Below are 57,671 nucleotides of genomic sequence, written 5' to 3' on the forward strand. Positions count from 1 at the left end.
AATCCCCCAGCAAATGAAATGACATTTCCTTGATTAATCACCTTTAAGATATCTCGAACAGCCGATGATTTCATAAATCGTACACGTTCTGCAAAACCGTATTTCATAAACCATTCCTTCTTTCCTTATTTTACGCATTACATATAAGTTCATCTAACCTAATATAGCTCGATCATTATCCATTTGTTTGCCACGGATACGTTGAAATTCTTGAAGAAGCTTTTCAATGGTCAATTCTTGTTTCTCCTGACCAGATACTTCTAAAATAATCTGACCTTTATCCATCATAATCAGTCGATTACCAAGATCTAATGCCTGCTGCATATTATGAGTCACCATCAGTGTAGTTAAGTCAAATTGATTGACAACTTCCCCTGTTAGCTTGGTGATTAGCTCGGCACGTGATGGATCCAGAGCTGCTGTATGTTCATCCAATAATAAAATATTCGGTTCCGTAAAAGTTGCCATCAATAACGACAATGCCTGCCGTTCTCCGCCCGATAGCAATCCAACCTTTGCCGTTAAACGATTTTCCAGTCCGAGGTGCAAGGTTTCCAGGTGTTCTTTAAATAGTTGTTTACGTTGTTTGTTCACCCCTTTTTTCAAGGTGCGTTGTTTGTTTCGGGCATAAGCCATCGCCAGGTTTTCCTGAATTGTCATAGACGGTGCCGTACCTGCCATCGGATCCTGGAATACACGTCCAATCATTTTCGATCGTTTATACTCGGGAAGCAGTGTTACGTTCTTGCCATTAATTTTCACGGTTCCCATATCTGGTTTCAGAGATCCTGAAATCATATTCATTAACGTGGACTTTCCGGCACCATTACTGCCAATTACTGTCACAAAGTCGCCTTTTTCTAAGTGTAAATTGGTACGTTGCAATGCTTTTTTTTCATCTAATGTTCCTTCGTTAAAGGTAATCGCAATATCTTGCATATTAAGCATCGGTTGTCCCACCTTCCATCATGGCACGCTTACGTTTCTTCCGCCTCGCTTCTCGCTGCGTAGCAAGCAATTTGGGTGTTACTAAGGCTAAGATAACAATCACAGCCGTAATCAGTTTGGCATCTCCTGTTTCCAAAAATTTCGCCCTCAATGCAAGCGCCAAAACGATTCGATAGACAATCGCGCCGCCAATCACGGCTAGTGTAGTACGAGCGATCGTCTTAGTACCAATTAATGCCTCGCCAATAATAACCGAGGCCAAACCAATCACGATCATACCAATTCCCATACTGACATCTGTAAAACCACCGTTTTGAGCTACTAATGCCCCAGATAGGGCCACTAGTGCATTGGAGATTCCCAAACCAACCACCTTCAGGATATCAGTATTTGCTGACAAGCTGCGAATCATTTTTTCATTATCACCGGTAGCTCTTAAGGCCAGTCCTACCTCTGTTTTTAAGAAATAGTCAATAACCAGCTTCACGAGTAAAGTCACAACAATCATCAAAAAAAGCACGGCCCATGTGCCAGGAACATTCTCTGCCCCCATAGAAGTTAACAACCCATTCATAAATTCATCGATACCTAAGGAAGCCCAAAAATCTTCTATTTGTTTAAATACAGTTGGTTCATTTAATAATGCAACATTCGGTTTTCCCATAATACGAATATTGATCGAATAAAGGGCCGTCATCATCAAAATCCCGGACAATAACGGGTGGATCTTTCCTTTCGTGTTGAGAACTCCCGTGACCATACCGGCAAGAAAACCAGCGAATATCGCATAAATCGTAGCTAATACAGGAGGCACGCCATTAACAATCGAAATAGCCGCAACGGCCCCACCCGTTACAAAACTACCGTCTACTGTTAAATCCGGGAAATCTAATACACGAAATGAAAGATAAACACCTAATGCCATTAAGGCATAAATAACACCTGATTCGACAGCGCCGAACATGGAAATCAACATCTTACCTCTTCCTTTCTCTACAAAGCCACTTCAACTGTGACAGAAGACCTCGACAGCTGTCGTACTACATGTCGAGGCCTGCAATCTTATTTATTCTTCTACGGTTTCAAGTATTTCTGCTTCTTGATCCCATTCATCGTTCCATTCGATCCCTTGTGCTTCCGCTGCGTCTTTGTTAAGGAACAATTGCATGTTTGGCGGCACTTCGACAGGCATATCGACAGGTGTTTGTTCCCCTGTTAAAATGTCAACAGCCATTTCGCCCGTACGATAACCAATCGTATGGTAATCAATACCATAGGTAGCAAATCCGCCACGTTCTACAGAATCTGGTTCCCCAACAAATAGTGGCATGCTTTGTTCTTCTGCCACACCTACTACCGCTTCTAACGCTGATACAACAGTATTATCGGTAATAATGAAGAATACATCTGCTTCACCAACTAAAGAGGAAGCGGCTTGCTGCACCTCAGAAGTGTTCCCAACTGTGGCTTCGGCAGTAGATAAGCTCGTTCCTTCAACAGCTGCATTCACGGCCTCAATTTGTGCAACGGAATTGGCTTCACCTGCACTATAAACAAGTCCAATCGTAGAATCGGCAAAATTTTGATCGATAAATTCGACCGTTTGTGCAATCGAGTCAGGATGCATGTCAATCACACCTGTAATATTTTCACCTGGCTGATCCATTGATTCGACCAATCCGCTTTCCACCGCGTCGGTTACCGAGGTGAATAGGATCGGGATATCACTGGTCGCCTGCAAGGAACTTTGTGCACTTGGAGTAGAATTAGCAAAAATCAAGTCCACGCCCTCTGCGACAAAATTATTGGCAATCGTGGCCGCATTATTCTGATCGTTTTGAGCGGATTGAAAGTCATACTCTACCTCTAAACCTGCGTCACTAATTGCATCTTGGAATCCTTGATATGCCGCATCCAATGATGGGTGTTCAACGATTTGTGTTGCTCCGATCTTGTATACCTCACCATCAGAAGCGGCTTGGTCTTCCCCTTCAGATGATGAATCGCCATCACCGTTTGAGCCTTCATCATCACTTGTTCCACATGCAACAAGGACAAGCACACTAAAAAAAGTGATTGTAAGTAATAATAATAATTTCTTTTTCATATTTGCTAACTTCCCCCATTTTCTTAAATTTTTAAATTTTCAAACTTTAGGATACATTATAGCACAAATTAATCTGGTTCGATATAACTTATTTTTAATTGTAGGCGTTATAGTGATTACTTGCTATTCTGCGCTGGCTATTGCACACTAGCTTGTAGATCTATGCAGAAAAGAGTGAAACAGATGAGCAAAATCGTTGTAGTAGGAGCAGGTATTGTTGGTGCGTCAACGGCCTATCATTTATCCAAAACCGATCATCAGGTCACCTTAATTGACGCCGATTTTCAAGGGAGAGCGACCAGTGCAGCAGCCGGGATTATCTGTCCATGGGTATCCCAGCGACGTAACCAGACTTGGTATCAACTCGCTTCCAAAAGCGCCTGCTATTATCCAGAATTGATCAAAGCATTACGTGACCAAGGGATTGAAAAAACAGGCTATAAACAAGTCGGCACCATGGTCGTCAAAGATGATGAGAAACGATTACAAAATATATGGGAACTCGTGAAAAAGAGAAGAGAAAGCACACCCGAAATCGGTGAAATACGCTGGTTAAACACAAACGAAACGAAAGAACGATTCCCGCTAGTAGCGGATGGCTATTTTTCTCTATATGTTAGTGGCGGGGCTCGCGTCCATGGTGAACAATTGCGGCAGGCGTTACTAACAGCTTGCGAGCAAAATCAAGTTCACTTTATAACTGGTGAAGCTAAGTTTGAAAAGGGTACAATCCGTGTTAATAATCAACTTGTTACAGCCGATAAAATCGTAGTGGCTGCAGGTGCTTGGTTTCATTCTCTGGCAGCCACATTAGGGATAACAGGTAAAATCAAACCACAAAAGGCGCAAATCACTACTTTGCAAGTTGAACAAGACACCAGTGATTGGCCTGTCATTATGCCGCCAGGCGCCCACTACATGGTACCTTTTGAAAATGGGCAGATTTTTGCTGGGGTGACCCATGAGGATGATGCTGGGTTTGATACGTCTATTACACCTGGTGGTATTCACAAGATTTTTTCGGATACCTTTACCATTGCACCCTCCTTGGCAAACAGCAAACTTGTCAAAATGGATGTCGGGTTTCGCCCAGTTTCCCCCGACTTTCTCCCTGTTTTTGGCGCAGTTCCCGGCCATCCTCATATTTTTGCAGCGAATGGATTAGGTTCATCCGGGTTAACAACAGGACCTTTTATCGCCAAGCAATTGGCCCACCTCGTATTGAACGAGGATACAGATCTTGATCCAAAAGATTATCCAATCGCAAGCATTATGGAAACGGAATATAGAAAGTAAGGGACGGTTTCTGATGGGCGGGATTTGGCTGATTTTGCGCCTATGGATCCATTCTTACAGACAACATTTTGCGAGTTGGCGATTTTTTGTCTGTTAGATTCATTCTTGCGGACTGTAGAACAGGATTTGCTTTCCTCAGTCCGCAAGATTCATTCGTTCTTATGGACTGTAGAACAGGATTTGCTCTCTTCAGTCCGCGAAATTTTCACGGACTGGAGAGAGCATTTCCCGCTCCCCAGTTCGCAAGGTTCTCTTAATGGCCTCAAAATCATGGCTAGTCAACCTCACTCACAACTTCAACAAAAAAAGCCTGCCGGTGTCTACATAAACCACCAGCAAGCTTTTTCTATTAAAGATCCTTACGATTAATAAAGTCAGTAACAGCGCCTTGTGAAGAGCAAGATACATTATGGGCATATTTCCCAAGAATACCTTTTTTATAGAGTTCTGGCGCTTGCCAGTTCTGACGGCGCTTCTCTATTTCCTCGTCGGATACATCCATTGATAATTCTTTATTCTCTGAATCGATCGTCACCATGTCGCCTTCTTGTAAAAATGCGATTGGACCGCCAACTTGGGCCTCTGGTGCAATGTGACCAACGACCAACCCATGTGTACCTCCAGAGAAACGACCATCTGTCAACAAGGCCACGGATTGGCCTAACCCTTTTCCGACAAGAATGGCTGAAATAGATAGCATTTCTGGCATACCAGGTGCACCTTTTGGACCGACTTGGCGAATCACAAGGACATCACCTTCCTTAATCCGATTATCCATCACCGCTTCTGTCGCCTCTTCTTCTGTATCAAAGACACGAGCTGGGCCAACGTGGCGTTTTACTTTCACACCCGAAACCTTCGCAACAGAACCACTTGGTGACAAGTTTCCTTTTAACACAATTAAAGGGCCATCTTCGCGATATGGATTGCTTAATGGGTGGATAATATCTTGTTCATCTGTTAAAACATGGGCATCTGCATAGTTTTCCGCAATGGTTTTCCCAGTAACGGTTAAACAATCTTCATGCAAGAAGCCGTTATCTAACAATAAACGCATAACGGCTGGTACGCCACCAATTTTATATAAATCTTCCATTACATATTTACCACTTGGTTTAAGATCGGCTAGATGTGGTACCTTTTCCTGAATGCGATTGAAGTCATCCATGGTCAAATCTACTTCCGCTGCATTGGCAATCGCTAAAAGGTGAAGGATCGCATTGGTTGATCCGCCTAATGCCATTACCGCAGTAATCGCATTCTCGAATGCCTTCTTGGTCAAAATATCTTTCGGATAAATCCCTTTTTCTAACAAGTTATAGATAGCCTCTCCCGCTGCCTTGCTGTCTGCCCATTTATCTGGAGATTCTGCAGGGTTGGAAGAACTGCCTGGTAAGCTCATACCAAGTGCTTCAACAGCCGTTGCCATTGTATTAGCGGTATACATACCACCACAAGAACCCGCACCCGGGCAAGCATTACATTCAATGCCTCTTAATTCTTCATCGCTAATATCGCCATTATTATGTTTTCCTACTCCTTCAAAAACGGAAACAATATCCAGTTTCTCTCCATTTCGATAACCTGGTGCAATCGTACCACCGTATACGAAAATAGCTGGAACATCTGAGCGGGCAATCGATATCAGACAACCAGGGATGTTCTTATCACAGCCTCCAATAGCTACATATCCATCCAGATTCTCTGCGCCAACTACTGTTTCAATCGAATCAGCAATCACATCACGACTTGGCAGAGAATAGCGCATTCCTGGGGTTCCCATTGAAATCCCATCCGATACTGTAATCGTATTGAAGATCATCGGTACACCGCCGGCTTCATTCGCGCCTTGCTTTGCTTGTAAGGCTAAATCGTCTAAGTGTACGTTACACGGAGTTACCTCACTCCATGTACTTGCAATACCTATCATTGGCTTTTTAAAGTCTTCATCCGTCACTCCAACCGCACGTAGCATCGCACGATTCGGGGCGCGTTTTGGATCATCAAATGCGTTACTTTTAATTCGTAAATCTTTCCCCATTTTTTGTTATGCCTCCTAGCTTTCCAGTTTCTTAAGCTTGCCCAAAGGTTATTCCAATAGATCCAGCCCTGCGACTTACAAATCCTGAATGAATAAAAATAACCTTCTCTGAAAATAATGTCAGAAATACGACAAATATTTTCTCAATACTAATATGTTATCATAGTTTGTAACAATACGGAATCTTTCAATTTGCAAAAAAAGGGGAATTGTATGAAAATTCGCATCATTTTGTTTTTTCTTTTTATTCTGGTAATTGGATATTTAATTTACCAATATAACACATATAGCAATCGGCCTGCCCCCACAGGACTACACCCCATTATTAAAGAGAAAACTGATCTTTTACTCAAACGCACAGAAGAAATTGGCATATCTATCGTGATTACTGATGGCTTCCGCTCGATAGATGAACAAGAAGCGATTTATCAACAAGGACGAGAAACGGAAGGTGAAATCGTCACCTATGCCCAAGGTGGAGAATCCTATCATAATTATGGCCTTGCCGTTGATTTTGCGATCGAGCTTCCGAATGGAGAGGTGATTTGGGATCTTACGTATGACGGAAATCAAAATGAAGAAGCTGATTGGATGGAGGTCGTGGAAATTGCTAAAGAATTGGGCTTTGATTGGGGTGGGGATTTCACCAATTTCAAAGACTATCCCCACCTGCAAATGGATTTCGGATTAAGCATTCGAGAATTGAAATGGGGCAAACGACCAGAAGACGTGATCGATTCTCCCCAATAGATTTCGCTGACAGCCTTGACCAGCACAACGTCAAAAATAGTCTTATTTTTCTTAGCGATAAAGCACGGTGCTATATAATTGTTCAGTTACGGAAGGAGCCAGCCATTTGTGCGCCTTATTCACCGCCGTTATCGCTTCTGTATAACCAGGAGCGACTAAGTTGGTTTTTCCTAGATACTGCACTGCATCCCCTGCTGCAAAGATACCTTCCCTATTCGTTGCCATATCGCCATCGACCGGTATACGTCCCTTATCCGTAGTAATTTCCCACTCTTCAAATGGGGTTGCCTGGAGCTTGAGCCCATGATACACCAGCAAATAATCGCCAGAAATTTGTTGCTTTGTGCCTGTCTGATCATGAATCGTTATCGCAGCAAGCGGATTCTCCTCTGAGGACAATTGCGTGATCTCTGCTTGGTAGAATACCTGTATCGTACTGGCTTCTAATTGACGTATATCTTCTTCTTTTGCTTGTTGAAAACGATCGACTGGATTGATGATTGTGACCGAAGCAGCTGACTTTTCCAAATATAGTGCCCAATTTAGTCCGGTTTTGTTATTGGTTGAAATAATGACGTTTCTGCCTTGATAGGATGTCTGCCCCATTAAGTCGGTAGCTGCCTCGATACGGGGGAGCCGCTCCCACTCTTCTGGCATGTTCACATGAAAAGTCCCCGACCCAGTTGCCAGCAAGACCGTTTTAGTTGCATGCACTTGTTCTTGACTGGTGATCAGGTGATAGCAGCCATCTTCCCAACGAATTTGTTTTACCCACTGGTTGGTCAATAAAGGCGGATGATGGCGTTGGGCTTGCTCTATCGATTGATTGACCAAGGCTTCCCCTGTAATAGCTGGAAATCCACCGATATCATAAATCTTCTTTTCCGGGAAAAATTGTTTCACTTTTCCTCCCAAATGAGCTTGGGCCTCTATCAATTTCACCTTCATTCCTCGCATAGTGGCATAATAAGCTGCAAACAATCCAGTTGTACCACCGCCGATCACCGTTATATCGTATATTTCATTATGATCCATTATTAGTAACACCTCTCATTCAGATAAAAAATCCACACAAACAAGCCATTCCTGTTCGCCTGCTATCTTATGTTATGATTATACAGTATAGCAAAATTATCATGTTTAAGGAAAGGATGCGTAATCAATGAAGCAACAATTAATCCATCGTTTAGAAACATATGCCAAAATAAATACGCAATCGAATGAGGAGAACAGTAGCTGCCCTTCGACCGAGGAGCAATGGGATTTGGCTCATCTATTAGTAGATCAACTCAAGGAAATTGGCCTGAAGGATGTGACAGTCGATGATCATGCTTACGTGATGGCAACACTTCCTAGCAATGTCGAATATGAAGTACCAACCATCGGCTTTCTTGCACATATCGATACCGCTACTGATTTTACGGGGAAAGGCGTAAAACCACAGATTGTGGAAAACTATGACGGAAAGGATATCATTTTAAATAAAGAAAAAGGAATTCTACTGTCCCCGAATGAATATCCTTCGTTATCGCATTATATCGGCCAGACCTTGATGACAACCGACGGCACCACCCTGCTCGGCGCCGATAACAAGGCTGGAATTGCTGAGATTATGACAGCAATGGAGTACCTCATCCAGCATCCGGAGATCCCACATGGTACCATCCGTGTCGCCTTTACACCAGATGAGGAGATTGGACGCGGACCGCATAAATTTGATGTGACCCGCTTTAACGCCTCTTTCGCCTATACGATCGATGGTGGACCACTGGGCGAATTACAATATGAAAGCTTTAATGCGGCGGCAGCCAAAATTGTCATTAAAGGCAACAATGTTCATCCCGGTACGGCAAAAAACAAAATGATCCACGCAAGCAAGTTCGCTATGACGCTGCACCAAAAATTGCCGATCGATGAAGCACCAGAGTTTACCGAGAATTATGAAGGGTTCTATCACCTTCTTTCTTTTGAAGGAGACGTGGAAGAGGCAAAACTATACTATATCATTCGTGATCACGATCGGGAAAAATTCAATCAAAAGAAAGAAACGCTAAAAGCCCTTGTCGAGGAGTACCAACATCGACTTGGCAAAGATAACGTACAGTTAGAGATGAAAGACCAGTATTACAATATGGCGGAAAAAATTGAACCCGTTAAATACATCGTTGATATTGCCGCAGAAGCCATGAAGCAAATTGGAATTACGCCATTAATCCAGCCCATTCGCGGTGGAACGGATGGTTCGCAATTATCCTTTAAAGGACTGCCAACCCCTAATATCTTTACCGGTGGAGAAAACTTCCATGGTAAACATGAATTTATCTCGATCGAAAGTATGGAAAAAGCCACGCAAACGATTGTTAAGATAGCTGAAAAATTCGCGAAACAAAACCGATAAAATCACTAAGCAAACCCTCAGTAACCCTGCATCCCGAGGAGATGGAGACAGTTGTTATGTCTTACCTCCTCTTTTTTTATGCCATTCGAGAGGAGGAGGAGTATACAGCACGCAAGAGATATTAGCAGAAATTTGGTATGTCTTGTTGCTTGAACTTTTTTCTTTCGATTGACATGACCAGTCAGCATCTATTATACTATCATCCGTGACTATAACGTATGATTTTTTGACCAAGGAGTCAGAGGGGTGTATTCATGAGCACAAATGAGACCTTAATGTCCACCGCGCTAAGCCTATTTGCTCAGCAGGGTTTTAAAGATACGACCATCCAACAGATTGCGGAGCACAGCAATATTTCGAAAGGAGGATTTTATAACCACTTTTCCTCCAAACAAGATTTGTTATTAGAAATGATCGAGGAACATCACGATCAATTGATTAACCATGCAGCGAAAATTAGTGCAAGCTCGGAGTCGCTCGCTTCCTATATTGCTCAAGAAACGGAAGCTTGGGTACACTATCAGACCTTTTTCAAGATTTTATGGTCAGAGATTAATATTCAGCAAGACCAACAAATTACCGAAAAAATGAATAAGCTGCGGCTGAACTTACAAGAACATCATCGCAACGTATTATATCGTTGCTATGGAGAAGACATCCTGCCGTATATGACAGACTTGCTCATTATGCTGGAAGGAGTTGTTAAGGAGTATATCGCTTATATTATCTTCCATGATAAGGACTACCACTCGCAAGACTTTGGACAATGGATACAGCACCATTTCGATAGTATGATGCTGCGTCTCTATGAAAAACAACCTTTTCTAGGCGATGATGAGCCACCGACCGTTGACGCATTGCTTTCACAATTACGTGAAACGTGCCAACACTCAGGCAATGGGGTCAAGTTGCTTCAGGCAATAGATGAGCTGGAACGGTTGATCCACTCAAGCCGTTCGCCACTCTTATTAGATGCACTACTATATTATTTAAAAAGTGAACCCTTATTACAAACCGATTTATTGAGGTTGGAACGATTATTATGTCAGGAGGAAGATTAGATGAACCAAGCTTTACAAATAGACAAGGTCACCCGTGTCACCATGGTTACGGTCATGTTGATTGGGGCCTTTGTAGGTCTATTAAATGAAACATTATTGGCAACCGCCTTGCCAAGTATCATGGGTGATTTTGGAATCGAAGAAACACAAGTCCAATGGCTGACCACCGCCTTTCTTTTGACGAATGGGGTAATGATTCCGATCTCCGCCTTTTTAATTGAAAAATTTACGACACGCCAATTATTTATCACAGCACTTAGCTTGTTTGGATTAGGTACAATCATTGCTGGCTTGTCCCATACGTTCGAATTACTATTAACGGCTCGCGTGGTCCAAGCTGCTGGTTCTGGGATCATGCTTCCGCTAATGATGACCGTGATGTTAAGAATTTTTCCGGTTGAAAGAAGAGGTGCAGCCATGGGACTGGCAGGCATCGTTATTTCCTTTGCCCCTGCTATTGGCCCAACACTATCCGGCTGGTTATTAGAACATTTTTCTTGGAGGGGCTTGTTTTATGTGGTCTTCCCTATTGTTGTGCTAGCGATTATTTTCGCTGCCATCTTTATGAAAAATGTGACCGAACGAACCAATCCGAAGATCGATATTATCTCGATTCTGTTATCATCCTTCGGGTTTGGCGGACTGCTATATGGTTTCAGCAGTATCGGCGGCGGACATGGAGCAGAAGGCGGTTTGAACATGGTCGGTTTAGCTATTATTATTGGCGCTGCGATCATTCTTACCATTTTCATCTTACGTCAATTAAAAATGAAGCATGCGATGCTCGAATTCCGAGTGTTTACCTATCCAATTTTTTCTTTATCCTTGATTATTACCATGATTGTATTGATGGCTTTAATTGGTGCGGAAACTATGCTTCCACTATATATGCAGAATACACGTGGATACAGCCCACTTGAATCTGGACTGATGCTCTTCCCAGGTGCTATTGTGATGGGGATTATGTCGCCAATAACTGGTATGCTGTTTGATAAATTCGGAGCTAAATGGCTTGCTGCTATTGGGATGGGAATTGTTACGGTTACGACTTTTCTATTTACGAGTCTAGCCATCGACACTTCTTATACGTTTTTAGTAGTGATTTACGCAGTTCGTATGTTTGGTCTTTCATTAGTGATGATGCCTGTCATGACAGCTGGTCTCAATCAATTACCGCTGGAATGGCATCCACATGGCACCGCAATGGCCAATACTATGCAGCAAGTATCTGCTTCGATTGGTACCGCGATTCTGATTACAACGATGTCTACCATGGCGTTAAATTATCAGCCTGATGTTCAAGCATTACAAGGATTGTCCGAAGAAGCAGCGGCACAACAAATCGAAGCAAATGCTGCTATTAGTGGTTATAATGCCGCCTTTTGGCTGGCAACAGCGCTTTCCTTGATAGGATTAATTCTCACCCTGTTTTTAAAAACAAAAAAACAAGAGACCGTTCCACAGCCTGATCATTCTTCATCCCGCTAAATTGGCAGACTGTCGTCTATGGAGGCGACAGTCTTTTTTTGAGTAAAGATTTTTACCAGCATAGCCTATTCCCGGAGCGGCTTATCTAGCAAAGAAAATAAACCAAATTCACTTTTAAAGAAAAAAATTATACCATTCAACTTATCGGAACCGCGATTCGTTCAACATTCTAGGTATTGCAAGGCATGTATCTTTATACTGGAAACATAGGAGGTATCCCAGCTATTGGTCCATGCAAAAATCGTTGCGCCTATCCTAAAAAATAACTTATAGAGGATGTTCAAAAAGACCAACAAAAATGACGCGGCGAATTTCTACGTTGGCAATATAGGATCTTCTACTAAGGTCGCCCACGTCCTGTGGGCAACGTAGAAGCCAACACATCCTGCGTGAGTCCGTTCCTCACGTATTAAAAGCATACGTTCCGGTACCGGGAGACTACGCCGCCTTGAACTTCTTGGTCCTATTTATCGGCATTTTTGAACACGCACTTATAGAATGATTCTTGTATCGATATAACAAAAAAGTGTGACAAGCAAGACTTTGCTCGTATTATTTCTTGCTAATACCTCGTTTGATCCATTCACGTGAATGACTATTCCTTAGCACATATTTACATGTAAATAAACGTTACCATTGGAGGTTTTTATATTTTTGTTTTTTGATTGAATGATGGTCGTCATTTTTCTTCATCGGAAGAAAATAAACTTTTCTCCATCTATTTTCCCTTCACTTCACGTAAGGTCCATGCCCGTATTACTAACTTCCAAACTTAGCACTTCCTATCATTCGCTATACCTATTGAGCTTTATTACAATTCTGCCCAAATAATCATGCAAAATATATTCCATATCGCACAAAGCATGTTAAAATAGTCAGTATATTGCAAAAAAACAAGGAGGACACAATAATATGCAGCAACCAACTTCTAAACCACTCGGGTTTGGTGAAATATTAGACCAAACCTTTCGTATCATTAAATCAAACTTTAAAGAACTATTTATGATCAGCTTCTGGGTGATCATCCCCATTATCGTTCTTCAAACATTGTTATTAACATTAACTGGAAGATCGTTTATTTTTGGAGGGGATATTGGCGAAGGAGCGTTTAATCAACTGATAAATGGCGCAGAATCTATTGCTACTACCTCTCCTATTGATGATCTCACAAGCAGCTTGATCAGTCTGCTTATCCTATTTGCCCTACCTATCTTAGGTGGAGGGATCATTTGGACGGTGAAATATGCACGAGAAGGTCAGAAACCAGTTGCAAAAGAGATGATCAAAAAGGCACTGCCTAGATATTGGCCGATGTTCTGGAGCACACTGTTGATTGTCCTAATCGTTTTTGCTGCCATCTTCTTCCCAATACTTATCGTCGCCTTTATTATCGGCATGTTCCTCGTTATTGAACCTATTATGGGGGCTATTATGGCGATACTGCTTGGATTAGGCTTCTTTATTGGCTTGGGTTTATTATTCACAAGATTTACCCTTTTCTTACCAGCTGTTTTATTTGAAAAAGTAGCGCCAGGACTGGGGAAAAGCTGGCATTTAACTAAAAAACAAACATGGAAATTTTTCGGTTTGTTTATTATATTAAGTATTATAACGTCCGTCATTAGCATGATCATTTCCATTCCACTGACATTTCTTGGAGACAGCGTGCTTTATCATGTACTAAGTAACGTTTTTTCCTTAGTCACCACAATCATCTTTATTGTCGGCTATGCCGTGATTTACTTTGAATCTACCATTCGTCAGGAAGGCACCGATTTAAAATCAATGATCGATGAATACCATACGTCAGAGTCTCATTAAAAAGCTCTGCATAACTTAAAAATGTTGTTTCCTAACCATTTATTCAGTATTCTGGAAACACTTGAAGGTTTAAGCGACTTCGTTCAGTAGGTAATTCTCTTGCCACTGAACGATACAGACGCTTAACACTGTTAAAAAGGAGAATACCTATGCACTATTCCCAAACGAAACAAGAACAACTAGAGGAGATCCTATCTCGGGAAGAATACCAAATCTATTATGAGGATCATCGAAATTTCCTAGAACGGGCTTGGGATAGTTTTCGAGAATGGTTTCAGAAGAATATCCTTGCCAGACTTTTTGAAAACTGGGAGGCTTCCTCAACCACAGGCAATATCGTAACCGGTGTGATTCTGTTTCTACTGGCTTTAGTCATTCTTATTGGACTAATTATGTTGATCATGACCATCGTACGCAAGAAGAAACTAAAACACTATAAACCTCTTGGTCAACAAGGCGCCTTGGATTGGAGTTATCTTGATCACCTCCAGGCAGCGGAATCATGTGAAGCAAATCAGGAATATCACGCCGCTACCAGACATCTATTTCTTGCCTTATTGTTACACCTTAACCAAGGAAAATGGCTGAAAGCACAACAATGGAAAACCAACCGAGAATATTATCAGGAACTGCAGCAAACCGATCCTGCCATGGCTAGTCCATTTTATCGATTTGCCATCTTTTTTGAAAAAGTGATGTATGGGGAACATCAGATAACAGAAGCAGACTATCAAGACTTCAAGAAATCGGTAACCAAGGTGATCGAAACGCAGACTGAAATGAAAGAGACAGGTGAACAATAATGTTTGGTAAAAAAACTTGGATCATTGGCGCCGTTTTTTTCTTATTACTAATTGGAGTGAGTATGCTCACCGCTAACCAAACACCAACACAATATCCTCCTTATCTAGTCGATTCACCCTCCCCAACTGGTTTAAAGGCGCTTTATACCTATCTGGAGGATAATGAATATGATGTGCAGCAGGCAGAAGGTTTATCGGATTCTACGGATCATTCACTACGAATGATGGTTAACCCAGATCTCCCCTCGGATCAATCCGTGGAGGATGCTTATCAATCTTACATAGAAGCGGGAAACACGGTGGTACTTGCCAAAGAAAACCCACAAGATTTTTTTGGGGTGAATACGATAATGACCGGCCAATCACTATCCAACGAACCTGTAGAGATATTTCATCATGAGCAACCTTTGACCGTATCCCTACAAAGCGATATGGCGATTGAACCAGAAGAGAACGATCATGTACTGCTCACTACCAGCGATGATCAGGTGATTGCGTTGGAGCGGCCAATAGGCGAGGGCTCCTTGATTGTGTTGACAGAGCCAAATTGGTTAACCAACGAGGGGATTACGGCACAAGATCAGACCGATGCCGTCTTTGCCACCATCCCGTTTGACCAACAGCCGTCGATTGTGTTTGATGAATTCAGCGCAGCAGATATTGGCAGTGTCTCACCATTCGACCTATATCCTGGATGGGCTTATGTCTTACTCGTTCAAGGTATCATCTTAGCTATTTTCATTCTATGGAAACAAGGAAAACGATTCGGCCCGGTATACCCTGTGCGCGAGGAAACGGTTCGCTTAAGCGATGAAAGAATTCAAGCCATTGCTATTTGGCAGACAAAAGGAAAAAACTATACGGCAGCTATACAAAATCAATTAACCTACCTAAAAGAAGCCGTCCGTCTGCGTTACGGCTTACCTCACCATGATAGCTGGGAGGTACGATTAAACTTACTGAAGAAAAAGCAGACATCCTTATCAACACAACAAGTACAACAGCTAAGTCAACGTTTTACAGCAGTTGAGGATAACCTGCCCATTCATAAACAGGAATTTCTAGCACTATCCCAAACGATTGACACGATTCGGAAAGAGGTGGAGGAAACATGAAAACAAATATAACAACTTTATTAGAAAACTATGAAAAACAAATAATTGGTCAAGGAAATAATCTACGCCTTTTGTTAACAGCTGCTTTGGCTGGAGGACATGTATTAATTGAAGGCGTGCCCGGCACAGGTAAAACACAGATGGTCAAAACACTGGCCAAACTTCTGGATAGTGATTTCAAACGGGTTCAGTTCACCCCGGATTTGCTGCCAAGCGATATTACGGGCAGCTCTATCTATAACATGAAGGATCAGGCCTTCCAAACGTTAAAAGGGCCGATTTTTACCAACGTGCTCTTGGCCGATGAAATCAATCGGACACCTGCGAAAACCCAAGCTGCCTTATTAGAGGCCATGGAAGAAAAACAGGTTACGATCCAAGGAGAGACCTATGCCTTACCTGACTTCTTCTTTGTGGCAGCAACGCAGAATCCGATTGAATTTGAGGGGACCTATCCCCTCCCAGAAGCCCAACAAGATCGTTTCTATTTTAAATTACAGATTAATTTCCCTCAGTTGGAAGAAGAGGTTGCTATTCTACAAATGGTGATTCAACAGCAAAATAACCTGGAAGAAGTAGAAGCCATCTTCTCCAACACAGAAATTCAACGATTGCAAGCCGACATACAAACGGTCAATATAAGTCATGAAATAGCAGATTATATTATGAAAATTGTCCGAAAAACAAGAGAACTAGAATCTATCCAGCATGGGGCCAGCACACGAGCAGCCATCGCCATCGCTAAAACAGCTCAAGCATGGGCCTTTTTAGAGGACCGTGATTATATTACACCAGATGATGTAAAAATGGTGGCCATTCCGAGCCTCCGTCATCGCGTACAATTATCACCATATGCAGAATTGGAAGGATCTGATATTGATGAGACGATTAAAGAACTTGTGGGATCGGTTACTGTTCCGCGATAAGGGAATACTACCAACCTACACACTCGTTATCTATTACACTATTTTCCTTGCCGCCTTGGTGCTAATATCATTTTGGCAATTTTCCTGGTTGTTTCTTGGCATCACCACATTAGTGATGTTAGGGTTAGTAGCCATCGATGCCTTCTTGCTTCCTAATCGACAACAATTCGATGTGTCCCGCCAAGCGGAAGAGGAAATAGAGCGATATCAAGAACAAACGATAAATATTAACATCGAAAACCGAACCAATGCCCGTTTTGCCGTGCGCTTTATCGATGATAGCCCACGTTCTTTTCAAGCAAATTATCCAGATCTGCAACCTTTAGCGGAACGCAGCCAGCTCTTACTTCCTTATCAGATACAGCCAACTGTTAGAGGAGATTATCTGCTTGATAAAGTATATATACGTGTTCGCAGTAAATGGGGGTTGTGGGAAAGACAATTAACCTATAGCCTACCAAACGCTGTTCAAGTCATTCCTAACCTTGCAGAAACCAAGCGTTATTTAGAAAATGCGCAACGCTATTTATTGCATGAGGGGATTAAAATTCGAAAAACGCGCAGTGGAGAAGGAGAATTCAGTAAAGTAAGAAGTTACGTTATCGGAGATGATCCACGAACGATCAACTGGCGACAGTCAGCCAAGCAGCAAGAATTAATGACCAACGAATATGAACCGGAACACGGTAAGTACGTCACGATTCTGATTGATTGCGGACGTACAATGGGGGTTGAACTAAAGGAAAGCAATCGGTTAGAGAAAACGATTGAAGCTTCTATCACCTTAGCCGCTGCTGCATTGGATAATGGGGACCATGTATCAGTTATTGCGTTTTCCAAAGATATCAAAGCCGTTGTTCCTGCTGGTCGGGGATTAGAGCACCTCCATACCATTTTGCATGCCATTTATGATCTAACCGTAGATGCGCAGGAATCGAATTATACACTGGCTTTTCAACACGCACAAAGTCTCCAAAGAAAAAGGAGTATGATGATACTCTTCAGTGACATGCAATCCTTTGCCAATGAGAACTACCCATTATTTTATATGCAGCGGGTCAGACGGAAACACTTATTTATTATGCTTGGTATCAAGGATGAACTCTTACAACAGCAAATAGCAAGCAAACCAGTCAGTACCTTACAAGCAATGAAAAAAAGCGAGGCGCAAAGACAATCCATTTCGCAAAAGGAATTTGCTAACAAATGGAGCAAGCATGGTCTTCCCATGCTTGAAACCCCTAGAGATCGCTTAGCTGCAACGGCTATCTCTCATTATATTGATACATTAAACAGAGGGTTGTTGTAACAGTCTCTCCCGCTTTTGTCTCAAATAGTTACCGATCAACATATAAGCAGCCAGAGCTACTGCGGTAATCGCAGCCACGGCATACTTCCACTCCAACGATATGTCAGATGGAGTAATATAACCTTCAATGATACCAGCGATGATAAATAAAGGAAGTGTCCCTATCAGCAGTTGAACCGATCGGGTCGTTTGTTTTTTCAGCTGGTATCCTCTTGAATGAATGCCTGGCACGAATATTTTGTAACCCATCAAGAGCCCGGCTCCACCTGCAATAAAAATAGCAAGTAGCTCAATCACACCATGTGGAACGATATAGGCCCAGAACACATATGTACTGCCTGAATTCCAGAATACCGCAGCCAAGGCACCGATTATAATGCCGTTATAAACCAGCACGTAAACCGTCAGAAGACCAAGGGTAATCCCGCCAGCGAATGCCATTACTGCCACCTGAATATTATTGGTCAGGATCTCCGTCGACATTAGCGGGGCATTCACATCCGGTGATGATTCACCAAGCGAGGTCGGATCAACGGATTGTGTCATTTCTTCTGGTAAAATACCATATAAATAAGATGGATTGTTTATCACAGCAAAAAAGCTAGCCAAACCACCAAGCGTAAATAGCAGCATCGCAATCAGAACGGCTTTCCATTGCTCTAAAAGCAAACCAACGAATTTATGTGAGAAGAAATGATAGATTTGCTTCCAAGAAGAATGCTGTGAGCGATATAATATATTATGTGCTTTCCCTACTAGTTCGTTTAAATATCTGGTAATATCTTCGTTGGCAAAATACGTTTGACTATAGGAAAGCTGTCTTGCTACTTTTTGATAAATTTGTTGAAATTCATTAATGCTATCACTGCTCTTTTTCTTAGGTACTTCCGTAATGAGTTGCTCTAGTTTTTCCCAATCCTGTCGATTTTGTTTAATAAATTGATTTAGCTGCATAACATCACCTTTTATTTTTTATCCTAGTGCCACCGAATAATGCCCACTGCCACATGGATAAAGTATGCTTTAACCTATATGTTATTATAATGGTTAAAACGCCCAAATAACAAGTCAAACTCTTATACCGAAACAAATTATAGAAAGAGTGGTCATCCTATGGAACAAGAACAACTACAGGTCAAGACACCAGAATATGTCTCCCTGCAATTCAAGTTAGCTGGCTTAGGTTCAAGAACCGCCGCGTATCTGATTGATTATGCCATTTTAATGGTATCACAAATCATCTTAACCTTTATTTTATTTTTTTCATTGTCATTTGATGCGGGTGCTTTTTATTTCGATCAAAATACATTATTTATTACCCTTTACCTCATTGCCATTTTTGTGCTTAATCTCGGTTATTTTGCACTTCTTGAATTTTTTTGGCGCGGAAAGACGATCGGAAAAAAATTACTTGGCATTCGCGTGATTCAGGAGAATGGTCATAATGTTACATTTTTATCTAGTTTGATACGCAATTTCATCCGCTTGCTGGATGTCTATGTCATTGGAATGGTACTAATCTTTGCCCATCCAAAACATAAACGACTCGGAGATTTAGCGGCTGGTACACTGGTTATACACGAACAAGGAAAGAATTCTTCTAAAAAAAATACAGTGGAACAATATATTGAAAAGCGCGGGCTCCATAAAGAGGATTTGACATTGGAATCTTTTGATATACAACAATTTAATCAGCGAGACTGGCAGTTATTGAATACCTATGTCCATCGAATAATAACCATTCAGCAAAAAGAAAAACCAATCCTAACCGAACAAGTAAGTGAAATCCTGTTACCAAAAATCGATACCAGGATCAACCAATATTCACTCAGCAATGAATCGATACTGCTGTTGCTTTATTTGCATTTGAAGGATGAATGGGAGTATTAAGAATAATTAACAAATAAGCGCGGCACTTCTCGTCTGGAGAAAGTGCCGCGTTTTTAGTATGACAGACAAAAGGTTTGCTCAAGGCACGATTCTTATGGACTGTGGAACGGGATTTGCTCTTTTTCAGTCCGCGAGATTCTTACGGACAAAATTCCACGATTCTCCGCTTTTTTGTCCGTGAGATCCATTCTTACGGACAAAATTTCATGATTCTCCGCTTTTTTGTCCGTGAGATTCATTCTTACGGACAGTATTTCACGATTCTCCGGTTTTTTGTCCGTGAGATCCATTCTTACGGACAAAATTTCATGATTCTCCGCTTTTTTGTCCGTGAGATCGAATCGGTCTTGTTTACCTCAGTCCCTAACTAAGATCAAAACGCTCAACTAATCTATTTTCCCCAAACAAAAAACCCCCTTGACTATGCAGGAGGTATAGCGACACATTTGGAAATGTGTAATAAATTATCTCAAGTGTTTCCCAGCAATAGCTGGCTGAACTTGTGCGTTGGGTGTTTCTACGTTCAGCTCTGCTTTTCGTTTTTTTCTGCGGGATGAAACTTTCTCCATCGCAGATAAAACTAGAAAAGTAAGCAGAATAGTTAACGACACCATGTATAAAGAAGTTACCATAGTAAACTATCCCCTTTCCTAAAAAAATATCATGCTTATCTTTTGAATACACTTATATCGTACCATATTTTTTTAATTTGTAAATGATATTTATGAAATTCTTTTAAATTCTTTTAAATTCTCTAACTTCTCCTTAAATGCTTCGATTTTGTAACCGTTCTGTAACATTTCAAGGCTAGCCATGATTTGTGTCTATTCATTCAACCTATGAATATTTATTCAACTGTCTTCGCTCAGAAAATCCCCCTTCTTTTCTGCAATGAAGGGGGATAAAACAGTTTATGATGAATGATTCGCTAAGTGAATATAGATATCTCTTAGATTGCGAAAGCCCATTTCTTCAGCCTTCACTATGTTCTCGGACCATAATTGAGCGGTTGCTACAGCATCATATAAGGCATGATGACGTTGTTTAATTGGGATCGAATAATACTCACACCAATCATCCAAATGGACATGATCTATTTCTGGTGACACCACTTTTGTTAAAAAATTGGTGTCAATAATGCGATGTTGGAAATTCTTTCTCGTTACATTCCAGCTTGCCTGCTCCATAAACTGTTTCTCATGGCTGGAATGGTGCGCAACTAGTGTGTCACTTTGCACGAAACGGTAGAATTCACGCAACACGTCTAAGAGCTGCTGAGCTTGTGTTAGTTCCCATGCCGTAATCCCTGTCAAGTCTGCGATTTCTTCAGAGGGGGGCAAGGCATTATAAATGGTTTTATAAAAGAGCTGGTTCTCTAATACATCTGCGCCTTTCATTTTCACCGCACCAATGGATAGCATTCGATCGCCATGATAAGGATAAAAACCAGTTGTTTCGATATCAAATACGACGACAGGAAGTTGTCGAAAGGGGACGTGCAGGGCATCCTTTTGTTTTAATTCCTTCTGCAAATTACGAATAAAGGCAATTTTACGAGCATCGGTCTGACTGGAAACCGGATTGATTTCGGTGATTTTTCCTGACATTTGTTTGATAAATGCTAACATTTGATTCATAATCATTGCGAACACTCTTTTTCTATCTGTTTTTTTGTTTGTTCAAATAGGCTGGTCCCTTTTCTGATATATTGTTTCCAGTCTTGTTTTTCTTGCTTTGTCAGTTGATCCACCGATACATAGTGGACGTCTTCGTAAGTTGCAGCATCTCTCGTCAGTTTCCATTTAAAGCTAAATAACGATTCTAATACAGGCTGGTATTCTTTCATAAAGGGATAGGTGGATTCCATAGCGGATAGTCGTTCCATTGTAGGCACTTCCAGACGATGATTCCAAATCGCCAACAAACGAAGGGCATTAATGTAAGGGAACATGGTTGTTGTTTTGATATTGATTTGACCTGTGCGCTCTCCAGATTGTTTAGGCAATAATTGACTAAACAGCCCAAGTCCTTTTGGAGTAAAGTCGACATTATCCTTGAGCCGTAGCATAACCTGAGGATGCTGTGTCACATAAGAAAAAAAGGTCTGCTTTACTTCCTCTAACAACAATTTTTCCCCGGTTAAGACACGTGAATCAAAAAAAGTAGAGGCATGACGCAATGATTGCCAGCTTTCTTCTGTTAACCAATCTAACACCTGCTGCTGCCATGATTGTACAGATTTCGTCCACATTGACTCTGATGCCATTACTTTTCCGTCACATTCTTGATAACCAACAGCAGACATGCCTTTCACAATTTTTTCACCTAAGCTTTGAAAATAAGACTGCTCCTTCTGCTCTCCATCAAAAACAATTCCATGATCTTGATCACTCCAAATCGCTTGTTCCTGCCTTCCCGCACTACCCATCACGAAAAAAGCAAAAGGAACAGGCGGCGCTCCCTCTTTCTCATTCATCCACGCTATCGCTTGTTCCACTACCATCGTCATTAATTGTTCATGCATTCGATTGAGATCGGCAAATGTTTTGGCATAAGGCATATTCTCCATCCGCCACGTCATCATTTCTTCCCATTTCTTCATGGAGATTCTCTCCTTTTAGGTCTTCGTCACACTGTATAAACCCCGGCACCTTACCCAGTTGGATAAGGTACCGGGGGCATTGCTCTATTTATTCGTTAATGATCCATCAGCTCTTCATTAGACTTTATTTTAGCGTTAGAAGTGCTATTTTTTGCTTGGGTTGGCTGCGGAATGTTTTCAGGGTAACCATAGCTGCCATGCTCACTCATGTCAAGTCCGATAATCTCTTCTTCTTCCGATACTCTCAAACCCATTATTTTATCCATCACTTTTAGAATAATGAAAGACACAACAAAGGCATAGATACCACTGGCCACAACACCTAACACCTGTACACCTAATTGCTCAAATCCACCGCCATAGAATAATCCTGGCAGTCCCCAATCCGCGCCAACGGATAAAGGCTCTGTTGCGAAGAAACCAGTCGAAATCGTTCCCCAAACACCTACTGTACCGTGTACCGATAAGGCAAAAATCGGATCATCAATACGTGCTCTGTCAAAGAATTTCATACTGAAGTAAACAATGATACCGCCAATAGCACCTATTAGTACGGCTGCCCACGGTTCTACAAAGCCACAAGAAGCTGTGATTGCTACTAAACCAGCTAATGCACCATTTAATGTTGTTGGCACGTCTGCTTTACCTGTAAGTGCCCAAACTACTAACATAGCGGCAATGGCACCTGCAGCTGCAGCTAGTTGTGTATTTAAAATCACATAACCAAAGAATGCCTCTGATACACCAAATGTACTTGCACCGTTAAATCCAAACCAGCCTACCCATAGAAGCAATACAGCCAAGGCAGTAAATACTTGGTTGTGACCAGCTATATCATTAGATGATCCATCTTTATTATATTTACCGATTCGTGGTTTTAAGATAATAGTCGCTGCCATAGCTGCCATAGCACCGGTTAAGTGTACTACAGTCGATCCTGCAAAATCCTGCTTCCCATGATCAGCTAACCAGCCTCCACCCCAGATCCAGTGAGCAACAACCGGATAAACCAGTGCCGAGAATAGAACGGCGAAGATAACGTAAGCAGAAAGTTTCGCCCGTTCAGCAAATCCCCCAAATGCAATAGTAAGTGCAATTAACGCAAACATCATTTGAAAAATAAAATCAACTGCTGGGGATAAACCTTCTTCACTAAATTCTGTACTACCATAGAAAAAGTCCGATAATCCAATAAACCAGTTTCCTTCACCATAGATGAAGCCCCAACCTATTGCCCAGAATACTAAAGAACCAATCCCAATCGTAAATATTGTTTTACCGGCGATATGGCCAGCATTTTTCATTCGAGTGGAACCTGCCTCCAATAGTATAAATCCTCCAATCATCAATAGAACTAAAAAGGTTCCAATGATGACCCATAAATTATCCATCAATACTGTGTCCATGAACTTTCCTCTCCTTGTCAGTTTATTTAACATCTTACGTTAAACATAGTGTAAACCAACAGCAGACTCCCCCACCATTAACTTGTTAGATAATCTGACAGTGTTTTTTGAAAGACAATGACCATGCGGCGTGACGGAGAAAATTTGGAGCAACAGCAAGAAGAAGGTAACAGGTTCTACTTTGTGATAGTTATTTTCCCTAAAAAAACCAACTTCCAGAATAGAGCAAGATTTTCTGACACAAAAAAACATCTCGCATCGGGCGAGATGTCTTATAGCTCATATGGTGTTTCCTGATAAACATAATAATTGAGCCAATTGGTGATTAACATACTAGAATTAGTACGCCAACGTAGTTTCGGTATCTGCGTCGGATCATCATTCGGAAAATAATTCCTCGGTAATACCGGCTCCAAACCAGCTGCTGTATCTCGATCATATTCCTTCTTCAAAGTAAAGGCGTCATATTCTGGATGACCCGTTGCAAAAATCTGTTTCCCATCCTTGGAAGCGACCAAATAGACACCCGCAAGTTCGGATTCACTAAGAATCGTTAATCGGGGATCCTTCTCAATATCTTCCCTGCGAATATCGGCATTCCGGGAATGCGGGATTAAAAATTCATCATCAAATCCGCTGACTAGTTTTTCCTTAGGGTTATTTACGGTATGACTGTATACACCGGATAGTTTCTCTGGCATAATATATTTATCAATTCCGAAATGATAATACAAACCTGCCATCGCTCCCCAGCAAATATGCAGTGTAGAGGTTACATTCTCTTTACTCCACTCCATAATTTGCGCCAATTCATCCCAGTAATTCACATCTTCAAAGGGTAACAATTCAATCGGGGCACCTGTTATAATTAAACCGTCATAACGATTTGTTTTAATATCCTCTATCGATTTATAAAATTGTTGCAAGTGTTCGGGAGAAGTATTCTTGGACTGATGCGTACTCGTATGCAACAGACTCACTTCCAACTGCAAGGGGCTGTTCCCCAACAAGCGCAGTAAATGCGTCTCTGTCTGCTGCTTCAACGGCATTAAATTCAAAATTAGAATCTTCAGCGGCCGAATATCTTGTGTAAAGGCACGGGTTTCATCCATGACAAATATGTTCTCTTCTTGTAGTTTACTTTTTGCTGGTAGTAAATCCGGCACTTTAATAGGCATGTTGGGTTGCTCCTTTCATCTTTAATCAACACACGATCTCCATTAAAAAAGCTGATATCATCCATTATAACGATTTCAGCCCCAGAAATAAAGGAAAATGTTTAGAATGGAAATTGTAATATAGTGCAATGGAGCTGGTTGTGCCATTTCCTAACGGTTCGTTGCTTTTTAAGATGGTATGCTGCTTTTCTGGACGGTTCCGCTCAGATTCCAGACGGTTGTGGGCTCTTTCCGGACGGTTTCGCTCGGATTCCGGTCAGTTTCGCATTATGTCAACTAGCTAGTACCATTGCGACTCTTTTGTAACAACGTCTGCAATTCACTTTATAATGGTATTAAAAATGCCTAAGCTACCCTGTAGCTTAGGCATTTTTATCTAAGTAGACATCCATTTAGGCGGGGTATCCTTTCCCCAATAGACTTCACCAATGGGTAAATGCTCTTCGAATTGATCCTTTTTCAGATGATAGTGAAATTGAAAATAATAACCGTCTTGCGGCTTCCTCAAGCGATTCACATGAAATTTAGCAATATTTTCTTTTGCATTGGCATCATAGAGGTTAAAGATTCGTTCGCCGTATCCACCAGAAGGATCTTCAGCAATCATCAGATATTGACTTGCTACTTTACCCTTTTCTTCATAAATCGTATCCAATACCTCATCAAGGTTAGGTAAAATCACTTGTTCCACTTCTTCATTCACCTTACTACCTATTTTAGATCCTAATTTCATGGTTAGCTTCTCTTTTGCCGCTTGATTAAGGGCTTGCAAATAAAGCTGGTCCGAATCTTCTTCAAACACCAAGTCTTCTTGAGATATCGCATCTTCTTGTGTTTGAGTTTCAACCGGCTTCGCCTGATCTTCCTTAGGCTCCCACGTGCTCTTGTCTACATCCGCATCTATCGAGATAGGAGGGACGTATAAGCCCAATGTCAAGATTGTTACTAATAAGACGGTACTTTTCTTCAACCACTTCTTCATCTGGACCAAACTCCTTTATATCTCCTTACTAAAAGTTTATCATGTTTTGTTTATTTGTCTATACCATTCCTTGGATTACACAAAAATTCCTAAGTTTTTTTGTTTTCGTATAGATATGGATTTACCAGACAAACTATAAAATAGGAATCAACCATATATTTGATATTTTCCATACATAATTCACGAATAACAAAGGAGAGTACAAGACATGGATAAAGAGGAAGCCTGGAAAGAGATAGAACGTCTGCGTGATTTTGACAATGCCATAACGGAAGAAATACAATCAGATATCGCATATTACCGCACACTATTTGCGAACGTAATTATGGTTGGCTCACCCACAGAGGATTGGGTTTTAATTGATACAGGGTTAAAAAAATACCGAGATCGTATTCTGCATGCCTGCAAAGAGCGCTATGGCGAGAAACCACCTCTTGCCATTCTACTTACTCACGGGCATTTTGATCATATTGGTTCAGCGAAAGCACTGGCCAAATACTGGAATGTACCTATCTTTATGCATGAAAAGGAGTTACCTTATGCAACTGGCAAGGCAGCTTATATGCCTTGTGACCCTACTGTTGGCGGTGGAGTTTCCTTAATGTCTGTCTTTTTTCCGACAAAGCCAGAACACCTAGGGGATCTCGTGACTGCTTTGCCTTCTGATGGTACGATCCCGTGCCTCCCAGAGTGGCGTTATATTGAAACACCTGGGCATACGGCAGGTCATATCAGTTTTTTTCGTGAAAAAGATAAGTTGTTGGTCGCCGGGGATGCCGTTGCAACGGAAAAGTCAGAGTCCTCTTTATCCATTTTCTTTCCCTTTCAACGTCTACATGGACCCCCAGCCTATTTTACAGAGGATTGGTATCTAGCAGAGGAATCCGTGAAACGATTAGCCGCCTTACAGCCAGATACTATCATCGCAGGACACGGCCTGCCCATGCAGGGAGAATTCATGAAAGAAGAGCTCCAACAATTAGCCGACCACTTTGCACAACAAGCCGTACCGAAACATAAGCGGCATTAAACGCAAAGAGGGAAGTTGCCTTGAATAGTATTGGTTCCGTGAGATTTGGTTCTTACGGACAGAATTTTGCGATCCCTTGGTTTTTTGTCCGTGAGATTCATTCTTACGGACAAAATTTTGCGATTCCTCGGTTTTTTGTCCGTGAGATCTATTCTTACGGACAAAACTTTGCGATCCCTCGTTTTTTTGTCCGTGAGATCTATTCTTACGGACAAAACTTTACGATTCCTCGGTTTTTTGTCCGTTAGATCCATTCTTACGGACAGAATTCCTCGATCCCTCGGTTTTTTGTCCGTGAGATTTTCACTGGTTTCCGCCGGGCTTATTCATAACCAAAAAACAACAAAAAACAGAACGGTGACATAAAGCTAACACTCATTTTCTTACCCATGAAAAAAACTTGGCCGCTGTGCACCAAGTTTTTTCATCTAATCTAGCCTTCTTCATCAATATCCGTTGGCCTGCTATTTTTGACAAAGAACGACAGCCCTAATCCAATCAAGGTAATAATAGACAGCACCAAAAATGCTGTATTGGCGCCTACAATCGCTGGGAATGCTTTCTCTGCTTGCTCTGCGATTGCTTCTGTTTGAGTCATGACCGTTACCATGATAGCCGTTCCAACTGAAGCCGAAACATTACGCAACGTGTTATCCATAGCAGCTCCATGGGCAATCAGCCGCTTCGGAAGTTGATTCAACCCTGCCGTTGCTACTGGCATCATTACCATGGAAATGCCCAGCATACGAATCATAAACACAACGGTTAAATAAGTCATCGACGTTTTATCATCTAATATGGTATACAGAAGAGAACCAATTACCATTAAGGAGAAACCAATAATCGCGAGCCATCTGCCACCAATTCTATCAAAAATCCTGCCTGTAATCGGCGACATTAAACCAGTAATTAATGCACCTGGTAAAATAACCAGACCAGACTGCATCGCACTAAAATCCCGGGCTTCTTGCATATATAGCGGAATCAAGGTCTCCACTGCAATCAACCCCATAAAAGCAATCATCCCTAAGGCCACCGTAAATGGAAAGATCGAGTAAGTAAACACGCGAAATTCCAACATCGGATGAGTTAATTTAAACTGGCGCAAAATAAACCAGAGTAACGACAAGACACCGATGATCAATACAATAATCGTGACAGGCGCCGCCCAGCCATTATTACCGGCACTTGTAAATCCATATAATAATCCACCAAAACCAAACGAAGAGAGAATGACCGATAGTACATCCAGTTTTGGTTTAGCTACTTCTGTTACATTTTTCATTACAAAATAAGCAATAATAATATCAATAATCGCGATCGGTAGAATGATATAGAATAAAACCCGCCACGAATAGTGTTCTGTTACCCAACCAGACAGTGATGGCCCAATCGCAGGTGCAAAAGAAATAACCAAACCGACCAGCCCCATTACGCTTCCTCGCTTATTCACAGGAAATATCAATAAAAACACGGTTTGCATTAATGGCAGCATCACCCCAGCACCCGCCGATTGAATAATTCGCCCCGCTAATAAAAATGAAAAATTCGGTGCCACGGCAGCGACTAATGTACCTACAGCAAATATACTCATCGCCGTGAGAAATAATTGCCTCGTCGTAAAACGATCCATTAAAAAGGCAGTAACAGGAATCATAATTCCATTTATCATCATAAAAATCGTTGTCAGCCATTGTGCTGAATTAGCCGTAATACTCATCTCATTCATGATCGGCGGAATGGCCGTTATCATCAATGTTTGATTCAAAATCGCAATAAACGCCCCTGCTAATAACAGCGCAACGATGGTCCCTCTTTTTTCAACAGATACAGACATATGTTCACTCCCGTTCAATTAAAAATAATATAGTCACGAAAGATATTGTATGTTTTTTTAAGCAAAAAAGCAAAAAATAGTAACTGCTGGCCAGCTACTATTTTAACCAACCCTTTTCTTGTACTTTCGCAATTGCTTCCATACGGTTAGCTACTTCCAGCTTATCCAAAATAATGGAGATGTAATTTCGAATGGTGCCATGGGACAGATATAGTTCCTTGGCAATTGCCTTCGTTGACTTCCCTTCTATCAATAACTCCATTACCTCCACTTCCCGTGTTGTTAGTGGGTTTTTTTCTGCAAAGGCAAGGTCAATTAATTCAGGAGAGTAGATTCGCTTTCCCTTGATAATCTGCCGGATCGATTGCATTAAATCTTCGCTTGGACTATCTTTTAGCAAATAGCCACTGACGTCCGCCTTTCTTGCACGTTCAAAATAACCAGGGCGGGCAAAAGTAGTTAAGATAATGACCTTGCATGACTGATCCTTCAGGCGTTCTGCTGCTTCAAGACCTGTCATAACAGGCATTTCAATATCCAGCAAACAGATGTCAGGCTGTTCTTTTTCTACTAATTGCAATACCTCTGTACCATTGCTTGCCTTACCCACTACCGTCATATCATCTTCCAAATCCAGCAATGCACCTAATGCACCTAATAATAATTGTTGATCTTCCGCAATCACCATTCGAATCATATTATCCCTCCTCTATCTGCCTCAGTACGATCGGAACGGTAATCTCCACTTTAAACCCCTCCGGACTATCGGATATATCTAAGGTGCCATTAATGAAAGAAAGACGTTCACGCATACCTTGCAATCCATTGCCTGCCTCCAGCATCCCTGACACCCCAAAACCATTATCCTCCACCAATAAGCTGATTTCTTGCGCCGTTTCGGTTAGCTGCACCGTACACCGCTCTGCCTGACTATGCTTGACCACATTGGTAACCGCCTCTTTCAGACACATACTTAACACACTTTCAATCAAAATGGGCATATGGGTTACATCTATCTCCACTCGCATATCATGCTTTATCTGGGCAGCCTCCATTAACTGCTTCACATGATCTAATTCTTCCGCAATACGAATATTCTTCATATTGGAGACCATCTCTCTCACTTCTTTTAACGCTTGTCTGGATGTACTCTGAATATCCTCTAGTTCTTTTCTAGCGGCATTGCCATCTTTCTCAATCAGCTTTGCCGCAAGCTCACTCTTCAATCCAATCATCGATAATCGCTGGCCTAATGTATCATGTAAATCACGGGCAATGCGGTTCCGCTCCTCTACAATAGCCAACTCCGCGATTTTACGATTAGCATCCTCTAATTTCACTTCTAATTCTTCTTGCTTGAGACGGTTATAACGATTAATGGGGAGTAAAATCACCCCAAGCACCGTCATAATTAAAAAGGGCAGCTGATTTAAAAACAATGTATAATCCAGGAAAAAGCCCGCTGTAATCGCCCCTACTGTCGTCACCAAATGAAGCACATACATGGTAATAAAACCAGATTTACTACGGATGTTTCCAACAAAAAAGGCGGTGAACAACGCATAATACACATAGCCAAATAAGATCGTCATGACCACGTTAATTAGAAATTCGATACTCAATCCGATATAAACAAGTGGTCCGTGCGAGGTGAATGTAAACCAATAGACGGCAAAAAATAGTAAGGTCACTGCCACTCCAAAACCAATCTCCCACAAAGACGTCGAACGGAAGATAAAGTAGAAGGGAAGCACACAGAAAATAATCCATATATATAAACTCAATCCCGTATTACGAGGGAAAATATGATACCAGTGGCGCACAGCATTACCTCCTCTTTCATCCTGCTTGATGTTATTTTATCAGAATTATTCATTATTCTATACTCTTATACAGAAATATATTTTTCATCATATCCCTGCATCAAATAATCCCCCTAAACAGCAGGGGGATTACGTTTATGATCGAATCGTATGTGGTGGTTTCGCAGCAGAGAGAGAATGCGATTGTTTTTGCTTCAATCGCTTTTTCATTTCACGAAAACTAATAAACGTCTTTTGATCTTCGTCATACAGACGGAACTTAATCGATTCTAAACTGGTTTTTAAGGTAATCGTTGTTGCCTTTTGTAATGGCGGTGTTTCCCGATGCGCCTGTTCTAAATGATAGTTGGGCACTTTGGGCGCTAAATGATGGACATGGTGATAGCCAATGCTGCCCGTCATCCATTCCAGCCATTTTGGCAATTTATAATAAGAACTTCCATCTACAGCTGCCTTGACATAATCCCATTCGGACTCATTTTCAAAATAAGAATCTTCAAACTGATGCTGTACATAAAACAACCAAATGCCTAGTACACCAGCTATATAAACGATAGGCAATTGCACAAATACCAATGCCTGCCAGCCTAAGGTGAATGTAATCAATGCGTAAAGCAAAACTAATAATACATTGATAAGGTAGGTGTTACGTCTCTCCTTTTTCTTAGCGGCTTTTCGATTGAATCGATTGCTATAGAGGAATAGGGAAAGCGGCCCCAGACCAAACATGATCAACGGATTTCGATATAAGCGATATTGCAGCCTTTCCCACTTTCCGGCATTTTCATATTCTGTTGCCGTCATGATCCAAATATCACCAATCCCGCGCTGATCCAAGTTACCACTGGTGGCATGATGAATCGCATGTTCCCTTTTCCATTTTTCAAAGGCAAAATGCGTAATAACGCCAGTAATCGTTCCCAGCACTCGATTTAATTTTGGGTTTTTGAAAAAAGATTGATGGGCACAATCATGAAAAATAATAAACATTCGTACCATAAAGCCTGCTGCCCCGATGCTAAATAGCAAACTTAACCAAATCGAGAAGGATAAGCTTTGATAGGCCAAAAGCCATAAAATAAAAAAGGGAGGTATCGTATTTAATAATTGGATGAGACTTGTTTTTGTTTTAGAGGTTGCATATGGCATCACATCTTTCCTTAGTTGTGCCTGCTTTTGTTTACTCATTTTGCATCCCTACTTTCGAAAAACTTACTGTGTTCATAAGTATAAAGCAGGGACTGCTATCTGTTTAGACACACTTGTCAGGAATTTATCATGACAAATGTCATATTATTTATTAGAGCTTGTTGATATTGGATAATGTGGTGTGAATTTCCTGTGTTTTTATTCATCTAAGGTGATGAGATAGAGATTTACGGACTGGAGAATTTTTCCCATTCCTCAGTCCGTAAGAATCACTATCGTGGACTGGAGAAAGCAAACCCCGCTCTCGAGTCCATAAGCATGCAAAGCCGCCAATTCATCCTGAATAAAACCCGCCTACCTCGAAATATTAGCAGATCGTTTCATGAAGTCTACTCCTTGATAGTACGTATTTTTCACCAGAATATTTGGTCCCAAACATTTTACAGCTGGGCAATGGCAATTTAATGACTGCGCCGTTTTTGAATCCATCCATCGTTGAAAAGAAGTCTGCAGCGGGGTGTTCTGAATGTTTCCTAATGACGGTTCTTCCTCATCGCCGAAGTCAGTAACAATCACTTCCCCGGAAAAAATATTCACATTCAACCGAGAACGACCATCTGGATCATTTCTCACGGTGACATTCTTCTCTCGATATAATCGCTGCAGCAACGCAAGTTCCTCTTCATTCTGACTGCATGGATAAAAAGGAAGGGTGCCAAACAACATCCAGATACCTTGCTGGCGATGGTTTAGCAATCGTTCCAGCCCTTCTTGCATTTCTGTTAAACTCAATGTCTGCAGATCACTAGCAAAGTCCACGGGGTACATCGGATGGATCTCATGGCGCACGCAACCCATTTCCACCACATGATCATGAATCGATTCCAGATAAGGGAATGTCCGCTTGTTTAACATCGTTTCGGCGGAGACCATCACCCCTTCCCCTGCCAGATTTTGTGAATTTTCCATCATTCGCTCAAAATACTTTTTGCGATTTTCTTCATTTGGTTTCCGTTCCATATTTGCAAAACCTGTTTCAGCGAATTCTTCTGGCGTGCCCCAATTATGCGAAATATGTAACACATCTAAATAAGGAATAATTGCTTCATAACGACTGTAAGGCAAGGTCAAATTGGAGTTAATCTGTGTTCGCACCCCTCGTTCATGGGCATAACGAAGCAAAGGGACAACATATTCACGAACAGACTTTTTCGACATCATCGGTTCTCCACCAGTAATGCTCAATGTACGGAGATGCGGAATTTCATCTAATCGTTGTTTCAATAAGGAAAAAGGTAAGGCGTCAGGATCCTTGTCTCTCAACGTATAACCCACTGCACAATGGGCACAACGCATATTACAAAGATGGGTCGTTGTAAATTCTATATTAGTCAACGTCATCTCGCCATACTCTTCGACATCGAGATAGGCTTCCCATGGGTCATAGGATGGCGTGATTGTTGGTTTTATTTGGTTTACAGATACCATCGTTCAACTTCCTTTCTTGTCTAAACTCGCTCTTCTATTGTAACAAACATCTTCAACCCTTGCCTGTAAAATATCGATTGTGTCTCGGAACAAGCCTTCTACATTGCATTATAGTGAATCATTTGTTATATTTATCTCGAATTCGAAATATTTATAATCCAATGAGGAGTTGAATATATATGAATGGTTTAAAAGGGATGCACCACGTCACAGCCATTACTAGCAGCGCAGAAGCAAATTACCGTTTCTTTACCGAAGTACTGGGCATGCGATTAGTGAAGAAAACTGTTAACCAAGATGATATCCAAACCTATCACCTATTTTTTGCCGATGATAAAGGAAGCCCAGGGACGGATATGACATTCTTTGATTTTCCTGGTATTCCAAAAGGCATACATGGCACCAATGAGATCTTTCGGTCGGCATTTCGTGTTCCATCCGATGACGCCATCGATTACTGGTTGCAACGACTAAATCGCTTGGAGATCAAGAATGACGGAATCCAACAACAATTCGGCAAAAAGACACTATCTTTCGTTGATTTTGATGATCAACAGTATCAACTTATCTCGGACGAAGGCAATGAAGGTGTTGCAAGCGGCACTCCATGGAAAAATGGCCCGATCCCGTTAGAATATGCAATTACAGGCCTTGGACCAATCTCTGTCCGTATTCATGATTTTAACTATTTTAAACAAATGATGGAAAAGGTCTTAATGTTCACCGAAATCGGGCAGGAAGGCAATAATCACTTGTTTGAGGTAGGAGAAGGTGGAAATGGCGCTCAGGTCATTGTAGAAGAAAATCAGGAAATGCCGGTTGCACAGCAAGGATATGGCACCGTCCATCATGCCGCTTTTCGGATTGAGGATATTGAAACATTACACGATTGGGATCAGCACTACCGTAAATTTGGTTTGCAAACATCTGGCTATGTCGATCGTTTCTTCTTTCATTCCTTATATACCAGAGTCGCACCACAGATTCTATTCGAATTGGCTACAGATGGTCCTGGCTTTATGGGGGACGAACCATACGAAACCCTTGGAGAAAAGCTATCCTTGCCACCATTTTTAGAGAACAAACGAGAAGAGATTGAAGGCATGGTCCGTCATATTGACACCGTTAGAAGTACGAAGACATTTGAAAAAGAATAGGAACAATGATCAAGCTGATAGGCTTGGTCATTTTTTTATAAAAGAAGAAAGGACAGGGCAAGTTTTGCTCATTTTTTTTATAGGTGGAACATGGTATGCTAATTATAGCTTACTAAAAAATGGAGGGAAAACGACATGAACAAAAAAGAATGGACGGCACAGCTATTGCGTGATAGTCAGTCATTATTTCGCTGTCCGATATGTCACGGCAATCTCACAGTAAACGGTACCGTCGTTCGATGTTCCTCCCAGCACCTGTTTGATATCGCCAAAAAAGGCTACATTAATTTCTACGGAAAACCTTCCCCTACTGATTACGACCGAGAGCTTTTCGAGTCCAGATATCAGGTTATTCAAAACGGAATGTATGACCCTTTACATCAAAAACTCGCCGAACTAATCGACAGGGAGAATATACTGGACATCGGTTGCGGGGAAGGTTCCCACCTCGCCAATATACTGCAGCATTATCAGCAGCAAGGCAGAGGAGTTGGCATCGATATCAGTAAAGACGGGATACAAACCGCAGCCAAATATCATCCCGGTATCTTATGGACAGTGGCAGACCTTGCTAACAGTCCGTTTCAGGCAAATTCATTTGATGTTTTATTAAATATTTTATCACCAGCCAATTACCAAGAATTCCGACGTTTAGCAGTACCAGGTGGCTTGATTATCAAAGTGATACCGCGAGCCTATTATTTAATCGAGATCAGGGAACAACTCCAAGGAAATCGACAATATGTTAATGACGATACGAGCGCGCATTTTCGCAAGCAGCTGCAAATGGTAAAACAGAAGACGATACAATATAAATGGGACATACCTTCAGGCACTGCCGAACATTTATGGCGTATGACACCACTAACCTGGGGGAAAAGCAAAGCCCGCCCACTTTCTCAGATTACCGTAGATTTGGATATCTTGGTAGGTAAAGTATAACCATTACGAGGGAGGAATAGCTATGAAGGAATACTCTGTTGAGGAAAGTCGGAAAGCTTGGGAAAACAATGCAGCTTTTTGGGATGATTACATGGGAGATGCCTCTAATCGATTCCACCGAGAAACCGTACGCCCCAAAGTAAGTGAGCTTCTACACATTACTGCAGACGATTTTATTTTGGATATTGGCTGTGGAAATGGTAATTACTCGGCTTACCTTGCCGAAAAAGGGGCAGAGGTAGTCGCCTTTGATTATAGTCGTACCATGATCAAACTGGCGAAAAAAAGACAACGGAAATACCAGGATAAGATCCGTTTTCACGTTATCGATGCCACCAACAAACAAGAATTAATGACATTAGAAAGAAGCCGTCCATACACGAAGGCAGTGTCTAATATGGCTATAATGGATATGGCGGAAATCACGCATTTATTTCAAGCTGTCTATCACTTAATCGAAGAAAACGGGGTATTTGTATTTGCCACACAGCACCCTTGTTTTATAACCCTAACCGACCAATACCTAACAGCGCACAGTTATAAAGATATTGCCATTGAAGGACAACCTCAGCCACATTGTTACTACCGTCGTTCTTTGCAGGATCTATTTCACACCTTCTTTCAACACGGCTTTCTTATTGATGGTTTTTATGAAGAAAGCCATGGACAGCAGGAAACACCTGATATCATCATTGTAAGAGCTAGAAAAATAGCAAAAATGGAAAGGAAGTGGATTTAGTCTCCACTTCCTTCTGCTTAGTCCGTTAATTCCCTTTTTCTCTTCACTAATTGCTGGAACTCTTCCTCCAGCTCTGGGCTAGGATCCAAACTCAGCTTGCTTAACACCTCGGTGATCCTTGTCTCGATCAGCAATAAGTCTTCTTGATCGTCGTTTGATTCGTCAGGCTGTTGCTGATGCTCTAAATAAGCAGGATAATCTCCAGCAAAAAAGTGCAAATGTTCATTCTTGATCTCCAGTATGGCCGTTGCTATTCTTTCGACAAAACGACGATCATGAGAGACAAACAGGAGGCTTCCTTCATATTCGATCAGCAATTTTTCCAATGCCTCCATGGCCTCGATATCCAAAAAGTTGGTAGGCTCATCAAGGATCAAGGTATTGCTATTACCTAGCAGTATTTTGGCGAGGCTTACCTTCACCCGCTCCCCGCCACTTAACACCTCCACTTTCTTATGGACTTGATCGCCATAAAAATGGAGGCGTGCTAACACCGTACGTATCAAAGTTTCCTCGTGTACAGAATCTTCTTGCACATTCGCCAAAATGGAACGATCCGTCTCAAGCAATGATAAGTCTTGTTTAAAGTAGCCAATCTGGCAAGCCGAAGAAACCTGGACTCCTTCCTCTCGTGATAACAATTTACGCAGCAAGGTCGTTTTGCCACTGCCATTATCACCAATAATCGCCAGCTTCATCCCTGCCTTGACTTGGAAGGTCCCATTTTGCCAAAGCGTTCGCTGACCGATGGTACCATCCACATGATTTGCCTGAATCAGCGTCTTGCCTGATAACTTCTCCTGTTGAGGCAGCTCCATTCTTAATGGCTTTTCTTCAAAAGGCTTTTCTACCTTCTCCAATTTATCTAATCTTGTTTCTAATGATTTGGCGGTCTGTCGCAACTTCTTCTGTTTTTTGGCAAAGTATGGTTTGGCCCCAATACTGCCTGCTTCGGAGTTACTCACTCGTTGCGGTTTCTTGGTTGCACGTTGGGCCCGCACTTCCTTTTGTTCGATTGCCTTCGTTAATTGCTGCCGCTTCTCTTGATATTTTTCATATTCTGCCTCGCGTTCTCGTTGTTCGATTTCCTTTTGTTCTCGATAGTTTTGATAATTGCCGTTAAAGACCCTAAGCTTTTGGTCATTGATCTCCCAAATCTGATTACACACCCGATCAAGAAAGGCACGATCATGAGAGACCACAATAAATGCGCCTTGCCAGTGTAAAAAGTGCTTCTCCACCCATTCGATATGTGCCGTGTCCAAATGTGTCGTCGGCTCATCGGCAAATAATAGTTCCGCTTGGGTCGCAAATGCATCTTGGATATATTGCTGTGTTACTTCACCACCGCTTTTATCAGCGATTTGTTCCTTAAGCTGTGGGAGAAAATCAATCGATGTATAGCCATGTATTTCGCCTTCCTCCGGTATCTTTTCGCTGGCAAGCATCCGTAATAAGGTGGTTTTACCACTGCCGTTTTTCCCAATTAAACCAATCCGTTCACCTTCGTGTATTTCCAGTTCCTCTATTTCTATTAGCGTTCTGCCTTGTATAGAAACAATGAGGTTATTTGCCTCTAATAACATCGAATTCCTCCGTCTATCCAGGGACAAAAAATGCCCCCATATTCTTGTTTGCAGAATAGGAGGCACTACTTTACCGAAAAGGGTATACTGATATCATCCAATAAAGAAATGACAGTAATGAAGGTTACAATCCTATTCTGCATATTGTCCTAAAGACAGACCGCTCCTCTTCAAGCGTAAGCTGTTACTTTATGGACATCATGGCGAAAAAATAGGATTATAACTTCATCGGCTTCGATTCACCCTTTCATATTTGTTAGCTCTAGTTTAACGAATGCAGGGAGCATCTGTCAATCTTTTCTTGTCGATAGCTATCAACCTAATGCTACATCTAATACCATCATTAAGACAAAACCGATCATTAAGCTGATGGCTGCCAAGTCCCGATTCCCTTTTTCTTGAGAACTCGGAATCACCTCTTCCGCTACAACAAAAATCATCGCACCAGCCGCAAAACTTAAGGCATAAGGAAGTAATGGCTCGATATAGGCAACAGCAAACGCCCCGATGACGGCAGACATTGGTTCGACCATTCCAGAGAACTGTCCATAGAAAAAACTCTTGCCTCGGGACATCCCATCTCCTCGAAGCGGCATAGCCACAGCTACCCCCTCTGGGAAGTTCTGTATCCCAATTCCCAGCGCCAAGGTGATTGCACCAGCAAGGGCTGCTTCTGTACCTTGTGTGGCTAATGCACCAAAGGCAATCCCTACTGCCAGACCTTCCGGGATGTTATGAATGGTAATCGCTAATACCAGTAAGGTGCTTCGTTTTCGTTTGTTAGGCGCCACCCCTTCCGCTGTTTGCGCTTTGGCGTTTGGATGCAGGTGTGGCAATATCTTATCAATCACCCAGATGAAAAAGCCACCAAGCAAAAAGCCTAATGCAGCAGGGAACCAAGCTCCAATCGTATGATCCGTTGAAGATTCGATGGCAGGGCCTAAAAGCGACCAATAACTGGCTGCTATCATTACCCCGCCAGCAAACCCCAACATACTGTCTAGTAGTTTTTGATTTACCTTTTTGGTGGCAAATACCAAGGTTGCCCCTAAGGCGGTCATGCCCCAGGTGAACAATGTTGCAATCAGTGCTTGTGTAACAGGGTGTAGTCCTTGAAAAAATTCCATCATTCTATATTACCTTCTTTTTGTCAGATATAGCTACCGTATCACTTTTTTGATTCGATGACAATAAAGAAGGAGGTTAGCAGATATAGATATGCAAAAACGGACAACCCCTGCGCCACCCTGTATTACGAATGCAAAGAAAACAGAACGTTCTTACGGACTGCGGAAGGAGATGTGCTCGCTTCCGTCCGCGAGATTCTTACGGACAACATTTCGTGATTCGGCAGTTTTTGTCTGTTAGATTCTTACGGACAACATTTCATCATTCGGCGGTTTTTTGTCTGTTAGATTCGTTCTTACGGACACAATTTCATCATTCGGCAGTTTTTTGTCCGTTAGATTCGTTCTTACGGACAATATTTCATCATTCGGCGGTTTTTTGTCTGTTAGATTCGTTCTTACGGACACAATTTCATCATTCGGCAGTTTTTTGTCCGTTAGATTCGTTCTTACGGACAAAATTTCATCATTCGGCGGTTTTTTGTCTGTTAGATTCTGATATTGTATTAGTAGAGTAGACAAGTTCGAGACATGTCCACTATAATAGGGAATTTAATCAACAGGAGAGTGGGCGGAACAGATGAGAACTTATAGTTATGAATTGAAGAAAGAAGTAGTGGGGAAATATTTTGAAGGACATGCCATTCGAGACTTAGTACAAACATATGGTATTAGTGATGGAAGAGTGGCTAGACGTTGGGTACAAAGAGTTCGAGGGGGAGGTTATGAAGCGCTTATAAACAAGAAGAAACCTAGTGACAAACAAAGGAAAAACTTAGAGACAAAAGCGAAAAAGAAAGAGCTAACCAAAGACGAAAAACTTGAGCGTCAGGCGCTCCAGATTGAATTATTAAAAAAGCTTTTGGAGTTGGAAAGGGGGTGAGAGAACAGAAAGAGCTGCAGTTTGCTTTTATTGAAGCCAATGCCAAGGATTATCCGGTGACAGACTTAGTGGAGCTGACTGATGTATCGAGGGCAGGTTATTATAAGTGGAAAAACCGTGGAGGCGGCAGTATGCAAGCGAATCAAGATGAACAATTGTATAGCTACTTATGGAAGTTGCATCAGGAGCATCGTGGGACACTGGGGAGAAAACGAATGAAAATAGCCCTGAAGGAAACCTATGATATCCAGGCGGGAGAAATGCGTGTAGCTCGTATCATGCGACAATATGGCTTGCGTTGTAAGATTCGACAAAAGCGCTATATGAAGCGTCATGACAGCCATCATAAAGTAGCGAATATCTTGGATCGTAACTTTCATGCGGAAAAGCCAGGATGCAAATTTGCCATTGACATCACCTACTTGCCTGTCCAACAAGGGGTTAATAAATTTCTTTATTTATGCGCCATTAAGGACCTGTTTCACGATGAGGTGGTAGCTTATGCCCTGGGACCTCGTCAAGACATGGCATTGGTCTATGAGGTTTTAGAGGGCTTAAAAGAAAAAACGTTTGTGAAAGGTGCCATCCTACATAGTGATCAAGGCACACAATTCACAAACGCTGGTTATCAAATGCGTGTCCAAGAGATGGGTCTCACACCATCCATGTCCCGCAGAGGCAACTGCTGGGATAACGCATGTATTGAAAACTTCTTCAGTCACGCAAAATGTGAAATGGCCTGTTTCTTTGAAGACGCAAAGACAGCCTCTGAAGTGCAATACGCGATAACCGAGTACATTCACTATTACAATCATAAACGAATCCACACCAAATTACAAACAAATCCTGTGCACTTTATCGAGCGATGGGAGGGTCAATGGGGCACAAGAGGAACAGCGAAAGCCACAGCGTAGCTGCTTGTCCTTGCCAGCTATGCCTCTTCTTAGCGATTCGCTGTGTTGGGACCCGGGACCCGACCAGCGAGAGCTTAGAAGAGATGGGTCATGGTACGCTGCGTGCGCGAATCGACAGCCCTTAGAGGCTTTATTTTTCCCGATTCGACATGCCTACCTCACCACGACCCCAAATAGTTGGCAAGGATGGCGGATAAACGGCCTACGTATCATCAGGGTAAGAAAAAAATGACGGACAATTTCGTTTGTCTACTTGACAGATGCATGTGCATTCGTTCTTACGGACACAATTTCATCATTCGGCAGTTTTTTGTCCGTTAGATTCGTTCTTACGGACAATATTTCATCATTCGGCAGTCAAGTCCATATTATTGTGTAAAATACATTTACATGTTTTTATCCGGTTAGGGTAGGGTGAATGTGTGGAGGAAGGAGGGGGTACCCCCTCCTTCCTCCACACATTTTCGCGCCGACGCTGGCGGGCTTTTAGGTACCTTTCAAGTATATTCGATTGCCTCGGTCTAATTGTTCTTCGATATCCATGAGGACGGCCCCAATTAACCGAAAAGCAGATTGAGTGTTAGGAAATATGCGAATCACTCGTTCTCTTCTTCGGACTTCTCCATTGATTCTTTCCACATTGTTGGTGGTCCGTAACTGCACGTGATAATCAACGGGTTCGTTCATAAATTGAACCGCATCATCAAATCCTTCTTCTAACCATTCTCCTACTTTCGTAAATCTTGGCTGATCTTCATACGCCTTCAAAAACTGATCTTTTAACGCTCGCGCTTCCTCTACACTGCTCGCGTTAAATACACGTTTGATCCATCTCTTGGCCTCCTCTCCCCCTTTTTTCGGCAAGGTATCGAACAGATTCCGTTTGAAATGGACCGTGCAACGCTGCCAACTCGTACCAATGAACCGTTGTTGAATGGCTTGCTTTAACCCTTCATGGGCATCCGAAATAACCAGTTTGGGCGACTGGAGACCTCTCGATTGTAAACTTTCCAAGAAACGGCTCCAGCTTTCCTTCGACTCGGCATGCTGAACTGTCATCCCGATGATTTCCCGTTTCTTTTCTTCGTTGACCCCTACCGCAATATACACCGCTTTAGAGACCACTTTATGATGCTCTCTTACCTTGATATACATGGCATCGGTATAGATATAGGGATAATACTTCACATTCAACGGGCGATTGGCCCATTCCATGACCAGGGGATCCAATTTCTTGGTGATATTCGATACCATGGATTTAGACACCCCTTCTCCACAGAGCGCTTCCATGATATTGGTGACCTTTCGAGTAGATACCCCGTTCACCACCATTTCCAGCATCGATAAGACCAAGGATTGATCGGAGCGTGTATATTTTTCAAACAAGGATGGGGAAAATTCCCCTTTCCTCGTTCGGGGAACATGTAATTTTAAGGTTCCCACAGGTACTTTATAATCGCGCTCATAGTAACCGTTGCGATAGTCCTTACGCCCTTCGGTTCTTTCGTAAGATGCTGCCCCTAGGTAGTCATCCCGTTCTTTCTCCATGAACGAATTCAGCACAACCACTAACGCTGATTTCATCACATCTTCTAAATCCGATCCTAATACTTTTTCTTTTAATTCTTCAACATTCAGTTTAAAATGGATATGGGTCATCGTTCATTTCTCCTTTATAAGTTTTTAGTGGGATAAAAACATTATAACAGGAAATGAACGAGGCCTTTTCCTTTTTACACAATTATATGGGCTTAATCCATTCGGCAGTTTTTTGTCCGTTAGATTCGTTCTTACGGACAACATTTCGTGATTCGGCAGTTTTTGTCTGTTAGATTCGTTCATGGTCAAATCCCTTCCACATCCTGATTGTGCCAAGGGGACTACAAATAAAGCTGCTATCTCAAATAGCTGCTTATCGTTAAAAATCAATCAGAAAACGACAATGATTATTCCCCGCCGTTTTACATTGCACCCTTTCAATTTGCTCCGTTTCCAGCACCTGTTGAAACATACTGGTCTCACATTGACAAGCGGTATGAAATTCAGAAGCCACCGCAAAGATGGGGCAATTGTATTCGATAATCTCATATTGTTGATCCGTATGTTCCAACCATTCGGCCATATATCCTTTTTGATTTTGGATATCCACCATCTGTTGAACTCGTTCTGCTGGCAATCGAGAGGAAACCAGTTCCTTATATTGATGGACTTGTCGCTCCTCCCTTTTATGAAATAGCTGCTTAATCGCTTTGGAGCCATATAGTTCTTCCGTATCTTTTAAAAATTCAAGGCTAATGGATTCATAGTTATTAGGAAACAACCTGTCCCCTTTTGCGGTCAAACTATATTTCTGGCGAGGCCGACCAACACTTGTCTTCTCATACTCGGCGCTCACTAAGTCGTCCTTTTCTAAAGTAGCTAAATGTTTTCGCACCGCCATATGGGTGATCTGCAATTGTTCGATCAATTCATTAACCGTAAGCGAGATTTCTTTTTTTAACAGTTCCAGAATCTTATCTTTCGTAGTGTGAGGCATATTCCTTTCCTCCTCTATAATCTAACTCGTTAGTATTATTTTAAACAAAATGCTTGAAAAATTCTAATATATAGTATAACATATAATTATACTTTTTATACTAAAATATATAAAAATGGAGGCGTTACATAATGGCAAACTTTACTTTACCTGCTTTATCCTATGCAACAGACGCATTGGAGCCACAGATTGATCAAAAAACAATGGAGATCCACCATGGTAAACACCACCAAACCTACGTGGATAAACTAAATGCAGCATTAGAAGGGCATGATGAGATTGCGAATAAAGGTTTAACTGCAATCTTAGCCGATTTAGACAGTGTACCAACTTCGATCCGTACGGCGGTTCGAAATAATGGTGGAGGTCACTTCAACCATACGTTATTTTGGGAAGTGATTGCCCCCGGATCCAACGCGACGAAACCTGAAGGAAAACTGGCACAAGCTATCGAAGAGACATTTGGAAGCTTTGAACAATTTAAAGAAGCCTTCACCAATGCAGCCACCACTCGTTTCGGTTCTGGTTGGGCATGGCTTGTCGTTAATAGCGACGGCAAGTTGGAAGTAACCAGCACACCGAATCAGGATAATCCTATTTCAGAAGGAAAAACAGCAATTCTTGGTATTGATGTCTGGGAGCACGCTTATTACTTAAACTATCAAAATCGCCGACCAGACTACATCGCCAATTTCTATGACATTATTAATTGGGAAGTGGTTGCAGAGAAATACGCAGCCGCTGTATAATAGAACTAAGAAAAAAAGTGGAAATGGCTAATCCTTTCCACTTCTTTTCTTGTACTTGTAATAGTAGTACACTAGACAAGCCTCCTCTGATGAAGATCGAGTAAGGCTTCTCGAGGATGGTTAGTGACATTAATGGCCGTCATTTCCTTTTATCAAGGAAATGGACGAGCGTTTAACATCATGATATAGAGCAGGAAAAGGAGGTATAGGTAATGGCGTTTGTAATCACTTCCCCGTGTGAGACAGAGAAATCAGGGGAATGTACAACGGTTTGTCCAGTCGATTGTATCGAAGAGGGTAGCGATCATTTTTATATCGACCCAGATATTTGTATCGACTGTGGGGCATGCGTAGCTGTTTGTCCAGTGGATGCCATTGTCGAAGAGTATGAGCTCACCCCTGAACAGGAACCATACTTGGATAAGGCAGAGGCCTTTTTTGGCAATAAATAAATAGAAAGTTCAGGCTGCTATCACACAATAAGATAGCAGCCTTTTTTTGTAGGGTATATAATCTTCACTATTATGGAAATTGAAAACCGATTAGAGAAAATGGATCGATTCATTCTTGTGATTACAATCATATATAATTTCACTTGTCATTTGTACTACTTTTATGTTTGACGGTTCAAACTTTAAAATTAAGGAATATATAACAAACCAAGTCGAATGAAATAAGATGGGGATTAGGTAAACATGTGTTGAAAAGTTTTAAAAGGAGGGCACATTATGAAGTGGCTACTATGTCCTGTATGCAACCATAAAACTCGAAATAAAATTAGGCACGATACCATTTTGGAAAACTTTCCACTCTTTTGTCCTAAATGTAAGCAAGAAACTTTAATTAGAGTTAAAAAATCAAAAGTAATACTAATGGAAGAGCCAGACGCTAAGACGCAGAGCCAGTAAAGTGAGAAGTAATGAACTCATTTTATTGGATTTTTTTGTGCAAATGAATATTTTTAAGCGTACTCCATTTGCTTAGATTCTTTGCTGCTTTCACAAGCGTTTCGATTAAATGTAAGCCAATCAATGCTCCCCCTGCTCCGTTAGAAGCTCAGGGGGAATGTTTTATATATTTATTCCATCCTATCCGTGGTTTTAAAGACAAAGCATGATTTCAATATTTCTTCTAGCCTTTCATTTCCATGATTATATCCTTTATAAAGACCTTTTTCTATCATCTGAAATGAACAATAGACAATGGCAAGGGTCGTTTGTAAGTTTTTTCTAACATTGCTTATGGATCGAGATGTGTTACCTCCACCAACTATCAAAAACGGTTGCTGGCAATTCACGTTTGTGACGGGTTTTTACGTACCAGCCTTCAATCGTGGTGGCGTCCTGATCCGGCACTTCTTTTCCTTCCAAGTAATCATCAATCGCATCATAGGTCACACCAAGCGCCTCTTCATCAGGAAGCTGCGGGCGATCACTCTCTAAGTCAGCGGTTGGTACCTTATTATATAAATGTGCCGGGCAGTCTAACATTTGTAGAACGGCTCTACCCTGTCGCTTCGTTAACCCGGACAAAGGTAAAATATCCGCTGCACCATCGCCATATTTCGTATAAAAACCAGTCACTGCTTCTGCTGCATGATCGGTGCCAATGACGATACCACTGCTTGCCGCCGCAATATCATACTGTACCTTCATTCGTTCACGTGCTTTGGTATTGCCCTTGACGAATTCACTAATACTGCCAAACTCTGCTTTTACAGCACGCTCACTCGCATCGACGGCCTCCTTAATATTCACACGAACGATGCGGCTTGGCTGGATAAATGCCAAAGCATCAATACAATCTGATTCATCCGCCTGCTCCCCATATGGCAGCCGAACTGCGATAAATGTATAGGTTTCTTCTTGTGCTTCGTCATTCAGCTCGTTTACCGCCGTTTGACAAACATAACCTGCTAATGTCGAATCTTGCCCGCCAGATATACCTAACACCGCACTCTTCAGGAAGGAATATTTCATAAAATATTCCTTTACAAAATCCACACTGCGGCGAAAGGCTTCCTGTGGTCCAATATTCGGTTGTACATTTAATGCTTCGATAATCTCTTTTTGTAATGCTCGCATGAGACTACCCCTTTCTATGATTTCATATTATCTTTCATTCGTTGTTTGACATCTCTAATCAGACTCATTTTATTTTCCCAGCACGCTTCACTAAGATCGACCGGATATTCTGCCGGATTCATCGTACGTTTATATTCTTCCCAGAGCAACGCCATATTACCCATGGCATACTGCTGAATCTCTTTTAATGAAGGGTGCTGGTAATGAATTACTCCATCAACTACTACATCTTGATGCAGATCAACTGCCGTAAAATCACTGACAAATTTGCTTATATACGTGTGGATCGGATGGAACATTTTTAACGGTACTTCCGCTTGGGGATTTTCCGAAGCTAAGGCAATATAGTCCCCTTCTGATCTGCCATCTTCATTATTAAGAATACGATAAACCTTCTTGACCCCTGGTGTCGTTACCTTCTCTGGATTAGCCGAGATCTTAATCGTATCTTGCATCGCACCATCCTCCTCGATAGCCACTAACTTATACACCCCACCAAGAGCCGCTTGATCAAAGGCGGTAATTAATTTCGTCCCGATACCATACGTATCAATCTCAGCACCCTGAGCTTGTAGATTGAGAATTGTATATTCATCCAGATCATTCGAAGCAATAATCTTCGCCTCAGGAAAACCGGCATCATCAAGCATTTTACGAGCTTTTTTCGAAAGATAGGCCATATCTCCACTATCGAGACGAATCCCTTCAAAATGAATCCGATCACCAAACTCCTTGGCCACGCGAATCGCATTAGGAACACCAGAACGCAATGTATCATAGGTATCCACCAAAAAAACACAATTGCGGTGGGTGCTGGCGTATTTTTTAAAGGCAACATAATCATCCTGATAAGCTTGCACCATGGCATGGGCATGGGTACCTGCAATAGGAATACCAAAGATCTTGCCTGCCCGGACATTACTGGTTGCAGAGAACCCACCAATATAAGCGGCTCTCGTCCCCCAGATGGCTGCATCCATTTCATGAGCGCGTCTTGTACCAAACTCCATCACCGTGCTCGCACCAACCACATATTTAATCCTGGCCGCCTTGGTCGCAATTAATGTTTGGTAGTTCACAATATTAAGTAACGGGGTTTCAATCAGCTGCGCCTCTGCCAAGGGTGCCTCAATTCGCATAAGTGGCTCATTGGCAAATACCACTTCTCCCTCTTTCATTGAACGGATTGAACCGGTAAAACGCAAATAGCGTAAATAATCAAGAAAATCTTCCTGATAACCGCCAACCTCCTTGAGATAGGCCAGATCACTCTCCGTAAAGCCAAAGTTCTCTATAAAATTCAGTACCCGTTCCAATCCAGCAAATACGGCATAACCATTATCAAAAGGCAGCTTCCGAAAATACAGCTCAAAAATCGCTTTTTTATCCGCCTTTCCATCTCGCCAATAGGTTTCCGCCATATTGACTTGATATAAATCGGTATGCAGCATTAAGCTATCGTCTTCATATGTCATGGTTGGTCTCCTCCAAATTCTCGGACAGCTGCCCCCAACGTTTGTTCAAAATGACCCAACGCCCATTCATGTCCCGCCTGATTAAACGAAGCAACGGCATCCTGATAAATAACGATTCGAAATCCTTTATTATAAGCATCAACGGCTGTGTGCAAAATACAAATATCTGTACAAACTCCCACTAAATGCACTTCCTCTATCTGTCGTTCTCTTAATTTTAATTCCAAGTCCGTACCTGCAAAGACCGAATACCTTGTTTTATCCATATAATAAACATTTTCCTTTGTCTGATACCTCTGAAAGCGATCATGTAAACGACCGAATAACTGTCTCCCCTCTGTTCCACGTATATTATGCGATGGAAACAACTTAGACTCTGGGTGGTTCGGATCGTTTTTTTCATGGACATCGACAGCAAAGACCGTATATGCTCCCTCTTTCACAAATTGATCCGTAATCGCCACAATCGTATCCTCTAAAGCTTGCCCCGGTTTGCCACAAGTTAACGCACCATCGTCCGCAACAAAATCAACGGTATAATCAATATTTAATAATGCCTTTGTCACGTATGATCCCTCTTTTCTATCGGATTCTGTTTACATCGTATTATAACAAAAGAGAGAACACTTGTCAGAAAAACTTTTACAAATATCAATACTTTGTTATGCTTGGGGCATGTTTTCTCAGAAAGGGGAGGTATCGTGAAAAAAGTAGTACTAGCTGGCGGGACTGGCTTTATCGGAAAATATGTGCAGCAACAATTGGAGAAGAGAGGTTACCAAGTTGAAATCATCGCGCGTCGGGCACCTGCGATCAAATGGAATGATCATGCTGGCATGGTGCAAGCACTGGAAAACGCTGAGATGGTAATCAACCTAGCTGGAAAAACGGTGAACTGCCGTTATAATGAAGAGAATAAACAGGAAATCATTCAATCACGACTAGGAACAACCAAATTGTTAGGTGATGCGATTCAGGCATGTGACTCTCCACCTCCCTTATGGATCAATGCAAGCACGGCCACCATTTATCGCCATGCAGAAGATCGCCCCATGACGGAAGCAGATGGTGAAATAGGGACAGGCTTTTCCGTCGATGTTGCTACCAAATGGGAAAAAAGCTTTTTCCGTTTTTCATTAAAGCAAACCAGACAAGTAGCATTGCGAACCGCCATCGTATTAGGACCAAATGGCGGAGTAGCTACTCCATACAAAAATCTGGTAATGTTTGGCTTAGGCGGCTCACAAGGTGATGGGAAGCAGATGTTTAGCTGGATTCATATCGAGGATCTTTTCCAGATTATCTTGTTTTTGCAAGAACACGAGGAATTAGAAGGGGTGTTTAACTGTTCCTCCCCTCACCCTGTCCCCAATTACCGGCTGATGCAAACCTTACGCAGCAAGTTGCACCGTCCATTAGGCTTGTCTGCACCGGCTCCATTGTTAGAGTTAGGAGCTGTCTTCCTGCAGACAGAAACGGAACTGATCCTAAAAAGTCGTTGGGTATTACCGGAACGCTTACAGCAAGCAGGATATACCTTCCAATATCCAACAATTGGTCAAGCGGTCGACGCTATCTATTAAACAAACAGATTTTATTTACAAAACAGGCATACTTCTAGTATAATAAAAGGAGAATATGGAGTGAGTGTGAGGTTAACCCCCCACACTCATGTGGCTTTACTCAGATCGTCGCTTGGCAGAGCGGCGATCCCTTTTTTTCTGTTTGCGATAGCTGATAACAGCAGTAATCAAGTTAATACATGCTACAGCTAACCCAACTGCTAACGCCACATTGGTTACAACCACTTCCATATCCTCACCCCCTTCCTCACGAGAGGGTTGTCTACATTATAACAAATAACGAACTAATGTTCTAGTTTTATCTAAAAAATCGGACTTTCTTACTAAAAAGTCCGATTTTTATTTTATAAATGTTGAATAAACACACGAATAATATCGGTACCTGCAATAAAGGTTCCCAGCGCACTTCCGATATTCGCGAATACAATAACAAGTAAAATTCTGGTTACCTTGTTGTGCCAGAACCCCTTCACGGTATGAACATCATCCGACAACGATTCAAAGTCAGCAACGTGTGGTTTTCTGACCAAAGCCTGCACAAAACCAGCAAACCAACCGGCCGCCATCAATGGATTTAAGGACGTAATCGGTGCAGCAAGTAGTGCCGTAAGGACGGCGACAGGATGGCCTAATGCTATGATCGCACCAATAGCTGATAAACTTCCGTTCCAGATTAACCAGCTCAACAACTGCTGCCAGCCCGCATCTGGATTCGTTATAAAGGTATATACGATTAAGGCAATGACGAGAAGCGGGATCGACCAGCCTATGATTTTAGGCAGTTTTGATTTTGGCGGTCTTGCTGTCAATTTTTTTAAATCCTGCTCCTTATTGATTTCTTTTGTAATTCCAGGGACATGCGCCGCTCCTAAGACGGCGACCACCTTCTCGCCAGGGGCATGCTTGATTTTTTGTGCCAAGTACTGATCACGCTCATCGATTAACGGCCGCTTTAATGCGGGGAAACTTTCCGAAAACTCGTTTAAAACACTATCAATCGCATCCTTGGATTTCATTTTCTCTAAATCTTCTTCAGAAATGGTTTCTTGTGAGAAAACCCCAGCTAATACTTGCGACAAGAGCATCATTTTCCCTTTGAGCCCCATGCTTCCCCAAATCCGGGAAAAAGTAATCTGGATATTGCGATCCGCCAGCACTAGTTCCGCTCCCGTTTCCTCTGCCGATTCAATCCCTTGAATCATCTCCTGACCAGATTTAATACCGAATTGCTTGGCCATCCGTTTCTGAAAGGAAGAAATAGCAAGATTCATTAATAAGAGCGTCGCCTTTTTTTGCTTAATGACTTGAAAAATATCCATATCGCGCCAGCCATTATCATTCATCACTGACTCATAACGCTGCTTATCCAGCTCTACACAAACCGAATCTGGTTGTTCCTGCTCAATTACTTCTTTTACCTGTTCTGCACTTTGCTTCGATACATGCGCCGTACCGATTAATATATATTCTTTATTATCTAATGTGATCCTTGTGATATTTTCCTCCGACATGATCGATTCCTACCTTCACTTTACAAAACTTGTGCCATACATTTTACCTGCATCCATTATAAAGGATTGTAACCAAAAAACCTATCATTAATCCTTATCAATTGACGCAGGAACCATTATTTCATTTTTCGTTACATTCGACACTATTTTGTTACAAATTGTTACATTAAACTCCCTATTGATAACCTGTCAATAGGAATTTTTTCTATTGTTTTTGCTAATGAGACCATGATATGGAAATCTAGCTTTCTATTATTCCTTTAAAACCAGGCAAATAGAGATAGGGTTATTTTTATGAAAATATATCCACTATTATTACAAAAAATCCATGCTATGATAATGACGAAACAAAAACAAAGGAGTGTGTTTAAACATGATAAAGAAAGTTATAACAGGAATTGCCCTTACAGGTGCATTAACAATTGCAGCAGGATTCTCCACTGATACAGTCTCTGCTCAGCAACATCAAACACATAACGTTCATTCGTTTATGTCGATACAACAACTCTCTGAATCTGATATTCAGAAGTTCTTAGATAAATGTGCGGTTCAACTCCCACAAAAAGAACAGGCAGCGCCAGAGGAAACAAAGAACGAGGAGCAGCCAGCAGAAGAAACAACGGAACAACCGGCTGAAGAACAAGCGCAAGAACAACCTGCGCCTGAGCAGCCAACTGCTGAACAACCACAAGCGGAAGAAACAACAACAGAAGCTCCTGAACAAGAAAGTCAAGAGACCGCTGAACAGCCTGAACAAGAAAGTCAAGAGGCTACTGAACAGCCTGAACAAGAAAGTCAGCAAGCTTCTGATGAGTTAAGCCAATTTGAACAAGAAGTGGTTGATTTAACGAATCAAGAACGTGAAAATCAAGGATTGGCTCCATTGGAAGTAGATACAGAGCTTAGTAAGGTAGCCAAAGCAAAATCAGAAGATATGGCGAATAATGGCTACTTCAGCCACAACAGTCCAACTTATGGTTCTCCGTTTGATATGATGAAGCAATTTGGTATTGATTATCAAACTGCCGGAGAAAATATTGCCAAAGGACAACGTTCTCCAGAAGAAGTGGTTAATGCATGGATGAATAGTGAAGGTCACCGGGCCAATATTCTTAATGGCGACTTTACTCACATCGGTGTTGGTTATGTAGAGAATGGCAATGTATGGACACAACAATTTATTGGTAAATAAGGAAACATGACAAAACCGTTGATCTCGTTATCAACGGTTTTGTTTATGATAATAAGATTGTTTGCGCTTGACTTCCTCTAACCGCTCTTGTAATTGTCGCAGTTCTTGTGTACGACGTTTGGAAAATTTAACAAGCCTTATCATTCCTACTATCATTAACACTACAAAAGCAATGAGGATGATAAGGTATATAATCTCAATCAAACAAGTTTCCCCCTTTTCCAGTTTCGTCTACCATTACAGAGGATCCAATCATTTTTTAGACAAGATAGAAATCTTGCATTGCTTCTCTTTGTTCTGCTGTAATACCTAAACCTGCCTTTAAAAAGATATCAAATGAACCATATTTCTGATCTATTCCGTCCAAGAATGCATCCAGATACTCTGTCCGTGCTTCCATCATTCCCTGCAAGAAGTCTTCCATTCCTTTATCCATGGCAGGGTGGGGACTTAATAGCATTAATTGATCTGCATATTGATTCGTTTTTAAGTAGTCTTCCATCACTATCTCTTTTGAAACTCCTAGACTCAACAGAATTAGTGCACTCCCAATCCCGGTTCGATCCTTGCCAGCTGTACAATGCAGCACTAGTGGTGCCTGTTCTGTGTCGATGACTAAATCTAGAAACTGACGAAGAAGCGGTTCTTGATCGACCATCATTCGATTAACTCCCTTTAATAACTCTTCAGGTGTTGACTTCTCTGCCAGTTCATCCACATGCTTTTGCTGCTGGCGTGGGTCCACCACTTGCTCTTCCCGAATCAAGGATAAGGCCACATGTTGGGCATTTTTTATGGTTGGATCTGGATGATTCTGCTGTTCTGTTTCTCCTCGAAAGTCACAAATGCAGCGTACACCCAGATCAAACAATTGCTGCTTCCCTTTTTCTGTGAGCTGTGATAGATCGCCTGATCGGAAAAGCAACCCTTTTTTCACTTGGCGACCATCTACCGTCGGATAACCTCCTAAATCACGAAAATTAATCGCTCCTTCTATTGGTATTTCACTAACTTCACGCTTGGACATATGAGACACCCTTCCCCCAAAATTGTCTTACTGCTATTTATTTTATCGGATACAGGTTACCGAGGGCAATGAAAAAGCAAGGCTATTAAAGGCGACGATACCTTTTTTAGTGATATTATCTTTTACTTTTTTACTCAACTTCCGCACTTAAGAATAGACGTGAATATCTTGCCATTCTAGGATAAACAGGTTCATCATGATAGTACTTGCTTTTTGGTTAAGTAATCCTTCGTTCTTTGTCATTACGTTGAGCTCTTGCTTGCGCGTAACTGCACTTCGGCCAACCATTACGCTTTTCGACGTATAGGACGTACTAGTGCAGACTTGCAACAGGACGTTGCGGTCTTAGTCTGCGAACCTTTGGAGAGTCTACATGGTTGGTCTGCGCTGACATATAGTGCTACACTGTAGGCGAGAAGGAACAGCTTGTTCGTATGGAACGTATGGGAGCTTTTTTTCTTGATTACACAATCCATGTGCTCATTCTTACGGACTGTAGATCACGATTTGCTCGTTTTCAGTCCGCGAGATTCATTCTTACGGACTGTAGATCACGATTTGCTCGTTTTCAGTCCGCAAGATTCATTCTTACGGACTGTAGATCACGGTTTGCTCGTTTTCAGTCCGCGAGATTCGTTCTTACGGACTGTAGATCACGGTTTGCTCGCTTTCAGTCCGCGAGATTCATTCATTCTTATGGACAAAACTTTGCGATTCGACCGTTTTTTGTCTGTTAGATTCGTTCTTAATTCACTCAGGAACGCGTTTGCCCCTATCAGATCATTCCCGACATACAATAGAAAAGCTGCTGCAACATCCACGTTGCAGCAGCTCTGACAATACCACTTTTTTTATAACTCCTTGCCATTCGTTTCCATCACACGCTGATACCAATAGAAGGATTTCTTCCTGCTTCTTGCTAAGGTGCCATTGCCTTCATCGTCTTTATCCACATAGATAAAGCCATAACGCTTCGACATTTCACCGGTTGAAGCACTTACCAAGTCGATACAGCCCCAAGGTGTATAACCCATTAGCTCTACACCATCTTCTATCGCTTCACCCATGGCTGCGATATGGTCTCGGAGATATTCGATGCGATAATCGTCATTCACCGAACCATCTGCTTCTACCTTATCCTTCGCACCAAGCCCGTTTTCCACTATGAAAAGTGGTTTGCGGTAACGATCATATAATTCATTTAAGGATACACGCAAACCAATTGGATCAATTTCCCAACCCCAATCACTAGCTTCTAAGAAAGGATTGTTGACGCCGGCCATGATATTACCTTGTGTTTGTTCTTCCGGTGTTTTTTCTACCTTTTCCGTCCGACTCATATAATAACTAAAGGCGATATAATCTACCGTATGTTCTTTAATTAGCTCCAAATCCCCATCATGTATATCCAACTCAATATCATACTTTTTAAAATAGCGTTTGATAAAGGCAGGATATTCCCCGCGCACTTGTACATCGGCGCAGAAGTTATTGAACAAACGCTCCTCCTGCAAGGCATGCATTACGTTCTGAGGATTGGAATCATATGCATAAACGGGAGTATAAATAATCATACAACCAATTTGTGCCTCAGGAATAATCTCATGACATGCCTTGACTGCCAAACTGCTCGCTACAAATTGATGGTGATATGCTTGGAATGTAGGTTGGTATTTGTCTTCTTCTGTTTGAATAGAGAAACCAAGACCCATTATCGGCATCACTAAGCCACTGTTGATCTCATTAAAAGTCATCCAGTATTTCACTTTATCCTGATAGCGTGTCAAAATGGTTTTGGCGTAACGTTCAAAGAAGCTAACAACCTCGCGACTTCTCCAACCGCCATAATGCTTAACAAGGTTGACAGGCATTTCATAGTGAGAAATGGTGACAACTGGTTCAATGTTATGCTTAAGTAATTCGTCCAACACGCGATCATAAAAGGCCAAACCTTCTTCATTCGCCTCTGTCTCGTCCCCATTTGGAAAGATTCTGGTCCAAGCAATAGAAAGACGGAATACTTTGAAACCCATTTCCGCAAACAAGGCGATATCCTCTTTATAGCGATGATAGAAATCAATCGCCTCATGATTAGGATAGGAATACTTGTCCTGATCAATTTCAAAGTTAAAGCCGGGCTCTTTTAAAATATCCAAACGACCTTTGCCACCTGGTAACACATCAGCAATATTCAAGCCTTTATTGCCTTCATGAAATCCACCTTCGATTTGATTAGCTGCAGTTGCGCCTCCCCATAGAAAACCTTCTGGGAAAGAATAGGATTTTGCTGTCATGCGATAACCTCCTGTGTCTTTTATTACTATCAATTATAAATTTTTACCCTTTTCAAAGTAAATATACTCGGCATTTTTTGTTGCTTATAACACGTTTGGTTATTTGTTTCTACTTTGTTACACCCTGTTACTTTTATGTGCTATAATGGTGAAAGATACCGATTGAAAGGAAGAGGAGTATGTTATTTACACATGAAATGATCGCCTCTTTTAACGAACTGGAATTGGCTGTATACAATTACATATCACACAATAGGGAGAAAGTCGCCTATATGCGCATTAGAGAATTGGCCGATGCCACCCATGTTTCTACGGCAACCATCTTGCGCTTTTGTCGAAAAATTGACTGTGAAGGATTCTCGGAGTTTAAAGTAAAATTAAAAATGAGCTTGGACAAACCAGCCAAAACCATCATCAAAAGCCCGCAGCATTCGATTACCGAATTCTTTGAGCGCACCCTTACCGGAGACTTAGAAGAACGTATGAATGAAGCAGCTGATCTCATCAGTGAAGCAGAGAATGTTCTGTTCGCCGGGATGGGTAGTTCAGGAATTTTGGCAGAATACGGGGCTCGATACTTCTCTAGTATTGGGAAATTTTCGATGTATGTAAAAGACCCACACTACCCTATTCATGCGAAATTCCGCAACAACAGCGTTGCCATCATTTTATCGGTATCAGGGGAAACTCCTTTTACCATTACTCAAGTTCATCAATTAAAACAGGATGGCAGCTATATTATTAGCATTACCAACAATAAATTATCCACCATTGCCAAGCTGTCTGATGTGAATCTAGCATATTATGTAACCGAAGAATGGTTTCAGTTCGCCAATATTACCACACAAGTGCCGGTTGTCTATATATTGGAAGCCGTTGCCCGAAAAATATCGATTTAGAAAAAGTTTAATAGATGATTGGCATAATAAATCGTAACCACTGTTAAAACAAGTAAAACGATATTTTCTACAGTTCCTCCTGTCTTCGTTGTGATTGGCAGTCGAATGGTGATAGAGGCTGGGTACAACAGTTTAATCCCATTTTTCGTCGAGGCATCCAAGACCAAATGTGTTCCCATACCAATTAATATGCCGGTTATGATCGAGCTATTATCCACGAATCTGGTTAAAATGAAAGCCATCAGCGCTAGAAACAACAGACTATGGGTAAATGTTCGATGGCCAAATACCGTATTTACCACTTTAGAAAGCACAGGAAACCTCCGGCCAATCTTGCTCCCGCCATGACAGATATCCGGTATAATTCCTCCCAATGCACCTGCTGCAATCAACCATGACGCTTCATAATCATTATTGATGGCAGCAACTGCGGTTGAAGCGGCAATGCCTGCCATGATATGTGTTTTTCCTGTCATCGTTTGTTGACTCCTTTATTATGAGATTCGCTTTCTTAGCATAACATCAATCCAGCAAAAAGAACATACGTTTTTAAACATTTATTTGATTGACTTTCTATCTATTTTATTTAATGATATAGAGTGATAGAAAAAATAGGGGGACAACCATGACATTTATTATCTTTATCATTGCTGCCTTGATCGTTGTACTCGCAGCTATCCAGTTAAACAAATATGGAGATGTGATTAATCAAAAGAGTTCATTAAGCGGAGCTGTAATAGGAACGTTGCTAATAGGCGGAGCTACCAGTCTTCCGGAGTTGACAACCAGTCTAACGGCCGTTTATATTGATAATGCAGATATTGCAGTAGGAAATATGCTGGGAAGCAATGTATTTAATATTCTGATTCTCATGGCGTTCGATTTGATTTATCGACGAAGACGCGTCTTCAATAACTTGGATCTGCAGCCACATCTCCCCATCGCAATTACCGGGTTTGTCATGACAGCCATATTATTAGTTTCTATGTTTTGGGACAGCTCTCCTAGTTTTCTTCATATTGGTATAGAAATGTATTTGTTAGTGTTTATCTATCTTATTGTCATGCGAAAATTGGATAATGTCGAAGAAGACATTGAGGTCACCTCTTCATTTACATTAAAACAGGGAATCATTCGCTTTATTTTGGCAGCACTGACTGTCTTTCTAGCAGGGAGTATATTAACCATATCCGGGGATGAGATTGCACAACAGACGGGAATGAATTCCAGTTTTGTCGGAAGCTTTCTGATTGCAGCCACCACGTCCTTACCGGAGCTTGTTACCGTACTGGCCGCCTTTCAAATGGCGAAATATTCTGTTGCTGTAGGTGCTATTTTAGGCAGTAATCTGTTTAATTTACAGCTACTTGTTGTGACAGACGTCTTCTATCGAAAAGGGGCTATCTTGAATATGGTGAGTCCTTCCAGCATCATGACAGCATTGTTAGGAATGATCATGATTGCCTTGACGGTATACACATTACTCCGTCCTTCCGTTAAAAGGTTGGTTGTTTATACCTTTCCA

Annotated in this window: 59 protein-coding genes (2 of these 59 cut by a window edge); 26 read left to right on the top strand and 33 right to left on the bottom strand. The window is 41.7% G+C overall.

Annotated elements, in window-relative coordinates:
• The 4 genes from E0E32_RS05090 to E0E32_RS05105 all read right to left on the bottom strand — a co-directional run.
• On the bottom strand, positions 1-107 hold the start of the coding sequence (locus tag E0E32_RS05090; RefSeq protein WP_130859178.1) for an aminotransferase-like domain-containing protein. It extends 1,081 nt beyond the left edge of the window; the window shows 107 of its 1,188 coding nt (coding positions 1-107); the start codon lies at positions 105-107; the stop codon falls past the left edge of the window.
• Positions 108-153: 46 nt separating this feature from the next.
• Positions 154-948: an ABC transporter ATP-binding protein gene (locus E0E32_RS05095; RefSeq protein WP_066187703.1), complete on the bottom strand. Its 795-nt coding sequence runs from the start codon at positions 946-948 to the stop codon at positions 154-156.
• On the bottom strand, positions 941-1,924 hold the full coding sequence (locus E0E32_RS05100; RefSeq protein ID WP_066187706.1) for an ABC transporter permease: 984 nt from the start codon (positions 1,922-1,924) through the stop codon (positions 941-943). Before E0E32_RS05100 ends, E0E32_RS05095 begins: the two co-directional genes overlap by 8 nt.
• A 90-nt stretch (positions 1,925-2,014) precedes the next feature.
• The gene (locus E0E32_RS05105; RefSeq protein WP_130859179.1) at positions 2,015-3,055 is read right to left on the bottom strand and encodes an ABC transporter substrate-binding protein; all 1,041 of its coding nucleotides are present in this window, start codon (positions 3,053-3,055) and stop codon (positions 2,015-2,017) included.
• A 183-nt stretch (positions 3,056-3,238) separates the two neighbouring features.
• Between E0E32_RS05105 and E0E32_RS05110 the strand changes: the two genes are divergently transcribed.
• Together E0E32_RS05110 and E0E32_RS05115 are read left to right on the top strand one after the other, a co-directional pair.
• The gene (locus tag E0E32_RS05110; RefSeq protein ID WP_066187713.1) at positions 3,239-4,351 is read left to right on the top strand and encodes an NAD(P)/FAD-dependent oxidoreductase; all 1,113 of its coding nucleotides are present in this window, start codon (positions 3,239-3,241) and stop codon (positions 4,349-4,351) included.
• A gap of 24 nt (positions 4,352-4,375) precedes the next feature.
• Positions 4,376-4,720 carry a hypothetical protein gene (locus E0E32_RS05115; protein WP_130859180.1) on the top strand — a complete coding sequence of 115 codons (345 nt, stop codon included), beginning with the start codon at positions 4,376-4,378 and terminating at the stop codon, positions 4,718-4,720.
• On the opposite strand, the gene ilvD is transcribed toward E0E32_RS05115, so the two are convergent.
• The gene (gene ilvD, locus E0E32_RS05120; RefSeq protein WP_066187719.1) at positions 4,701-6,392 is read right to left on the bottom strand and encodes a dihydroxy-acid dehydratase; all 1,692 of its coding nucleotides are present in this window, start codon (positions 6,390-6,392) and stop codon (positions 4,701-4,703) included. The two genes, E0E32_RS05115 and ilvD, sit on opposite strands and share 20 nt — an antisense overlap.
• Before the next feature lie 213 nt (positions 6,393-6,605).
• Here ilvD and E0E32_RS05125 point away from each other — a divergent pair, with 213 nt between their 5' ends.
• Positions 6,606-7,142, top strand: a complete 537-nt coding sequence (locus E0E32_RS05125) for a M15 family metallopeptidase (protein WP_066187722.1) — start codon at positions 6,606-6,608, stop codon at positions 7,140-7,142.
• Between the two features lie 51 nt (positions 7,143-7,193).
• On the opposite strand, the gene E0E32_RS05130 is transcribed toward E0E32_RS05125, so the two are convergent.
• Positions 7,194-8,177, bottom strand: coding sequence for an NAD(P)/FAD-dependent oxidoreductase (locus tag E0E32_RS05130; protein ID WP_130859181.1), 984 nt, complete (start codon positions 8,175-8,177; stop codon positions 7,194-7,196).
• Between the two features lie 127 nt (positions 8,178-8,304).
• Between E0E32_RS05130 and pepT the strand changes: the two genes are divergently transcribed.
• From pepT to E0E32_RS05170, 8 genes are all read left to right on the top strand, one after another.
• Positions 8,305-9,540: a peptidase T gene (pepT, locus tag E0E32_RS05135; RefSeq protein WP_066187728.1), complete on the top strand. Its 1,236-nt coding sequence runs from the start codon at positions 8,305-8,307 to the stop codon at positions 9,538-9,540.
• A gap of 254 nt (positions 9,541-9,794) precedes the next feature.
• On the top strand, positions 9,795-10,601 hold the full coding sequence (locus E0E32_RS05140) for a TetR/AcrR family transcriptional regulator (RefSeq protein WP_130859182.1): 807 nt from the start codon (positions 9,795-9,797) through the stop codon (positions 10,599-10,601).
• Positions 10,602-12,089 carry an MDR family MFS transporter gene (locus tag E0E32_RS05145; RefSeq protein ID WP_130859183.1) on the top strand — a complete coding sequence of 496 codons (1,488 nt, stop codon included), beginning with the start codon at positions 10,602-10,604 and terminating at the stop codon, positions 12,087-12,089.
• 912 nt (positions 12,090-13,001) lie between these two features.
• Positions 13,002-13,910, top strand: a complete 909-nt coding sequence (locus E0E32_RS05150; protein ID WP_130859184.1) for a DUF7847 domain-containing protein — start codon at positions 13,002-13,004, stop codon at positions 13,908-13,910.
• 149 nt (positions 13,911-14,059) lie between these two features.
• Positions 14,060-14,713 (top strand): DUF4129 domain-containing protein, encoded by a 654-nt coding sequence (locus E0E32_RS05155; RefSeq protein ID WP_130859185.1) that lies wholly within the window; start codon positions 14,060-14,062, stop codon positions 14,711-14,713.
• Complete coding sequence (locus tag E0E32_RS05160) at positions 14,713-15,828, top strand: DUF4350 domain-containing protein (RefSeq protein WP_130859186.1); 1,116 nt, start codon at positions 14,713-14,715, stop codon at positions 15,826-15,828. Before E0E32_RS05155 ends, E0E32_RS05160 begins: the two co-directional genes overlap by 1 nt.
• Positions 15,825-16,754 (top strand): AAA family ATPase, encoded by a 930-nt coding sequence (locus tag E0E32_RS05165; RefSeq protein WP_066187749.1) that lies wholly within the window; start codon positions 15,825-15,827, stop codon positions 16,752-16,754. The genes E0E32_RS05160 and E0E32_RS05165 overlap by 4 nt, the downstream gene beginning before the upstream one ends.
• Complete coding sequence (locus E0E32_RS05170) at positions 16,708-18,063, top strand: DUF58 domain-containing protein (RefSeq protein WP_066187752.1); 1,356 nt, start codon at positions 16,708-16,710, stop codon at positions 18,061-18,063. The genes E0E32_RS05165 and E0E32_RS05170 overlap by 47 nt, the downstream gene beginning before the upstream one ends.
• Here E0E32_RS05170 and E0E32_RS05175 read toward each other — a convergent pair.
• A complete protein-coding gene (locus tag E0E32_RS05175; RefSeq protein WP_130859187.1) occupies positions 18,043-19,017 on the bottom strand; it encodes a stage II sporulation protein M in 975 nt (324 codons plus the stop codon). The genes E0E32_RS05170 and E0E32_RS05175 overlap by 21 nt on opposite strands.
• A 159-nt stretch (positions 19,018-19,176) precedes the next feature.
• Between E0E32_RS05175 and E0E32_RS05180 the strand changes: the two genes are divergently transcribed.
• The gene (locus E0E32_RS05180) at positions 19,177-19,953 is read left to right on the top strand and encodes an RDD family protein (RefSeq protein WP_130859188.1); all 777 of its coding nucleotides are present in this window, start codon (positions 19,177-19,179) and stop codon (positions 19,951-19,953) included.
• A gap of 92 nt (positions 19,954-20,045) precedes the next feature.
• Here the strand turns inward: E0E32_RS05180 and E0E32_RS22070 are convergent, their stop codons facing one another.
• From E0E32_RS22070 to E0E32_RS05205, 7 genes are all read right to left on the bottom strand, one after another.
• The gene (locus E0E32_RS22070) at positions 20,046-20,255 is read right to left on the bottom strand and encodes a hypothetical protein (RefSeq protein WP_165444963.1); all 210 of its coding nucleotides are present in this window, start codon (positions 20,253-20,255) and stop codon (positions 20,046-20,048) included.
• Between the two features lie 162 nt (positions 20,256-20,417).
• The gene (locus E0E32_RS22075) at positions 20,418-20,585 is read right to left on the bottom strand and encodes a hypothetical protein (protein ID WP_161485671.1); all 168 of its coding nucleotides are present in this window, start codon (positions 20,583-20,585) and stop codon (positions 20,418-20,420) included.
• A gap of 279 nt (positions 20,586-20,864) precedes the next feature.
• Positions 20,865-21,596, bottom strand: coding sequence for an exonuclease domain-containing protein (locus E0E32_RS05185; RefSeq protein WP_130859189.1), 732 nt, complete (start codon positions 21,594-21,596; stop codon positions 20,865-20,867).
• The gene (locus E0E32_RS05190; protein ID WP_130859190.1) at positions 21,593-22,555 is read right to left on the bottom strand and encodes a DUF294 nucleotidyltransferase-like domain-containing protein; all 963 of its coding nucleotides are present in this window, start codon (positions 22,553-22,555) and stop codon (positions 21,593-21,595) included. Before E0E32_RS05190 ends, E0E32_RS05185 begins: the two co-directional genes overlap by 4 nt.
• Positions 22,556-22,650: 95 nt before the next feature.
• Positions 22,651-23,961, bottom strand: a complete 1,311-nt coding sequence (locus E0E32_RS05195; protein WP_066187773.1) for an ammonium transporter — start codon at positions 23,959-23,961, stop codon at positions 22,651-22,653.
• Between the two features lie 272 nt (positions 23,962-24,233).
• Entirely contained in the window at positions 24,234-25,139 is a 906-nt protein-coding gene (gene metA, locus E0E32_RS05200; RefSeq protein ID WP_066187776.1) for a homoserine O-acetyltransferase MetA, read from the bottom strand.
• 376 nt (positions 25,140-25,515) lie between these two features.
• Positions 25,516-26,121 (bottom strand): YpjP family protein, encoded by a 606-nt coding sequence (locus E0E32_RS05205; RefSeq protein ID WP_130859191.1) that lies wholly within the window; start codon positions 26,119-26,121, stop codon positions 25,516-25,518.
• 208 nt (positions 26,122-26,329) lie between these two features.
• Here E0E32_RS05205 and E0E32_RS05210 point away from each other — a divergent pair, with 208 nt between their 5' ends.
• Positions 26,330-27,151: an MBL fold metallo-hydrolase gene (locus E0E32_RS05210; RefSeq protein ID WP_130859192.1), complete on the top strand. Its 822-nt coding sequence runs from the start codon at positions 26,330-26,332 to the stop codon at positions 27,149-27,151.
• Positions 27,152-27,171: 20 nt separating this feature from the next.
• A complete protein-coding gene (locus E0E32_RS05215) occupies positions 27,172-27,399 on the top strand; it encodes a hypothetical protein (protein WP_130859193.1) in 228 nt (75 codons plus the stop codon).
• A gap of 185 nt (positions 27,400-27,584) precedes the next feature.
• On the opposite strand, the gene E0E32_RS05220 is transcribed toward E0E32_RS05215, so the two are convergent.
• The 5 genes from E0E32_RS05220 to yfkAB form a co-directional block, all read right to left on the bottom strand.
• Positions 27,585-28,988: a DHA2 family efflux MFS transporter permease subunit gene (locus E0E32_RS05220; protein WP_066187791.1), complete on the bottom strand. Its 1,404-nt coding sequence runs from the start codon at positions 28,986-28,988 to the stop codon at positions 27,585-27,587.
• Between the two features lie 97 nt (positions 28,989-29,085).
• Positions 29,086-29,685 (bottom strand): DNA-binding response regulator, encoded by a 600-nt coding sequence (locus E0E32_RS05225; RefSeq protein WP_066187794.1) that lies wholly within the window; start codon positions 29,683-29,685, stop codon positions 29,086-29,088.
• Between the two features lies 1 nt (position 29,686).
• Positions 29,687-30,811, bottom strand: coding sequence for a sensor histidine kinase (locus E0E32_RS05230; protein ID WP_130859194.1), 1,125 nt, complete (start codon positions 30,809-30,811; stop codon positions 29,687-29,689).
• Positions 30,812-30,946: 135 nt separating this feature from the next.
• On the bottom strand, positions 30,947-31,999 hold the full coding sequence (gene desA, locus E0E32_RS05235) for a Delta(5) desaturase DesA (RefSeq protein WP_130859195.1): 1,053 nt from the start codon (positions 31,997-31,999) through the stop codon (positions 30,947-30,949).
• A 315-nt stretch (positions 32,000-32,314) separates the two neighbouring features.
• Positions 32,315-33,448, bottom strand: a complete 1,134-nt coding sequence (gene yfkAB, locus E0E32_RS05240) for a radical SAM/CxCxxxxC motif protein YfkAB (RefSeq protein ID WP_130859196.1) — start codon at positions 33,446-33,448, stop codon at positions 32,315-32,317.
• A gap of 179 nt (positions 33,449-33,627) precedes the next feature.
• Between yfkAB and E0E32_RS05245 the strand changes: the two genes are divergently transcribed.
• From E0E32_RS05245 to E0E32_RS05255, 3 genes are all read left to right on the top strand, one after another.
• Positions 33,628-34,605, top strand: a complete 978-nt coding sequence (locus E0E32_RS05245; protein WP_130859197.1) for a ring-cleaving dioxygenase — start codon at positions 33,628-33,630, stop codon at positions 34,603-34,605.
• A 135-nt stretch (positions 34,606-34,740) separates the two neighbouring features.
• Positions 34,741-35,547, top strand: coding sequence for a methyltransferase domain-containing protein (locus tag E0E32_RS05250; RefSeq protein ID WP_130859198.1), 807 nt, complete (start codon positions 34,741-34,743; stop codon positions 35,545-35,547).
• Positions 35,548-35,569: 22 nt separating this feature from the next.
• Entirely contained in the window at positions 35,570-36,286 is a 717-nt protein-coding gene (locus tag E0E32_RS05255; RefSeq protein WP_130859199.1) for a class I SAM-dependent methyltransferase, read from the top strand.
• A gap of 17 nt (positions 36,287-36,303) precedes the next feature.
• Here E0E32_RS05255 and E0E32_RS05260 read toward each other — a convergent pair whose 3' ends face one another.
• The 3 genes from E0E32_RS05260 to E0E32_RS05270 form a co-directional block, all read right to left on the bottom strand.
• Entirely contained in the window at positions 36,304-37,872 is a 1,569-nt protein-coding gene (locus E0E32_RS05260) for a Vga family ABC-F type ribosomal protection protein (RefSeq protein ID WP_130859200.1), read from the bottom strand.
• 314 nt (positions 37,873-38,186) lie between these two features.
• Positions 38,187-39,002 (bottom strand): ZIP family metal transporter, encoded by an 816-nt coding sequence (locus tag E0E32_RS05265; protein ID WP_130859201.1) that lies wholly within the window; start codon positions 39,000-39,002, stop codon positions 38,187-38,189.
• A gap of 234 nt (positions 39,003-39,236) precedes the next feature.
• Complete coding sequence (locus tag E0E32_RS05270; protein WP_130859202.1) at positions 39,237-39,521, bottom strand: hypothetical protein; 285 nt, start codon at positions 39,519-39,521, stop codon at positions 39,237-39,239.
• Positions 39,522-39,579: 58 nt separating this feature from the next.
• On the opposite strand from E0E32_RS05270, the gene E0E32_RS05275 reads away from it, so the two are divergent.
• Both E0E32_RS05275 and E0E32_RS05280 read left to right on the top strand, forming a co-directional pair.
• Positions 39,580-39,882, top strand: coding sequence for a helix-turn-helix domain-containing protein (locus tag E0E32_RS05275; RefSeq protein ID WP_130859203.1), 303 nt, complete (start codon positions 39,580-39,582; stop codon positions 39,880-39,882).
• Positions 39,879-40,796, top strand: a complete 918-nt coding sequence (locus E0E32_RS05280) for an IS3 family transposase (RefSeq protein ID WP_165444964.1) — start codon at positions 39,879-39,881, stop codon at positions 40,794-40,796. Before E0E32_RS05275 ends, E0E32_RS05280 begins: the two co-directional genes overlap by 4 nt.
• 486 nt (positions 40,797-41,282) lie before the next feature.
• Here the strand turns inward: E0E32_RS05280 and E0E32_RS05285 are convergent, their stop codons facing one another.
• The gene (locus E0E32_RS05285; RefSeq protein WP_130859205.1) at positions 41,283-42,455 is read right to left on the bottom strand and encodes an IS256 family transposase; all 1,173 of its coding nucleotides are present in this window, start codon (positions 42,453-42,455) and stop codon (positions 41,283-41,285) included.
• A 259-nt stretch (positions 42,456-42,714) separates the two neighbouring features.
• Positions 42,715-43,332 (bottom strand): helix-turn-helix transcriptional regulator, encoded by a 618-nt coding sequence (locus E0E32_RS05290; RefSeq protein WP_066187820.1) that lies wholly within the window; start codon positions 43,330-43,332, stop codon positions 42,715-42,717.
• Between the two features lie 131 nt (positions 43,333-43,463).
• On the opposite strand from E0E32_RS05290, the gene E0E32_RS05295 reads away from it, so the two are divergent.
• The 3 genes from E0E32_RS05295 to E0E32_RS05305 all read left to right on the top strand — a co-directional run bounded on the left by E0E32_RS05295 (position 43,464) and on the right by E0E32_RS05305 (position 44,989).
• Complete coding sequence (locus E0E32_RS05295; RefSeq protein WP_130859206.1) at positions 43,464-44,081, top strand: superoxide dismutase; 618 nt, start codon at positions 43,464-43,466, stop codon at positions 44,079-44,081.
• Positions 44,082-44,293: 212 nt separating this feature from the next.
• A complete protein-coding gene (locus tag E0E32_RS05300) occupies positions 44,294-44,533 on the top strand; it encodes a DUF362 domain-containing protein (RefSeq protein WP_066187824.1) in 240 nt (79 codons plus the stop codon).
• A 276-nt stretch (positions 44,534-44,809) separates the two neighbouring features.
• On the top strand, positions 44,810-44,989 hold the full coding sequence (locus tag E0E32_RS05305) for a cysteine-rich KTR domain-containing protein (RefSeq protein ID WP_130859207.1): 180 nt from the start codon (positions 44,810-44,812) through the stop codon (positions 44,987-44,989).
• Positions 44,990-45,337: 348 nt separating this feature from the next.
• Here the strand turns inward: E0E32_RS05305 and nadE are convergent, their stop codons facing one another.
• From nadE to E0E32_RS05320, 3 genes are read right to left on the bottom strand one after another with little or no spacing between them, the layout of a single operon-like run.
• Complete coding sequence (gene nadE, locus E0E32_RS05310; protein WP_130859208.1) at positions 45,338-46,165, bottom strand: NAD(+) synthase; 828 nt, start codon at positions 46,163-46,165, stop codon at positions 45,338-45,340.
• Between the two features lie 14 nt (positions 46,166-46,179).
• Positions 46,180-47,640, bottom strand: a complete 1,461-nt coding sequence (locus E0E32_RS05315) for a nicotinate phosphoribosyltransferase (RefSeq protein ID WP_130859209.1) — start codon at positions 47,638-47,640, stop codon at positions 46,180-46,182.
• Positions 47,637-48,206, bottom strand: coding sequence for a cysteine hydrolase family protein (locus E0E32_RS05320; protein ID WP_130859210.1), 570 nt, complete (start codon positions 48,204-48,206; stop codon positions 47,637-47,639). The genes E0E32_RS05315 and E0E32_RS05320 overlap by 4 nt, the downstream gene beginning before the upstream one ends.
• 132 nt (positions 48,207-48,338) lie before the next feature.
• Here E0E32_RS05320 and E0E32_RS05325 point away from each other — a divergent pair, with 132 nt between their 5' ends.
• On the top strand, positions 48,339-49,223 hold the full coding sequence (locus tag E0E32_RS05325; RefSeq protein WP_130859498.1) for a TIGR01777 family oxidoreductase: 885 nt from the start codon (positions 48,339-48,341) through the stop codon (positions 49,221-49,223).
• Between the two features lie 96 nt (positions 49,224-49,319).
• On the opposite strand, the gene E0E32_RS22585 is transcribed toward E0E32_RS05325, so the two are convergent.
• Positions 49,320-49,454, bottom strand: a complete 135-nt coding sequence (locus tag E0E32_RS22585) for a hypothetical protein (RefSeq protein ID WP_262361277.1) — start codon at positions 49,452-49,454, stop codon at positions 49,320-49,322.
• Between the two features lie 113 nt (positions 49,455-49,567).
• Positions 49,568-50,734: a TraB/GumN family protein gene (locus E0E32_RS05330; RefSeq protein ID WP_130859211.1), complete on the bottom strand. Its 1,167-nt coding sequence runs from the start codon at positions 50,732-50,734 to the stop codon at positions 49,568-49,570.
• Between the two features lie 373 nt (positions 50,735-51,107).
• Here E0E32_RS05330 and E0E32_RS05335 point away from each other — a divergent pair, with 373 nt between their 5' ends.
• Positions 51,108-51,926, top strand: coding sequence for a CAP domain-containing protein (locus tag E0E32_RS05335; protein WP_130859212.1), 819 nt, complete (start codon positions 51,108-51,110; stop codon positions 51,924-51,926).
• A gap of 30 nt (positions 51,927-51,956) precedes the next feature.
• Here the strand turns inward: E0E32_RS05335 and E0E32_RS22080 are convergent, their stop codons facing one another.
• The 3 genes from E0E32_RS22080 to E0E32_RS05345 all read right to left on the bottom strand — a co-directional run bounded on the left by E0E32_RS22080 (position 51,957) and on the right by E0E32_RS05345 (position 55,247).
• Complete coding sequence (locus E0E32_RS22080; protein ID WP_161485672.1) at positions 51,957-52,130, bottom strand: hypothetical protein; 174 nt, start codon at positions 52,128-52,130, stop codon at positions 51,957-51,959.
• A 55-nt stretch (positions 52,131-52,185) separates the two neighbouring features.
• Positions 52,186-52,953 (bottom strand): tyrosine-protein phosphatase, encoded by a 768-nt coding sequence (locus E0E32_RS05340; RefSeq protein ID WP_130859213.1) that lies wholly within the window; start codon positions 52,951-52,953, stop codon positions 52,186-52,188.
• Between the two features lie 851 nt (positions 52,954-53,804).
• Positions 53,805-55,247 carry a glycoside hydrolase family 1 protein gene (locus tag E0E32_RS05345; RefSeq protein ID WP_066187840.1) on the bottom strand — a complete coding sequence of 481 codons (1,443 nt, stop codon included), beginning with the start codon at positions 55,245-55,247 and terminating at the stop codon, positions 53,805-53,807.
• A 179-nt stretch (positions 55,248-55,426) separates the two neighbouring features.
• On the opposite strand from E0E32_RS05345, the gene E0E32_RS05350 reads away from it, so the two are divergent.
• Complete coding sequence (locus E0E32_RS05350; RefSeq protein ID WP_130859214.1) at positions 55,427-56,146, top strand: MurR/RpiR family transcriptional regulator; 720 nt, start codon at positions 55,427-55,429, stop codon at positions 56,144-56,146.
• Here E0E32_RS05350 and E0E32_RS05355 read toward each other — a convergent pair.
• On the bottom strand, positions 56,143-56,622 hold the full coding sequence (locus E0E32_RS05355; RefSeq protein WP_066187844.1) for a metal-dependent hydrolase: 480 nt from the start codon (positions 56,620-56,622) through the stop codon (positions 56,143-56,145). The two genes, E0E32_RS05350 and E0E32_RS05355, sit on opposite strands and share 4 nt — an antisense overlap.
• Before the next feature lie 149 nt (positions 56,623-56,771).
• On the opposite strand from E0E32_RS05355, the gene E0E32_RS05360 reads away from it, so the two are divergent.
• A protein-coding gene (locus tag E0E32_RS05360) for a sodium:calcium antiporter (protein WP_066187845.1) crosses the window boundary here: on the top strand, positions 56,772-57,671 show its 5' portion. The gene runs 51 nt beyond the window's last position; the window shows 900 of its 951 coding nt (coding positions 1-900); the start codon lies at positions 56,772-56,774; its stop codon lies beyond the right edge, outside the window.

Source organism: Gracilibacillus phocaeensis (assembly GCF_900626275.1).
Lineage (GTDB): Bacteria > Bacillota > Bacilli > Bacillales > Amphibacillaceae > Gracilibacillus > Gracilibacillus timonensis.

Coding starts and splice junctions, on each gene's coding strand:
- ilvD (WP_066187719.1), bottom strand. CDS start 6,392: ATGGGGAAAGATTTACGAATTAAAAGTAACGCATTTGATGATCCAAAA.
- E0E32_RS22075 (WP_161485671.1), bottom strand. CDS start 20,585: ATGGTAACTTCTTTATACATGGTGTCGTTAACTATTCTGCTTACTTTT.
- E0E32_RS05220 (WP_066187791.1), bottom strand. CDS start 28,988: ATGTCTGTATCTGTTGAAAAAAGAGGGACCATCGTTGCGCTGTTATTA.
- E0E32_RS05300 (WP_066187824.1), top strand. CDS start 44,294: ATGGCGTTTGTAATCACTTCCCCGTGTGAGACAGAGAAATCAGGGGAA.
- E0E32_RS05095 (WP_066187703.1), bottom strand. CDS start 948: ATGCTTAATATGCAAGATATTGCGATTACCTTTAACGAAGGAACATTA.
- E0E32_RS05190 (WP_130859190.1), bottom strand. CDS start 22,555: ATGAAGAAATGGGAAGAAATGATGACGTGGCGGATGGAGAATATGCCT.
- pepT (WP_066187728.1), top strand. CDS start 8,305: ATGAAGCAACAATTAATCCATCGTTTAGAAACATATGCCAAAATAAAT.
- E0E32_RS05260 (WP_130859200.1), bottom strand. CDS start 37,872: ATGTTATTAGAGGCAAATAACCTCATTGTTTCTATACAAGGCAGAACG.
- E0E32_RS05140 (WP_130859182.1), top strand. CDS start 9,795: ATGAGCACAAATGAGACCTTAATGTCCACCGCGCTAAGCCTATTTGCT.
- E0E32_RS05245 (WP_130859197.1), top strand. CDS start 33,628: ATGAATGGTTTAAAAGGGATGCACCACGTCACAGCCATTACTAGCAGC.
- E0E32_RS05345 (WP_066187840.1), bottom strand. CDS start 55,247: ATGACAGCAAAATCCTATTCTTTCCCAGAAGGTTTTCTATGGGGAGGC.
- E0E32_RS05315 (WP_130859209.1), bottom strand. CDS start 47,640: ATGACATATGAAGACGATAGCTTAATGCTGCATACCGATTTATATCAA.
- E0E32_RS05170 (WP_066187752.1), top strand. CDS start 16,708: ATGAGACGATTAAAGAACTTGTGGGATCGGTTACTGTTCCGCGATAAG.
- E0E32_RS05290 (WP_066187820.1), bottom strand. CDS start 43,332: ATGCCTCACACTACGAAAGATAAGATTCTGGAACTGTTAAAAAAAGAA.
- desA (WP_130859195.1), bottom strand. CDS start 31,999: ATGAGTAAACAAAAGCAGGCACAACTAAGGAAAGATGTGATGCCATAT.
- E0E32_RS05160 (WP_130859186.1), top strand. CDS start 14,713: ATGTTTGGTAAAAAAACTTGGATCATTGGCGCCGTTTTTTTCTTATTA.
- E0E32_RS05185 (WP_130859189.1), bottom strand. CDS start 21,596: ATGATTATGAATCAAATGTTAGCATTTATCAAACAAATGTCAGGAAAA.
- E0E32_RS05130 (WP_130859181.1), bottom strand. CDS start 8,177: ATGGATCATAATGAAATATACGATATAACGGTGATCGGCGGTGGTACA.
- E0E32_RS05250 (WP_130859198.1), top strand. CDS start 34,741: ATGAACAAAAAAGAATGGACGGCACAGCTATTGCGTGATAGTCAGTCA.
- E0E32_RS05175 (WP_130859187.1), bottom strand. CDS start 19,017: ATGCAGCTAAATCAATTTATTAAACAAAATCGACAGGATTGGGAAAAA.
- E0E32_RS05125 (WP_066187722.1), top strand. CDS start 6,606: ATGAAAATTCGCATCATTTTGTTTTTTCTTTTTATTCTGGTAATTGGA.
- E0E32_RS05225 (WP_066187794.1), bottom strand. CDS start 29,685: ATGATTCGAATGGTGATTGCGGAAGATCAACAATTATTATTAGGTGCA.
- E0E32_RS05180 (WP_130859188.1), top strand. CDS start 19,177: ATGGAACAAGAACAACTACAGGTCAAGACACCAGAATATGTCTCCCTG.
- E0E32_RS05285 (WP_130859205.1), bottom strand. CDS start 42,455: ATGACCCATATCCATTTTAAACTGAATGTTGAAGAATTAAAAGAAAAA.
- E0E32_RS05210 (WP_130859192.1), top strand. CDS start 26,330: ATGGATAAAGAGGAAGCCTGGAAAGAGATAGAACGTCTGCGTGATTTT.
- yfkAB (WP_130859196.1), bottom strand. CDS start 33,448: ATGGTATCTGTAAACCAAATAAAACCAACAATCACGCCATCCTATGAC.
- E0E32_RS05265 (WP_130859201.1), bottom strand. CDS start 39,002: ATGATGGAATTTTTTCAAGGACTACACCCTGTTACACAAGCACTGATT.
- E0E32_RS05350 (WP_130859214.1), top strand. CDS start 55,427: ATGTTATTTACACATGAAATGATCGCCTCTTTTAACGAACTGGAATTG.
- E0E32_RS05110 (WP_066187713.1), top strand. CDS start 3,239: ATGAGCAAAATCGTTGTAGTAGGAGCAGGTATTGTTGGTGCGTCAACG.
- metA (WP_066187776.1), bottom strand. CDS start 25,139: ATGCCTATTAAAGTGCCGGATTTACTACCAGCAAAAAGTAAACTACAA.
- E0E32_RS05330 (WP_130859211.1), bottom strand. CDS start 50,734: ATGTCGGAGGAAAATATCACAAGGATCACATTAGATAATAAAGAATAT.
- E0E32_RS05205 (WP_130859191.1), bottom strand. CDS start 26,121: ATGAAGAAGTGGTTGAAGAAAAGTACCGTCTTATTAGTAACAATCTTG.
- E0E32_RS05305 (WP_130859207.1), top strand. CDS start 44,810: ATGAAGTGGCTACTATGTCCTGTATGCAACCATAAAACTCGAAATAAA.
- E0E32_RS05165 (WP_066187749.1), top strand. CDS start 15,825: ATGAAAACAAATATAACAACTTTATTAGAAAACTATGAAAAACAAATA.
- E0E32_RS05295 (WP_130859206.1), top strand. CDS start 43,464: ATGGCAAACTTTACTTTACCTGCTTTATCCTATGCAACAGACGCATTG.
- nadE (WP_130859208.1), bottom strand. CDS start 46,165: ATGCGAGCATTACAAAAAGAGATTATCGAAGCATTAAATGTACAACCG.
- E0E32_RS05195 (WP_066187773.1), bottom strand. CDS start 23,961: ATGGACACAGTATTGATGGATAATTTATGGGTCATCATTGGAACCTTT.
- E0E32_RS05155 (WP_130859185.1), top strand. CDS start 14,060: ATGCACTATTCCCAAACGAAACAAGAACAACTAGAGGAGATCCTATCT.
- E0E32_RS05105 (WP_130859179.1), bottom strand. CDS start 3,055: ATGAAAAAGAAATTATTATTATTACTTACAATCACTTTTTTTAGTGTG.
- E0E32_RS05335 (WP_130859212.1), top strand. CDS start 51,108: ATGATAAAGAAAGTTATAACAGGAATTGCCCTTACAGGTGCATTAACA.
- E0E32_RS05340 (WP_130859213.1), bottom strand. CDS start 52,953: ATGTCCAAGCGTGAAGTTAGTGAAATACCAATAGAAGGAGCGATTAAT.
- E0E32_RS05255 (WP_130859199.1), top strand. CDS start 35,570: ATGAAGGAATACTCTGTTGAGGAAAGTCGGAAAGCTTGGGAAAACAAT.
- E0E32_RS22585 (WP_262361277.1), bottom strand. CDS start 49,454: ATGGAAGTGGTTGTAACCAATGTGGCGTTAGCAGTTGGGTTAGCTGTA.
- E0E32_RS05275 (WP_130859203.1), top strand. CDS start 39,580: ATGAGAACTTATAGTTATGAATTGAAGAAAGAAGTAGTGGGGAAATAT.
- E0E32_RS05355 (WP_066187844.1), bottom strand. CDS start 56,622: ATGACAGGAAAAACACATATCATGGCAGGCATTGCCGCTTCAACCGCA.
- E0E32_RS05145 (WP_130859183.1), top strand. CDS start 10,602: ATGAACCAAGCTTTACAAATAGACAAGGTCACCCGTGTCACCATGGTT.
- E0E32_RS05100 (WP_066187706.1), bottom strand. CDS start 1,924: ATGTTGATTTCCATGTTCGGCGCTGTCGAATCAGGTGTTATTTATGCC.
- E0E32_RS05150 (WP_130859184.1), top strand. CDS start 13,002: ATGCAGCAACCAACTTCTAAACCACTCGGGTTTGGTGAAATATTAGAC.